Genomic DNA, 57,671 nt, shown 5'->3' with positions numbered 1-57,671 from the left:
GCGCACCGTCGCACGGGATATGCGCCCACCGAGCGCACGGTGACCCGAGATCTACCCCCCACCGAGCGCACGGTGACGTGATTCCGAGGTCCCGCCCGGCACAACTGAGCGCGGTATGCCGAGGCTCGCCTCGGCATACCGCCTCCGCCTTGGTCAGCAAGCCCCCACTGCACCTAGGCTCGGGCCGTGGACTGGAGACAGCTGTGGGGTGAGGCGGCGGCTGCCTGGCGCGACCAGGTGGCGCAGGTCAGCGATCCGGAGGCCGCGACCCCGGCCGGAAGCTGGACCGTCCGCGAGCTGCTGGGCCACATCGAGGCGGAGGGTCGATCCCTTGCGCCGGCGGGAGGGGTCGCGAACCTGCCGATGGAGACCCTCGACCTCGCGGTCCATGCCTGGGACCTGTCCCGCGCCAACGGCTCGGCCCTGACGCTCAGCGAGGAGTTGTGCCATGCGCTCCTGGAGGCCTTCGGGCCCTTCACCCACCTGATGGCGCGGGACGGCTCCTTCGCGCCGCCGATTCCGTTGGGCGAGAACGCGACCGCCCAGGACCGCCTGATCGCACTGACCGGGCGCGACCCCGCATGGGGCACCGGCGCCCGGACTGCTCGCCCCTAGGGGAGCTCCTCACAGAGCGAGGGGTCGGCGTAGGCCTTCAGGTCCTTGAAGACGGCGTCACTGATCGCGCCGGAGCCACCCTGCACGTCGATGAAGCACGGTTGGAGCCGCTCCAGCTCCTCCCTGGTCGCCGATGGGATGTTGGCCTTGCTCACGAGCAGGAGCGGGCCGTCACCCCAGTGGCTCAGGCCGATCCCGAGGGCGTCCGGGTAGCTCTCGCCGCTGGCGATGTACACGGCGATGGTGTTGCTGCCGTCCCAGCCGTAGGCCTGGGCGACGGCCGCAGCGGTCGCATAGCGGTTGTCACCGAACACCCGGTTCACTCCGTCCTCGGAGATGACCTCCTGCGGCTGGCCGGCCTGCTGGTGCTGCCCGCCCGCGGTCTTGACCACTGAGCGGCCGGTGGCTCGGTCTGGACCAGAATCGGTGCCACCCGTGGCATCGGCCACGACCAGGCCCGCCAATGCCCCGCCCGCCACCAGGGACAGGCTCAGGATGCCGCTTGCAATCTCACGCTTCATGTCGTGCTCCTCTGGTTGGACGGGTGGGGATGATGCGTGGAAGGGGTGGAGATCGGGTGCGAGGACGGAGGGTTCCGCGCACGGCCGCCGGAGGAAGGGCGGTGGGGTTGCCGTGCGCGGAACCCTCAGGGAGTGCCACTCCGGGGAGAGAGTGGCCTGGAGGTCAGTTCACGACGCACCCGCCGAGGGCGATCGTGCCGTCGATCGTCGCGATCTGGGCCTGGACGCCACCGAGGCGAGACTGCAGGTCCAGCACGATCGCCTGCTGCGCCTTGATGGCGGCCTGGTTGCGCTTCTTCTGCGCCTCCAGATCACGCAGGGAAGCCTGCGCCTGGGTCAGCTGGCCGTCCAGTGACTGGATGGTCTGCTGCAGCTCGGTGAGTCGAGCCTGCTCGGCCTCCGCCTCGGCGTCGAGCTGGCCGAGGCGCTCCAGCAGCGGGGTCACCCGGTCCTGCAGCGCCAGGATCTCGCCCTCCTTGGCCGCGATCTGGTCGTTCAGCACGGACAGCTCGCCGCTGAGCCGGGCCACCTCACCCTCCAGCGTGATGACCTCGGCCTGCTGCGCGCTCACCGCGGCATGGGTGGTGGCCACGGCCAGCTGCAACCCGGGCAGCTGGCTCTCCAGGCCGGCGATCTCGGCCTCCTGGTCCTGCACGGCCCGCTGCGCGGCCTCCAGGGCGGACTGCGCGGCGGTGAGGTCGGCGCGCAGCCCGTCGAGCACGAGCTGCTGGGCCTGCACCGCCTCGGTGGCCGCGGTCAGGTCACCGGTCGTGCTCTGCAGCTCCGCCTCAGCTGCGGCGACGACACCCTCCTGGGCGGTGACCCGGGCGCCTGCGTCCGCAGCGGCGGCCTCGGCTGCCGCCAGGTCACCCTGCAGTCCGTCCAGGACCTGCTGCTGGTCCGTCACGGCCGAGGTGGCCGCGTCGCGTGCGGCCTCGAGCGCCGGCACCTGCTCACGCAGGCCGGCGACCTCGGCGACCTTGGCCTCGGCTGCTGTCTGCGCGGCGAGCAACGCCTCCTGCAGCACCTCACCGTCGCGCTGCAGCGCGCTGCTCTCCGCCTGCTTGGCGGCCAGCTGCGCGGCGAGCGCGTCGGCCTGTCCCTGGAGCGCGGCAAGGTCGCCCTCGAGCCCGCTGATCTCGGCGTCCTTGTCCGTGATCTGGTCGTTCACGATGGCGAGCTCGGCCTGCTTCGCGTTGCGTGCCGCGATGCGTTCCCTCTTCCACCTGGAGTTCTCGCTCGAGTTGTCCTCATCGATCAGGCGCTGCAGTTCAGCGATCTCGCTCTCCAGCGTCGCCTGCTGCTGCACAAGCCCGGTCAGGGCCTGCTCCGCCGCGGCGAGGTCGCCTGCCGTCTCGCCGATCTGCGCGTCGACCTCGTCCCGTGCGGTGGCCAGGTCCGCGATCTGCGTCTCCAGGTCGGCGACCGCCTGCCGGTTGGCGTCGACCAGGGCCTGGGCGTCCACCACGGCCGTATGCAGCACCGCCAGCTCTCCCTCGGCGACGGCGATCGCTGTGGTCTGGTCCTGGACGGCCTGCTCGGTGCGTGCCGCCTCCTCCTCCAGGGTCGCCAGAGTCGACTGGGCGTCGCCGACCGCTGCCTGGGCCGTGACCACGGCCTCGGCAGCCGCCGTGGCGGCCTGCTGGGCAGCGGACAGCTCGGCCACCGCGTCGTCCAGGGCTGCCTGTGCTGCCTCGACCTGCTCCTGGGCCGCGTCCTGGTCTGCCACCAGCGCCGCCAGCTCGGTCTCGGCCCCAGTGACCGCCGCCTCGGCAGCGGTCACCGCGTCCTGGGCGGCCGCCTCCGCGTCCTGCAGACCGACGAGCTCGCTCTGGGCGGCCGCGAGTGCGCGCTCCCCCTCGGCGAGGGCGTCAGCCGCCTGCTGGGCCTCGTCCTGCAGCTGCGCCAGCAGGGCACCGGCCTGCTGGAGCTCGGCCTGCTTGGCTTCGAGCGCACCCTGGGTGGCGTCCCGGTCCGCCACGAGGGCGTCCCGGGCCTCCTGGGCGGTGGCGAGCTCGCCCTGAGCGGTGTCGAGGTCAGCAGCCACGAGCGCACGCTCGGCCTGCAGATCTGCGAGCCTCTCCTCGGAAGCGGCCGCCTCACCCTGCGCCGCGGCCCGGTCGGACTCCAGCTGGGCCAGCTGCGCCTCGAGCTCGGCCACCTGCTCCTCCAGGGCTGCGAACTCCGCGTCGAGCTCTGCGATCGCGGCATCCGCCGCAGCGATCTCGTCGACCAGGGTGCCGGCCTGCGCCTCCAGCTCGGCCCGCTGGGCCTGCAGGTCCGCGATCACGTCGGCGTTCTGCCTGGCAGCGGCCTTGAGCAGGTTGGCCTGCACATGGCCACGGTGGGCGAGCTGGTTGACCACGCCGTTGCAGATGCCGGGTGTGCGGCCGTTGTCGGCGGCGCTGGCGACCTGCCCGGCCGAGCCCAGGAGGCCGACCACCATCAGGGAGACGAGGGCCGCCCGGTGGCCTGTGGAGGGAGTGCTCATCGCTTGTTCGTGCCTTCCGTTGATGCCCGGATCCGCGGTGATCCGAAGCTCCGCCTAACGTAAAGAAAAGGTAATGAAAAGGTAAGGACCTTGGCCGTTTAACTTTCTGAACACACCGTTCAGATCACGGGCCACCGCCTGGCCGCGTGTCGCCGCCCTGGCTGCACTAGGGTCGCCGACCATGGGCAGCCGGGTCAGACAGCACGCGACCGGCACCGCGGCCCACAGCTCCCGGACCGACGTTGCGCTAACCGCCACCGGCTGGGCGCTCGGGCTCCTGCTCACCCTCCTGGTCGTCGGGGTGCCCTGGGTCGTGGCCGCTGCCCCCAGTCGGACCGGACATCTGGTGCTGGACACTGCGAACGCCTGTATCGCGCTGCTGGCCGCCTACCTGCTGTGGGGCCGCTACCTGCGGGCAGGTCGGCTCGCGGACCTGCTGCTCGTGCAGGGGCTGGCGCTGCTCGCGGTGGCCGGCTTGGGGCTGTCGACCGTGACAGCGCTCCTGCTGGACGCACCCCACGACACGCTGGACGCCTGGATCCCGCTCGCCCTGGGGGTGCTGGGCACCTGCCTGCTGGCGCTGGCCGCGCTCCCCCGTGCGACCCAGGCCCCTTCGCGCCATGTCGTGCGGGCCTGGACCATCGCGCCCTGGGTGATCGCCGTCCTGGTGAGCGCGGCGCTCTGGTGGGCGAGCGGCATACTGCCTGCTGCGGTGGACCCTCTGCCCACCCTGGTCGGCGCGCAGACCGAGCCGGCCACCGGTCACCCGCTGGTGACGGCGTCCCACCTGGTCATGGCCGCGCTCTTGCTGCTGGCGTCCGTCGGGTTCACCGCCCGGGCGATGCGGAACCGGGACGAGCTGCTGCGCTGGTTGGGGCCGGCCTGCGCGCTCGGGGGCTTCGCGCGGGTGAACTATGCACTGAGCCCGACGCTCTACACCGACTGGCTCTATGCCGGTGACGTGCTGCGCACCGCCTTCCACGCCGTGCTGCTCGTCGGGGCGTTGCGGGAGGTCCGCCAGCACTGGTCGGGACTGGCCACGGAGGCGGTCCTGCAGGACCGGCGCCGCCTGGCCCGGGAGATCCACGACGGCGTGCTGCAGGAGCTGAGTTATATCCGGTCCCTGGCCCACGACCTGCGCGGGCGGCCCGCCGCCCAGATCAGCGAGTCAGCGACGCGCGCGATGGACGAGGCCCGGGCGGCCGTGCACGCGCTGCGCCGCCTGGAGAGCGAGCCGCTGGCGCAGGTGCTCCAGCACACCGCCCGCGAGCTGGCAGACCGGCACGGACTGCGGCTGGAGACCGACCTGGACCCGGCCGTGGACAGCGACCCGGATGATGTGCACACGCTGACCCAGATCGCGCGGGAGGCCCTGACCAACGCCGCCCGGCACGGCGCGGCCCGCAGCGTCCACCTGAGCCTGCGCCGCGACGGGGACGCCCGGGTGCTGTCGGTGCGTGACGACGGGGTGGGGTTCGCCGCTGCCCGGCGGGAGACCCGCGGAGGGGGCTACGGTCTGATCACGATGCGGGAGCGCGCCGAGTCCCTCCCCGGGACACTGGAGCTGGACTCCCCGCCGGGACAGGGCAGCGTGGTGACGGTGACGTGGTGACAGTGACGTGGTGAGCGAGATGCGGCTGGCACCGATGCGGACAGTGACGTGCTGATGACAGGTGAGGCGGATGACGTGGTGACCGGAGAGCCGCTGAGCGTGGTCCTCGCCGACGACCACGCCCGACTGCGGGCCCGGGTCAGGGCTGCGCTGGAGACGGCGGAGTGCGTGGTGCTCGGCGAGGCGGCGACGGCCGACCAGGCCGTGGCGCTGGTCGCCGAGCACGGCCCGCAGGTGGCGCTGCTGGACATCAACATGCCCGGTGACGGCATCGCCGCCGCCCGCCGGATCAGCACCTCCCACCCGGGCACGGCGGTGGTGATGCTGACCCAGTCCGAGGAGGACGAGGACCTCTTCGACTCCCTGCGGGCCGGGGCGAGCGGCTACCTGCTCAAGGACGGCGACCCTGCCGGGCTGGCGCAGGCCCTGCACGGGGTGCTGCGCGGCGAGGCCGCGCTGGCGCCGTCCCTGGTGAGCCGGGTGCTGCAGGAGTTCCGGACCTCCCGACCGCGCCGCAGCGCTGCGGCCGCCCGGCTCACCAACCGCGAGCTGCAGGTGATGGAGCTGCTCGCCGCGGGAGCATCCACCGCCGAGGTGGCCAGCGAGCTGTTCCTCTCGACCACCACCGTGCGCGTCCACGTCTCCTCGGTGCTGCGCAAACTGCGGGTCACCAACCGGGAGAACGCCTTCCGAGTGTTGCGCGGACGATGACTGACAGCGACCGCCACCCCGGGCGGCACACCGGGAGCGACCTACTGAACCGTGACCAGGGTGACGTGTGTTTCAGTAGTGGCGTGAAATCCGACATCGAGGCCCCCGGAGGCCGGGAAACAGCATGAGCCCGGTGATCGTTGCGGAGGACATCGGCGTGGCCATCGCGCCCGACGAGGTCCTGCTGCCCCCGGTGAGCTTCCAGCTCGAGACCGGCTCGGCGCTGGCCGTGGTCGGACCCAACGGAGCGGGCAAGACCACCCTGCTGCGGGTGCTGGCCGGGCTCATCGCGCCCACCTCCGGGCTGGTGAGCGTCGCCGGCGCGAGCATCGAGGAACGCAACCCCGTCTTCCGGCGCCGGGTCGCCGCTCTGATCGGCATGCCGCCGCTGGCCCGTGACCTCACCGTCCGGGAGCACCTGGTCCTGGTCGCGACGTCCTGGGGCACCCCCGCGGACCACGCGCAGGAGCAGTCGGACGCGCTGCTGACCTCCTTCGACCTGGCCCGGCTGGGCCGCCGCTTCCCGCACGAGCTCTCCTCGGGTCAGGTGCAGCTGTTCTCCATCGCGCTGACCCTGGCCCGCCCGTTCAACCTGCTGGTGGTCGACGAGCCAGAGCAGCGCCTGGACCGTCATCGCCTGGGGCTGGTCACCGCGGCCCTCCAGGCCCATGTCCGGGCCGGCACCACCCTCGTCTTCGCCACCCACAGTGCTGACCTCGTGGAGCAGCTCGCCAACCAGGTCCTGGAGGTGGGGGATGTCGGTCCCGCTCCTGACTCCGCGTGAGCGGATCGGCGGGGCGCGCCGCCTCTACCAGGACCGGGGTGGGGCGCGCACCCAGGGGGACACTGCATACCTGGCCTATCTGGTCGTCCTCGTCCTGGCCATGGTGGTCATCCCGCTGCTGATCGGGACGGCCCGGGTGCTGGCCGAGCCGGAGATCCTCTCCGCGCTGCAATCGGCGGGGTCCAGGCAGGTGGTGCTTGCCGTCAGTGGAGCGCTGCTCGCCGCCGCCACGGTGGTGGGCATGCACCGCGGCCCCGCCCACCTGCCCCCGGTCCTGGTCAGTCTGCTCGCCGGCACCGACCTGCCCCGCTCCCGCACGCTGCTGCGGCCGTTCGTGACGGCGGCGGTGGCCCTCACCATCCTGTTCACCGTCGCCGGTGGCCTGCTGGCCACGGTCCTCGTCCTCGAGTCCGGGCTGGACGTGCCGGGCGCGCTCGGGCTCACCGGTGCCGCGGCCGCCCTCGGCGTGATCGCCGCCGCCGCGTGGCTGGCCGGGCAGCGCGTCGGCCCACGGCACGGCTGGGTGCTCACCGTCGCGCTGCTCGCCGCGACCGGGCTCACCCTGCTGGTGCCCGCCCTGGCCACTGTCACCCCGTGGGGCTGGGTCGCCGACCTCTGGCCACCGACCGCCGACGGCCCGCCGTGGGCGCTGCTCCCCCTGGTCCTGGTCGCGCTGGTCTGCGCCGAGCGGGTCCCCCGGTTGCTGGACCGCGTGCTTGGCCCGCTCCTGCTCCGCCAGGCACGGCAGTGGGAGATCGTGAGCATCGCGGCCTACACCGGCGACCTCGCCTCCGCGCTGGCCACCTTCCGTGCTCTTCCGCGCCTCGGGAGACGGTGGTGGGCTGTCCCCGGAAGCACGACCGTCCTGCAGTATGCCGTGCGAGACCTGGTCGGAGCCGCCCGGACCCCCGTCCGGGCCGTGACCGGTCTGGCCTTCCTGATCCTCGGTGGGGCCCTGATGTCCCTGGCGGTGGCCGGCACCCCCGTCTCGCCGCTGGTCCTCGCCGGGCTCGGCGCGGTGGCCGGGTTCCTGGCGCTGGGCACGCTCACCGACGGCTTCCGGCACGCCGCGGACACTCGCTCGCTGCCGACCCTCTTCGGGCACACCACGGCCCAGCTGTTCCTGCTGCACACGCTGGTTCCGGTCCTGCTGGCGGTGCTGTGCTCGGTGGCCGGGGCCGGCCTGGCCCGGCTCGCCGGATGGCCCGCCGCCGGGCTGGTGGAGGCCGCGCTCCTGGGCGTGCTGCTGGTGGCCGTCCGGGCCTTCGACAGCACCAAGGGGCCGCTCCCCCTCACGCTGCTGACACCGGCCCCGTCCCCGGTGGGCGACCTGTCCGGGCTGATGGTGATGGCCTGGCAGGCCGACGCGCTGCTGCTGGCCATCGCCCTGGGCCTCGGGCTCGCCTACGTGCTCACCACCGGCGGCCTGCTGCTCGCCGCCGGCGCCGCCGTGCTGGCCCTGGTCGCCGTCGTCGGCCTGGCCTACGGGCGGCTCAACGACCTCTGACCCGTGCGGTGGCGAGCGCCGCTGTTGAAAGCCCCCTGAAAGGGGAGGCTCGTAGGGTGGATGGGTGCTTTCGCCTCACAGTGCCTCACCGCGTCCACCCCGCGTCCCGTTCGTGGCCGTCCTCGCCGCCCTGGCTCTCCTGGCCGTCTCGTTCGGCCCGAGCCACCAGCCGGCCGTGGCGGCCCCGGAGGCGACCACGTCCGATCCCGCCACCCGTCCGGTCGCCGGTGAGGTCACCCGCATCGCCGGTCTCAGCGGGCCCACTGGCGTGGGCTACTCCGGCGACGGCGGGCCCGCGACCGACGCTCGGTTGAACACCGGGCTCGACATCGCCGCGGGCCCGAACGGGAGCATCTACCTGGCCGATCGTGGCAACGGACGACTCCGGGTGATCGACCCGGAGGGCACCATCCGCACGATGATCCACGCCACGCGGTCCCCGGAGAACGACGTCGACCTGGACGAGGGATGGACCTACAGTCCGAGCAACCGGCCGCGCTCGGTGGACGTGACCGACGACGGTGCGGTGGTGGTCGGCGCCACGACGGACGTCACCCGGGTGACCCCGGGTGGGGAGAAGTCGGTCCTGGCCGGTGGCGGGGAGCAGGGCCTCCCAGAACCCGGCGAGAGCCTTCCGGGCGAGGCCACCTCGCTGCACCGGGCGAGTGCGGTGGCGGTCTCCTCCGACGGCACGGTCTATGCCTACCTCGCCGGGGCCGGTCGGATCATCGCGATCGACGAGGACGGCTCCGTGCGCGTGCTGGCTGGCGGCGGCGAGGCGGACCGGGCCAGGGCCGACGGGAGCAGGCCCGCCACCGACTATGCGATCGGTCGACCCGAGGCCCTGGCCGTGGCCGACAGCGGCCCTCTGGCGGGCACCGTCTTCTTCACCACCGAGCTGCACTCCAGGGTCATGGCGATCGACCCCGACGGGCGGCTGGACGTGTTCGCCGGGACCGGTGAAAGCGGCTTCAGCGGCGACGGCGGGCCCGCCCGTGAGGCTCTCCTCTCCGACGTCGTGCAGGGCCTGGCCGTCACGACCGACGGGGAGCTCCTGATCGCCGACACCTACAACGCGGCGATCCGCCGGGTCGACCACGACGGCATCATCACCACGGTGCGGGGCTCCGTCGGTCAGGTCGACAGCCTGGACGTGCTGCCGAACGGGGACATCATCTTCACCCGGGGCGCTCTGGCGCTGCGGCTCACCATGGACGGGGCGTCGGCGACCGAGGCCACGGGACCGGTCGAGGCAGGGGCGGACCCGTTCGCGAGCGCCGAGGCAGGCGAGGTCGTGCATGTTGCCGGTGCCGAGGAGCCGGCCGCGGTCCGACCGGAGCCACCGACCTCGCCGCAGAGCTATCCCCACGCGTCCGGGGTCACCGTCGACGCCGACGGGTCCGTGGTCTACGGGGATCGCGCCACGGCGACCGTCCGCCGCGTCGAACCCGACGGGAGCACGTCGGTGGTCGCCGGCGTGTGGCCGCCACCGGAGGAGGCCGCCGAGGGATCGCCACCGGACACGGTGCGTGCGGACGAGCACGTCCTCGATGGCGTCCAGGACGTCGCGACGACCGCAGACGGTCAGCTGCTGATCGCCGAGCCACAGCGGATCTGGAAACTCGACGATGAGGGGACGATGACCCAGGTATTCGACGGCGGCGACTCCGGCCCGATCCGTGGCATCACCACGGACGCGCAGGGCAGCATCTATCTCACGCAGGGCGACCTGGTGCGGAGAATCACGCCGGCTGGAGACGTCGACCCGATCGCGGGCGGCGGACAGCGGTGGGCCGACGAGGTCGACGGCCACCCCGCCCTCGAGGCCTCCCTGTGGGAGCCCACGGACGTGGCCGTCGACAGCTCGGGCACGGTCTATCTGACCGAAGGCGGCCGACCACACGTGCGAGCGATCACGCCGGACGGCACGATCACCACAGCGCTGGGCGACAGCTATCGCGGGCAGGACGAGGGCGGTTTCGCCGGAGACGGAGGCCCCGGAGTGGAGGCCGAGTTGAACACTCCCCTCGGCCTGGCGGTGGCGCCGGATGACGCGCTGCTGGTCGCCGACACCTACAACGCCCGGGTCCGGCGTCTGGACACCGACGGCACGGTCACCACGGTCGCCGGCACCGGCCGCGTGCCCGACCCCGCAGGACCCACCGGGGAGTCCGACCCTGCAGGACCTGCCCTGGACACGGCCATCGGGGAGCCGACCTCGCTGGCTCTGGACGCCGACGGCAACCTGGTGTTCGCCACGACCCGCCCCGACCGGATCTACCGACTGACCGATGACGCGGCCGTGAGCGTGCTCCTGGAGATGGACGCGGCTCCCGACGAGCCACTGCCTGCCGCGGACGCGCCTCTTTCGGGCGTGCAGGACCTGGCGATCGGACCGGACGGGCTCCCCACTGTCACTGGCCAGGCGGGCATGCTGACCATCGACGGCACCGTCTCCGAGTTCGGCACCTCAGGCGGCAACCGCCTGGCCTCCGCTGAGGCGATGTATCTCGCGCGCTCCACCTCGGTCAGCCGGGTCTTCCCCGACGGCCGCACGGTGCCGGTGGCCGGCGGCGGTTCCACCGGCGAGGCGGAGGGGCCGCTGCCGGGACGGTCCCTGAGCCTCGAGGGCGGTGTCCCTGACGTCGCGATCGGGCCCGACGGCTCGGTGTTCGTCCTCTCCCTGGTCGGCACCGCCACCGAGCCGGACCCGGAAACGACGGTGCACCGCATCTCGACGGACGGGACGGCCACCGGGGTGGACACCGGCGCCGTCGAACGACTCCACGCCCTGGCCGCCGGGCCGGACGGCACCCTCTACGGCATCGAGGCCGAGGAGCGCCAGGTGCTGCGCCTGGACGGCGAGGGCTCGGTGACGGTCGTGGCCGCCCGGGATGAGGACAGCGGCACCTCCCTGGTTGACGAGCCGTTCGGCACAGCAACGGCACTGCCGTCGGGCCAACCGCAGGACCTTGCCGTCGGCCCGCACGGCCACCTGTTCGTGGCCACGAGTGCCGGCGTCCTGGTCATCGACCCCGTCGAGGACACCTACGCCTTCCACGATGGCCTGTGGCCCGAGGAGCAGTTCAACGTGCGCATCGCCGCGGACCGGCACGGCAACGCCTACACGCTCTCGCACGATGGGCGCGGCCCCGCGGCACGAGTGTCGGCACTGGTGCACCCTGCGGAGGTCACCGCCCCGTCCGAGGTGCCCTGGCTCGGGATCATCGCCGGCGCCGGCGGCCTGGTGCTCCTGGCAGGGGCGGTCCTGGTCTGGCAACTCCGGCGGAGGCGGCAGCAGGCCCCCGTTCCTGCCCCCGGCCCCGACGTGTCCGAGAGCACCTGACCGGCGCACCGCATACCCCCGGGCGCACCGCGCTCTGCCCCGTATTTCGGGGCAGAGCATAGTCAGCCAGGCACCTGCCCCCGGCAGTCCGCCCTGATCAGGCGGGACAGACCTGCACCGCCGTGGCGCGGCCTCAGACCATGGTGACCACGTAGGAACCACCGGTCCCACGGGTCGGCGCCGTGGGCCGTGCGTCCCCAGGGCGACCGAGGTGGCCCGCGACCGCCTCCTCGGCAACCTGCTGAGCCGTCTTGGACCAGGTCCAGAGCACCGTCTGCTCGCTGGACCGGCCGTCTGGTCCCAGCACCGTCAGGCGGTAGGTGTCACCCTCACCCGCCTCGTGCTCGACCACGAAGTGCTCTCCGGCCTTCAGGCCCGGGACCTCCGACAGAATCTCCATCGCACTCGCCTTTCGACCAGGGCGCCATCGGCTGTCTCCGACGACACCGCTCCACTTGGGCTAATCCTTGCGAGTACTTTACTCATACTTTACTCAAAATGGGAGAGGTCAGCACGGACACAACGCACTGTGCCCTGCCCCGACAGGCGGGGCAGGGCACAGGCAACCGGTCGTATGCGGACCGGCGGGGTCTTCCTGGTCAGTCCAGGTAGTCGCGGAGCACCTGGGAGCGCGACGGGTGCCGCAGCTTGCTCATGGTCTTGCTCTCGATCTGTCGGATCCGCTCGCGGGTGACGCCGTAGACCTTGCCGATCTCGTCTAAAGTCTTCGGCTGTCCGTCGGAGAGACCGAAGCGCATCGAGACGACGCCGGCCTCACGCTCGGACAGGGTGTCCAGCACCGAGTGGAGCTGCTCCTGCAGCAGCGTGAACGACACCGCGTCGGCCGGGACGACCGCCTCGGAGTCCTCGATCAGGTCACCGAACTCGGAGTCGCCGTCCTCGCCCAGGGGGGTGTGCAGGGAGATGGGCTCGCGGCCGTACTTCTGGACCTCGACGACCTTCTCCGGCGTCATGTCCAGCTCGGCGGCCAGCTCCTCGGGCAGGGGCTCGCGCCCCAGGTCCTGCAGCATCTGGCGCTGCACGCGGGCTAGCTTGTTGATGACCTCGACCATGTGCACCGGGATGCGGATGGTGCGGGCCTGGTCGGCCATCGCGCGGGTGATCGCCTGGCGGATCCACCACGTTGCGTAGGTCGAGAACTTGTAACCCTTGGTGTAGTCGAACTTCTCGACGGCGCGGATCAGACCGAGGTTGCCCTCCTGGATCAGGTCCAGGAACAGCATGCCGCGGCCGGTGTAGCGCTTGGCCAGCGAGACGACCAGTCGCAGGTTGGCCTCGAGCAGGTGGTTCTTGGCGTTCTTGCCGTCCGAGGAGATCCACCACAGCTCGCGCTTGAGCTTGGCGTCCAGCTTGTCGCCGGAGTTGAGACGCTCCTCGGCGAACAGGCCGGCCTCGATGCGCTTGGCGAGCTCGACCTCCTGCTCGGCGTTGAGCAGCGCGACCTTGCCGATCTGCTTCAGGTAGTCCTTGACCGGGTCGGCAGTGGCACCGGCGGTCACGACCTGCTGCGCCGGGGCGTCATCGTCATCGCCCTGGCTCAGGACGAAGCCGGAGTCCTCGGAGGCGGTGCCGGCGGCCGGCTGGGGCGTGGCGACGACCTCGCCCTCACCCTTCTCCTCGTCCTCTTCCTCTGCCTCGACGTCCTCGTCGACGACCTCCGCCTCAGCGGCTGCTGCCGCCTTCTTCCGGGCGGCGGCCGTCTGGCGGGTGGTCGTCTTCTTGGCGGCGGCGGTCTTGCCGGCCGCGGTCTTGGCCGCGGCGCGCGTGGTGGCGGCCTTCTTGGCCGGCGCCTTCTTGGCGGGGGCCTTCTTGGCCGTGGTCTTCTCGTCCGCGGTCGCCTCGGTGGCCTCGCTCGTGGTCGCGGCCTTGGCCGGCGCCTTCTTGGCGGTGGCCTTGGCCGGTGTTTCCTTGGCCTCCGCGGCCTTCGTGGTGGCCGTCGACTTCGTGGCCGTCGACTTCGTGGCGGTCTTGGGGGCCGCGGTCTTGGCGCTTGCCGCCTTGGTGGTCGTCGTCTTGGTGGTCGTCGTCTTGCTCGCGGTCTTGCGGGCAGCGGTCTTGCGCGTGGTGCGCTTGGCCGGGGTGGCCTCGGTGCCGTCCATCACGACATGGATCGCGTTGTCGGACAGCACCTTGAGGACCTTGGTCATGGTCTTCTTGTTGGGCAGCTCGGCGGCCTCGAGCGCGGTCCGGACATCGGACAGCGGGAGCTCACCGGACTGCTTGCCCCGCTTGAACAGGGTCTCCAGCTCGGGCTTGCTGAACTCGGCCGGGAGGTCGAGCGTTGTGGTTGCGGGGGTGGCCTTCTTGGCTGTCACGGGTTACACCAGCTACTTTCGTGGGGAGCTCGAGAGCGGCGGACTTGAGGCAAGCGCGCCGGGCACGGCGGAGCGCCCAGGACTCTGTGTGTGTTGGCTATCCAGGTCATCCGATCTCGGTGAGTGGATGAGCACCTGTTGACATTATAGAACCAGGAACCTCCCGGTGATGTTCCCGGACCCTGTCATCACCGGTTGACCAGCAGCTTTGCCGGACCACCGGGGAGGCCCTCGGTGCGGTGTGGTTGGCATCACGCTGGTGGCGCGGTCGGCAGTCGGACGCGCAGGACGGTGGCTCCCGGTTCGGAGGCGATCTCGATGGTGCCGCCGTGGCGCTCCACCACGATGCGCCGGGCGATGTCCAGCCCCAGGCCGGTGCCCTGCCCCACCGGTTTGGTCGTGTAGAACGCCTCGAACGCCCGGCCGACCACCTCCTCGGGCATGCCCGGGCCGGTGTCGGCGATCTCCACCACGGCTCCGCCGTCCTCGCCCGCCCGGGTGCTGATGCGCAGCGTGCCGGCACCGGCCATCGCGTCGACCGCGTTGTCGATGAGGTTGGTCCAGACCTGGTTGAGCTCACCGGCATAGCCCTCGATGTGCGGGGCACCGTCGTAGTCCTTGACCACCTCCACACTCCCCTCGCGCAGCCGGTGGCCCAGCACCAGCAGGGTGCTCTCGATGCCCTCGGTGACATCCAGCCGCTGCAGAGCAGCGCGGTCCAGCTGGGAGTAGGAACGCACCGCCGCGACCAGCTCGGAGATGCGCCGGGTCGACTCGGTGATCTCGGCGCGCAGCACCGTGGCCTGCAGGCTGCTGACCACCCAGTCCAGGCTCGCCTGCAGTGAGCGGTCGTCGACGACGCGCGCCAGCCCCTCGCACCACTGGGTGTCCGCGCTGGCGGCCGCGAGCACCGGCGCCATCACCCAGCTGCGGTCCACGCCCCGGGCCTCCAGCCGCTCGGCGAGGGCGTCCTCGATCTCGGCGAGGTCGACATAGGCGGGCGCCGGCCGTGCGGCCAGGTCCCGTCGCAGCGCGTCCAGGGCGGTGAACTGCTCCGCCGTGATGCCGTGCTCGGCCAGCTCCCGCAGCGAGTCGAACAGCTTGTCGTCGGCGGCGCCGAGGGCGGCGGTGGCCCGGGTCGCGGCGGCCGCGGGGTTGTTGATCTCGTGGGCCAGGCCGGCCGCGAGCTTGCCGAGGGTGGCCAGGGCGTCACGCTGGCGGGCCGTGGACTCGACATAGAGCGCCATGCCGTAGATGCCCTTGATGAGGTGGCTGCCGAACGGGAACCACCGCGCCGTCAGGTCGCGCAGCGCCACGGACGGCACCTCCAGCATCCGGCCGCTCTCCAGACCCCGGGCGCTGGCCAGATAGACACCGGTGTCGACCCAGGCGCGGAAGCCACCGGCCCACCTGCCGGGGGCGTCCATCCGGCCCACCACCATGTCCTCGCGCTCGGTGCGCCGCACCAGCTCGACGACCCCGTCGACCACCACCCACCAGGAGTCGGCGTGCTCGCCCTCGGTCCACAACAGGTCACCGGGGGCGAAGGGCACCTCGCGCCCGGCCGCGATGAGCTCCTCGAGCTGCTCGGTGCCCAGTCCGCTGAAGAGCTCCAACGGTTGCAGGTCGGTGACGTCCACGGGCGCTCCTCAGGTCGTGGCCAGGTAGCGGTGGATGAAGTGCACCGCCATGGCGCCCTCGCCGACGGCGGAGGCGACACGTTTCATGGAGTCCAGCCGCACGTCGCCGGCCGCGAAGACCCCGGGGACGCTCGTCTCGAGTGCATAGGGTGCGCGCGGCCCGGTCCAGGCCCCGTCCACCGCGCGGAGCATCTCCGGGCCGGTCAGGACGAAGCCCTTGGTGTCCCGGGCGACCAGGTCACCCAGCCAGTCGGTCCGCGGGTCGGCCCCGATATAGACGAACAACCAGCTGGCGGCGACCTCCTGGGTCGCCCCCGAGCCGCGGTCGCGCAGCGTGATCGACTCCAGGTGCCCGTCACCCCGCGCCGCGACGACCTCGGTGCCGTGCCGCACGGTGATGTTGTCCCGGGCCATGATCCGGTCAACCAGATACTGCGACATCGAGGCCCCGAGGTCGCTCCCCCGCACCAGGAGGGTCAGGTGCTTGGCGTGCCGAGAGAGGTTGAGCGCAGCCTGCCCGGCGGAGTTGGCGGCCCCGATCAGATAGACCTCCTCGCCAGCCACCTGCACCGCCTCGCTCGCCGTGGCCCCGTAGTAGACACCCCGACCGGTGAACACGTCCACGTCGGCGGCCCCGAGCCGGCGGTAGGAGACCCCCGTGGTGACGATCACCGAGCGCGCCTCGATCGCGCCCTCACCGTCCAGCAGGACCGCACGCACCGGCCCGCGCCGCTCGAGCCCGACCACGTCGCGGGCCACCACCATCTCGGCCCCGAACCGGATGGCCTGGGCGACCGCGCGCTGCGTCAGGTCCGACCCGCTGAGCCCCCGCGGGAAGCCCAGGTAGTTCTCGATCGCGGCGCTCTGCCCGGCCTGCCCGCCCGGCGCCTCACGCTCGATGACGACCGTCTGCAACCCCTCGGAGGCCGCGTAGACGGCCGACGCGAGACCGGCGGGTCCACCACCAACGATCGCCACGTCATACAGCGGTTGCTCGGCGCGGGTCCGCAGACCCAGCGCCCCCGCGAGCTCCTTGCTCGAGGGACAGCTCAGGGTCGTCCCGTCCGGGACCAGCACCAGCGGCAGCTCCTCGACGGTTGCCCCCGCCGCCTGCCGCAGTCGCTCCCCCTCCTCGCCGTCCTCGATGTCGATCCACCGGTAGGGGACGTGGTTGCGGGCCAGGAAGGTCTTGGTCGCGTGGGCCTGCTCGGACCACCGGTGACCCACCACGCGTATGCCGGAGGTGTCGGTCGGGTGCGCCCGTCGCCAGTCCTCGAGCAGGTCGTCGACGACCGGGTAGAGACGCTCGTCGGGCGGGTCCCAGGGCTTGAGGAGATAGTGGTCCAGGCCGATGTCGTTGATCGCGCGGATCGCCGCGTCGGTATCGGCATAGGCGGTCAGCAGCAGCTGCTTGGCCGTCGGTGCCTGCGGCCGGGCCGCCTCCAGGAACTCGATGCCGGCCATCACGGGCATCCGCTGGTCGGTCACGATCAGGGCGGTGCTCTGATCGCGCAGCGCGAGCCGTTCCAGCACCGCCAGCCCGTCGGCCCCCGAGGTCGCGCCCAGCACCCGGTAGTCACCGCCGTAGCGGTCCCGCAGGTCACGGGTGATCGCGGCAGAGACCATCGGGTCGTCATCGACCGTCAGGATGGCGGGCTTGCTCATGGGCAACAACTTCCGACGTCACGGGGAGGGAAGAGCCTCGCCCGTGAGTCTAGAGCCGCAGGTGGTGCCCGCGATAGCCCCAGATCAGGGCCGTCCAGTCACGCCTCTGGTCATGCCGTCAGCTCAGGCCCTCCGGCTCACTCCTCGGAGTCGTCGGCCTTCACCGCGAGCACCGGGCAGGACGCGTCGAGCAGGATGCGCTGGGCGTTGGAACCCAGGATCAGCTTGCCGACCGGCGTGCGGCGGCGCAGTCCGATCACGATGAAGTCGGCCGAGGTCTCCTCAGCGACGGCGATCAGGTCCTCGCTGGGCTCGTTGCCCCGCACCAGGGCACGCACCTCGTGCTCGATGCCCTCGGCGTCCAGCTGGTCCTGCACGCGCGAGAGCTCGGTCTCGAAGCGCTGAGCCTCCCGGGCGTCGAAGTCACGACCTCCGCGGTGGGAGTTGACCACGATGAGCTTGAGGTGGCGCAGCGACGCCTCCTGAGCTGCGCGGCGCAGGGCGGCGCGACCTTCCTTGGTGGGCACATATCCAACGATGATCGTCATGTCATCCCTCTTTCGTCAGGGTGCGGCCTTACCTCACGCATGGAGGTTACACGCACGCACGGGCGACTACGCCGAGGACACGAACGGCCCGCGGGGAGGTGGGACGGCGTTCTGCAGCAACATGTCGGTCAGCCCGGCCAGGTAGTAGTCCGGCTCCAGCTCCAGCGCCCGCTCGATCGCCAGGTTCGCCACCGTGCCGCTGTTCAGCGCCCACGCGGTCTGCGCCGTGACCGTCAGCAGCGGCGCCGCCAACTCATCGGGCACCAGGGAGCACAGGGAGACCAGCCGGTCCAGAAGCCGCCGGTTGCCCAGCCGCGCCAGCTCCAGGTGCCGGACGAGCGGGTCGCTGACCTCCCGGGGCAGCATGCCGGGACCTAGGACGCCGGGCACCGACCAGGTGATCACGCCGTCCCGGAACTCGCGGTGCCACAGCAGCACGAGCCCCTGCGCCAGCACCGCCGGCGGCAGGTCGGCCACCTCCGGTCCGCCGACCGTGGTGTCCAGGATCCGGCGCCAGGCCAGGGCACCGCGCTCCAGGAACCGGGCCTGGAGCCGGACCAGGTCCTGCACGACCTCCCCCTCGGGCGGCACTTCCTCCCCCTCGGGCGGCACCTCCTCCCCATCAGGCGGCACCTCCTCCGCCTCGGGCGGCACCGCCTGCAGGAAGCGGTCCAGATAGTCCTCCACCTCCGCCGCGAGCTCGGCCCTGCGTTCGGCGTCACCCTCCCGGATCCGCCGGGCCAGCTCCGCGCGGCCGGGGCCGATCTGCGCCCCCGCCAGAACCAGGTCGGCGGCACAGGGGACGGCCTCGAGGGAGGGGACCACACACCATACGGACGAGGTGCCATCCGGCTCGAGCTGCTGCCAGCGACCCTCGTGCACCCGCACCGCGTGGTGCACGGGCACCTCTTCCTCCGCGCAGAGGCGGGCGACCGCGCGCAGCACCTCGGTGCTGTCCGTGTCGTCCTCGAAGGCCAGCACGTCGACCAGGGCAGGCTGCCGGGTCCGCTGCTGGCGCAGGCACCGGCCGACGTCAGCCAGCACGTCCTCGTAGCCGCCGAGGTCGTGCGGCAGGTCCATGCGGGCCATCAGCAGAACCGGCCCAGCGGCCCGGGCCGCTCCGGGGTGACTCTCCGGCTGCCCCAGCAGGACCAGCACCAGGCTGTCCTCGGGCTGATAGCCCAGCTGCAGGGGCACCGTCGCGATCAGCTCTTCGACGCCGCGGACTCGGATCTGTGAGGTCGTCATGGCCCCACGCTCCGGCGTCAGGCACAGGGCGCGCGAGGTCATCCGCGATCTGTGGACAACCCCGGACGGTCCCGGACCCTGGGTGCAACTTCTCAGGGACGGGGCAGTGCCCGGGGCGGGAACTCCTCACGTGCGTGGTCGGCGATCCGGTTCATCAGGAAGCCGTCGATCCCCGCGCCGATGCCGCCACCGACGACCGGCACGAAGCGACCCAGGCGGCTCAGCGACTTGCTGCCCAACTGGGTGGCCAGCTTGAACCCGACGCCCTTGTTGATGACCATCACCGCGGCCTTGGGCAGTCGCTGCATGGCCACGGAGGCAAGCTTGCCGCCGCCGGCGACACCGGCCTTGGCCAGCAGGTCCTGGCTGTCGGCGCCGACCAGGGTCAGCAGCACGGCGGTGCGCACCTCGGGCCGGGTCAGGTCATAACCGCGGATCTGGGCGATGCTGCCGACCATGCGGGTGGCCAGCACATAGAAGCCGGCGATGTTGGCGGGCATCGAGGCGACCATGGTGACGAAGCCACCGATGCCGGTGACGAAACCACCAGCGGCCCCCAGCTTGATGTGGGAGCGGACGATGTCGGTGATCGCCTTCTCGGCATCACCCTTCTTCTCGGCCAGCGCGTTCTCGACGATCTCGGCCACGGAGTCCAGCGGCCCGAGCCCGTCGATGCCGACGTCCATCAGCTTGCCCACCAGGGCGTTGGCCGTCTTGGCACCGATGCCGGCTTCGGCCACCGCCTCGGCGGCCTCGGGCTCCTTGTCCTGGCCGATCCCAAACAGACCCACGGCTTCTCCCCTCGTCTCGGCCGCAGCTCGCACGCGACGCTTCTGCGCCATCCTGCCACCGGACCGGCCAGCACCACACTTCGAACCGTCGGCCGTGTGCGATAGATTCCGCCCCATGGTTGATGGGGAGAAGAAGTCAGGCGGCCCGTCCAAGGCGCTGGGGGCTCTGGCGGCCCTGCTGGGCGTTGCTGGCCTGGTCCTGGTCGGCCTCGGGTTGTTCGGGGTGCTCAACACGGCCACGCCCAACATGACCGGCATCAACGCGGGCCAGTCGGTGCGCATCCCCGACTCCGGGATGTCCCTGTGGGCCGAGGAGGACGTGCGCGGCGACGTGGTCTGCCAGGCGGGTGAGGCCACGATGGAGCGCCCGACCTCCACCTACTCCGTCGAGGTCAGCAACCGCGAGTTCTTCGAGATCGCGCGCACGCCCAGCGACCTGGACCCCGGCAGCTATCCGGTCTCCTGCGAGGGCACCGAGGAGGCGGTCTTCGTCGGCCCCAACGCCGCGCGCACCACCGCCCCGGGCATCATCGGCGAGCTCGGTCTCTACATCGGCGCCGGTCTCCTGGCCCTGGCGGTGCTGCTCGGCCTGGGCGCGCTGCTCACCCGCCGCAGGACTCCCAAGACCGCCGACACCCCCTACCAGTACAGCTCGCACACCGACGTCCCCGTCGGTGGTTACCAGCCCGGGCCGTATGCCGACACGCACCAGTCCTCCCCCGGCCAGTCTCCCTATGGTCAGCCTCCGAATGCGCAGTCTCCCTATGCGCACGACCCTTATGCGCCGCAGCAGGGATACCCGGCTGCCGGCGGCTATGCCCCGCAGGACCAGGGTCAGTCGCCGCAGGGATATGCCCCGCAGGGCTACAACGCGCCCGGCCAGGGGCATGACCAGCAGGGCTACCCGCAGCAGGGTTACGGCCAGCAGGGTTATGGCGCCGACCAGACGCAGGCCTACCCGCCCGGCGGTGGCTACGGCGGTGACCAGACGCAGGCCTACCCGCCCGGCGGTGGCTACGGCGGTGACCAGACGCAGGCCTACCCGCCCGCTGGTGGCTACGGCGGTGAGCAGCAGTATGGCCAGCAGCAGGGCCAGGGCGGCTACGGCCAGCAGTCCTATGGTCAGCAGCCCTACGCGCAGCCCGGCCAGGCGCAGGGCGGCTACGGCCAGCAGTCGTATGGTCAGCAGCAGGACCAGGGCGGCTACGGCCAACAGCCCTATGGTCAGCAGCAGGACCAGCAGCCGTACGGTCAACAGCCCTACGGCTCCGGCGAGCCGGGTCAGGGCGGCGGCGAACCGCAGGCCTACCCCTATGGCGAGCGTCAGCACCCTGCGACCGAGCACTCTGGTGCCACGGCGTGGAGCCCCGAGCCGGCCGACGCCACGCAGCCTGTCCAGCCTGCGGAAGGCGATGCCCCCCAGCAGGGCACGAGCGACCAGCAGGACGCCGGTGACCAGCAGCGTGACAGCGAGGCGTCTGTCGAGGAGACCGACAACACCCAGCAGTTCCCGCCGCCCCCGCCGCCGCGCTCGCAGGACTGACGCCGCGATCTCGACCGTGCCTACCCTCCCGGGGCCGAAGAGGCACGGTCGAAGCCGAGGGGTCAGCGGCTAGATCCAGCCACGGCGGTTCGCCTCCAGCCCGACCTGGAACCGGGTCTGCACGCCCAGTCGGGCCATGAGTCGCTGCACGTGACGCTGCACCGTGCGCTCACTCCACTGCATCGACCGTCCGACGGCGGCGTCGGTGAGCCCGGCGGCCAGCAGCGTCAGCAGTTCTGCCTCGTCGTCGGAGAGCGCGTCGTCGGGGACGACGGGGGTGCCCTTCATCGCCTGGCGGACGGGGACCGAGCTCTCCCACACCGACTCGAACAGGGCGGCGAGCGCCTCGAGCAGCGGTGAGGGATGGATCAGGTAGGACGCGGTCACCGCATCGTCACCGGTGCGCAGCAGCGGGATGATCGCCATCCGGTCGTCGGCGATCGCGAGCTTCACCGGCACATGCAGTGAGATCCGCGCCTGCTCCCCCTGCTTCATCCCCATGGTCACGTCGTCGAGCCACCCCGGCAGCACGATCGCCTGCTTGTCATAGACGACGCGATACTGCACACCGCGGGCCAGCAGATCCAGCTCGACCGGGTTGCTCTCCCGGCGACCCTGCGGCGCGGAGTAGGGCGGCGCGTCGAAGCCGCGCACCTGCACCCGGGCGCTGCGCTGCATCTGCTCCCAGCGCTGCCCGAGCTCCTGCCGTCCGACGATGACCTCGATCAGGTCGGTTGGATAGTTGAACCGGGTGCCCGCGCGATAGCTCTCCATCAGCGAGTGGACCTGCTGGCGCACGGAGCGGATCCCGTCCTCGCGGTCCCGCAGCAGCGTCTCGATGGCGGTGTCGGGTGGCGCCGCCAGATAACGGACCGGCCGGCCACCGCCGCGGGTGGCCAGCCCCAGGTCCACCAGCCGGCGCAACGCGCGCCGCGTGGTCTCCGGCGACTCCCGGGCATCCTCCGCGAGCTCGGCGGTGTCGGCCTGCGCTCTGCGGACCAAGGCGTCATAGACCGACTCCTCGGCGGTGGACAGTCCGATCGGCTCCAACATGGTGGCCTCCTCGGGGCTCGTTGGGCGTGTCACTTTCCCGACACCTGCCAGGAACTCGCCAGCCGATTCTATTGACCCTGCCCGGAGTGGCTGCGAGTGTTCCCAGGAGGTTGGCGGGCAGCATGCCCGAACACCCACCCCATGAGCGTGGCGCCCCCACGGCGCTGAGCCACGCATGTTCACACCCCCGGAAGTCAGGTTTGTGATGTCCAGCAGGAGTCCGTTGTCCGTCCGAGGTCTCGCCACGTTCTGGGCGCTGATCGCCCTCGTCGCGAGCCTCCTCGTCACCGCACCGACGGCGATGGCCGCGCCACCGCCCGACCCCGATGCCCCGACGACCGAGCCCAAGATCGAGGCCGCCGTGATGCAGGCCCTCGACGAGGACGGGACCACGGGCTACTGGGTGCGGCTGGGCGAGGCACCGGACACCAGCGCAGCCCGGGACATGGCCGACTGGGAGGAGCGCGGCACCTACGTCTACGAGACCCTGCGGGACCACGCTGAGCGGAGCCAGCGGCCGCTGCGCGACATCCTTGACGAGCGTGGCGTCGACCACGAGGCGCACTGGTTGGTCAACGCCATCTTCGTCAGCGACGGCAGCGCCGACCTGGCGACCGACCTGGCGGACCTGCCCGCCGTCGAGTCGATCATCGCGCCCACGAGCTACACCGAGCCCGACCCGGTCACGCGGGAGGCCGACGCCGAGGCTGCCGCGCGGCAGATCGAGTGGGGCGTGGCCAACATCAACGCCGATGACGTCTGGGACCAGTTCGGCGTGACCGGCGAGGGCATCACCGTCGCCAGCATCGACACCGGCGTCGACTACGCGCACCCCGCGCTGACGGAGCACTACCGCGGCTACCAGTCCGACGGCACCGTCGACCACGACTACAACTGGTATGACGCCACCGGCTACTGCGGCGACACCCCCTGCGACCGGGAGGGCCACGGCACCCACACGATGGGCAGCATGGTCGGCGCCGACGGCGAGGACCACATCGGGGTCGCCCCCGGCGCCACCTGGATCGCCGCCAACGGCTGCTGCCCCAGCGACTCGGCCCTGATCGGCTCGGCCGAGTGGATGCTCGCCCCGACCAAGGCCAACGGCCAGGACCCCGACCCCGCCAAGCGACCGCACATCATCAACAACTCCTGGGGCAGTGAGCTGCCCTCCAACGACCCGTTCATGCCAGAGATCCAGCAGGCCTGGATGGACGCCGGCATCTTTGCGGTCTGGTCCAACGGCAACTCCGGGCCGGACTGCGAGACCAGCGGGAGCCCGGGCAGCCGCACCCTGAGCTACTCGGTCGGCGCACACGACGTCGACAACCTGATCGGTGAGTTCTCCTCCCGCGGGCCGGGCCAGGACGGCAGCATCAAGCCCGACATCAGCGCCCCCGGCGTCGAGGTGCGCTCCTCCTTCCCCGGCGGCGGCTACGCCATCGGCTCCGGCACCTCGATGGCCGCCCCGCACGTCTCCGGCGCCATCGCCCTGCTGTGGGCCGGCGCCCCGGCCCTGGTCGGCGACATCGAGGCCACCCGCGCGCTGCTGGACGGCACGGCGATCGACACCGCCGACGACCAGTGCGGCGGCACCCCGGAGAACAACAACGTCTACGGCGAGGGCCGCCTGGACGCCCTGGCCCTGCTCGAGGCCAGCCCCGTCGGTGGCACGCTCACCGGCACGGTGACCGACTCGGCCGGTGACCCCCTCGAGGGCGCGGCGCTCCGCGTCACCCAGGACGACCAGGTGCGCACCGCCACGACCGACACCGCCGGCGCCTTCTCCATGGTGCTGGCCGAGGGGCAGTGGGAGGTCAGCGCGTCCGCGTTCGGCTACTCCCCCGAGTCCACGACCGTGACGCTGGTCAGCGAGGAGACCACCACGACCAGCCTGTCCCTGGAGGTCCTGGACACCCACCCGCTGACCGGCACCATCACCGATGCCGAGACCGGCGAGCCGGTCTACGGCGCGACCGTGGAGCTGCCCGGCACACCGCTGGAGCCGGCCCAGACCGACACCAACGGTGCCTACACCTTCGAGGTGCCTACGGGCGACTACGACGTGACCGCGGCCCTGCTCCACTGCACCGAGCCACAGACCACGGCGGTCACCATCGAGGAGGCCACCACGGTGGACTTCGCTCTGGTGCGCACCGCCGACGGTTACGGCTACTCCTGCGCCCTGGAGCCCGCGGCATACGTCGAGGGGGACCAGGCGCTCGGGCTGTCCCCGGACAACCCGACGACCACCATCGACCTCCCGTTCCCGATCACCTACTACGGCCAGACCTACAGCGAGCACGCCTATGTCTCGGTGAACGGCCACGTGAACTTCCTGGAGGAGAACGCTCAGGCCTTCCCGTCCAGGATTCCCTCCGCCTTTGGCGCCAACGCCGCGGTCTACCCGTTCTGGCGTGCGGCCAAGCCGGCCGAGGGCGGCGGGGTGTTCAGCACCGTCATCGGTGAGGCCCCCCACCGCGGCCTGGTCGTGGAGTACCGCAACATGATCGGCAACTACGACGACGCCGCTCCGGTCGACTTCGAGGTGACGTTCTGGGAGGACGACACGATCACCTTCGCCTACCGCAACCTCGACCCCGAGGACCCGATGGAGCTGGGCAGCACCTCCTCGATCGGCATCGAGAGCGCCGACGGCACCCTGGGCCTGCAGTACTCCTTCCGTGAGGAGGCCCTGTCCAACGACGACCAGATCCGGTTCTCCTACCCGGTCAGCGGCTTCGTCGAGGGCACGGTCACCTCGGCGGCCGACGGTCAGCCGATCGAGGGCGCGACCGTGCAGGCCCGCGACAGTGAGGGCGAGGTCCTGCGGACCCAGACCACGCCGGCCGACGGCGCGTATCGCACCGAGCTGCCCGTGGGTGAGTGGGAGCTAGTCACCTCAGCCTTCGGCTTCGTGACCGCGACCCAGGTCGTCACCATCACCGAGGGCAGCAGCGCCACCGAGCCGATCGTCCTGGAGGTCAAGGCGACCCACCCGATCAGCGGCACCGTCACCGCCGGCGGCGAGCCGGTCGACGGCGCCACCGTCCTGGTCGAGGGCGCGCCGCTGCCGGAGGTCACCACGGACGCCGACGGGCACTACACGATCCCCGACGTGCCCGTCGACACCTACACCGTCACCGCGGAGCTGCCGCACTGCACCACCCCGCTCAGCACCGAGGTGACCGTCGAGGGCCCGCTCACCCAGGACTTCGACCTGGAGCAGGTGACCGACGAGTTCGGCTACACCTGCGAGGTGCAGGCCGCGGACTACGTCGAGGTCGACAACCCCGTCGAGCTGAGTGGGGACGACGCGACGACATCTGTCGACCTGCCGTTCCCGGTCACCCTCTACGGCGTGGGCTACTCCCGCGTGCACCTCGGCACCAACGGGGAGATCAGCTTCCTGGGCCCGCGCACCTGGTTCAACAGCGAGCTGCCTTACCAGCTCGCTCCCAACGCGGGCGTCTACCCCTACTGGAGCAACCTGGAGATCCAGGAGCACGGAGGCGTCTTCACCGGAGTCATCGGTGAGGCTCCGAACCGCGGCTTCGTGATCGAGTACCGCAACGTCAACCTCTGGTACGGCGAGGGGACCTTCGACTTCGAGGCGATCATGTGGGAGAACGGCGAGATCACCTTCGCCTACCGCAACCTCGACGGGGAGCCCTACGGCCACGAGGTCGGCATGGGTGCAACGGTCGGGCTGGAGAACGCCGACGGGACGGTGGCCTTCGAGTACTCCCACAGCGAGCGCTCCCTGTCCAACGACCGGCAGATCCACTTCAGCCTGCCCGCCAACGACTCGGTCACCGGCACGGTCACCGACGCCAACGACGGCGAGGGTGTGGCCGACGCGTGGGTGGTCATCACCGACGCGGACGGCACCGAGGTGCGTCGTTCCCGGACCGGCGCCGACGGCAGCTATCGGGCGCTGCTGTTCCCCGGCACCTACACGGTCACGGCCAGCCGGTTCGACTACGGCACCTCGCAGGAGCAGGTCACCGTCGCCGGTGACGGCGGGGTGGTCAGCCTGGACCACGACCTGGTGACGGCCACGCTCACGGCCGACTCGGCATACTCCGATATTGTTGTGGCACAGGAGGGCACGGCAACCCGGGAGCTGACCATCAGCAACAGCGGGAGCGCCGACCTGGAGTGGGAGATCGGCGAGATCGTGGGCGGCGAGCTGTCCACGGAGACCGAGCCGACGAGCACGCCGATGGTGCAGCACCAGCCCGCTGCGCGGAACGAAACCACCCAGGAGTATGCCGAGGGGCACGACTCCCTGGCCCGCACCACCGAGGGGCTCGCCCCGGCGCGGCGCAGTCTGGCCACCGCCCCCGCGGAGGCCACGGGAGAGGTGGTCAGCGAGTGGCCGACGACGGACGTGGCCCTGCCGTACGGCCTGGGCACGACCGCTGAGAGCCTCTGGGTCTCGGACATCCAGCCGGTCGAGAACCGGGAGTTCCTCCTCGACGGGACCCCGACCGGCACCGTGCTCGACGCCGGGTGGGTCGACTCCTGGAACGCTGACCTGACCACTGACGCCCAGGGCAACATGTGCCAGGTCAACGTCGGCGGCGACAACGGGATCTACTGCTGGGACACCGAGACCGGGGAGGTGGCCTACTCCCTGAGCGCGCTGCCCTGGTCGGGTGTCTCCCAGCGGGGCCTGGCCTATGACGCCGCGGAGGACATCTTCTACATCGGCGGGTGGAACGAGGGCGTGGTCTGGGCTGTTGCCGGCACCTCCTTTGAGACACCGGGCGCGACCCTGTCCCACTGCAGCACGGCCGACCGGGCCATCGCCGGCCTCGGTTTCGACCCGCTGAGCCGGACGCTGTGGGTGTCGACCAACTCCGAGACCGACACGATCTATCAGGTCGACCCGACCACGTGTGCGCCGATCTCGGCGATCGCCGGCCCAGGCACCTCGCAGTTTGGCGGTGCCGGTCTCGAGGTCGGCGCGAGCGGTGACCTGTGGGCCGTCGACCAGGTCGACGGCGTGGTGCGCCGGATCGCGACCGGCGGCCCCTCGGTCGGTGACGTGCCGTGGCTGAGCCTGGAGGGGACCACCGGCACGCTGGCGCCGGGTGAGTCAGCGACCGTCGGGTTCACCGTGGACGCTGCCGGTCTGGAGCCGGGCACCTATGAGGCCTCGGTGCTGGTCTCGGGCGATGCAGGACGCGCGTCGCACACCGTGGTGCCGGTCACCCTGACCGTCTCGGACTATCTGCAGTCGGTCAATGTCGGCGGGCAGCAGTTCGTCGACATCCTGGGCGACACGTGGCAGACCGACCAGGAGCATGCTGACGGTTCCTGGGGCCACCTCGGGAAGTCAACCGCCAAGTCCACCAAGCGTGCGATCGAGGGCACCGAGGACGACGCGCTGTTCCAGAACCGCCGGGACGGTGGCTTCAGCTATCAGTTCGACGAGGCCCCTGCCGGCAGCTATGCGGTCGACCTGGGCTTTGCGACCTTCCAACCCAACGACAAGCCCGGCAAGCAGGTCTTCGACGTGCTGGTCAACGGGTCGGTAGTGCTCGACGACCACGACGTGGTGGCCTCGGCCGGCAGCCTGACCGCTGACCTGCAGTCGGTCACGATCGAGCACGAGGGTGGTCCCCTGGTGATCGAGCTGGTCGGTGTCACCGGTCCCCGGCCGATGCTGAACACCCTGCGCGTCGCCCACGTCGACGGCTTCACCGAGTGAGGCGCCGGCGCTCGCAGGAGTGACCACGCAGCAGCGGCCCCGACACGCAGATTCGTGTCGGGGCCGCTGTTTTGCGTGCCAGTGCACACATTCCCGCGGCCGACAGCACTAGGCGACACGTCTGGCCGCTGTATTGCGTGCCAGTGCACACATTTCAGCGGCCACACCGGCGCGCGGTGGTGTCACACGTCGACGCGCGAAGCGTCAGTCCGCCTCGCCGATGTCGACGTGCAAAGCGTCAGTCCGCCTCGGGGGCGTCGCTGTCGGTCTGCTCGCGCAGGAAGTCCTCGAACTGGGCGCCGATCTCGTCGGCGCTGGGCAGCTCACCGACCTCGGCAGCGAGCAGGCTGCGCTTGCGCTGGCCCTCCAGGAACCGGTCGTAGCGCTGCTCCAGGGCGGCGACCACCTCGGCCGCCTCCTCGTTCTCGCTGAGCTCCTTGGCGATCTCGGCCCGGTTGAGCCCGGCGGCGGCAACCAGCTGGTCGCGGGGCAGGTCGGCACCGGTGAAGCCCACCAGGGTGTCGAGCGCAGCGACGGCGGCGTCACCGAAGCGGGCCTCGGCCAGATAGTGCGGCACGTGCACAGCGGCGCCCATCGTCTCCACACCAGCCTCACCGAGGCGCAGGTGCAGCAGGGCCTCGGCGCTGCCGGGCACCTGGACTGTCCCGAAGAGCGGGTCGACGTCACCGATCAGCTCACGGTCGCTGGCGAACCGGGTGACGCCGATGGGGCGGGTGTGCGGGACGGCCATCGGCACGCCCTGCGCGGACACCATGCGCCGCACCCCGAAGCCGAGGCACAGCTGGTGCACGGCCTCCGCGAACGCCTCCCAGTGGAAGTCCGGCTCCAGCCCATCGAGCAGCAGGAACGGCTCGCCGGATCGGTCGATCACGCGGTAGAGGATCAGCGACGGCTCCTCGAAGGTGGAGTAGTTGTCGCGGTCGAAAGTCATCTGGGGGCGCCGGGCGCGGTAGTCGATCAGGCTGTCCATGTCGAAGGACGCCACGACGGTGTGCTCCAGGTGCTCCAGCAGGTGCTCGGTCACCTGGCTGCGCACGTTGCCGGCGTCCATGAACCCCTCCAGCGACACCTGCAACAGGGGGGCGTGCAGCGGCTGCCGCGCGGAGTCAGTCTCCAGGCGGTACAGCGAACTCGGCTCGATCACGAAAGTCCTCCTCAGATCTTCTTTTCGCACAACGCCGCGGGAGCCTGACTGATTCCCCTCCATCCAGTATGCCGTGCCCCGCCTCTCCCCGTCGGTCCACCGGTGACGGCGGCGTGGGTGGCTGCCGGTCGGCGAGTGCCCAGGTGCCGTGGACCACTTCAGTGGCGCGAGGTGATAGGAAAGCAGGTATGAGCACGGAGCCACAGTCGTCTTCCACCATCTTCCACGACCTCGACCAGTACGTTGCGATGCCTCGCCTGGGGGGCCTGGCACTGAGTCCGGACGGGACCCGGCTGGTCACCACGGTGTCCACCATCACCAAGTCGGGGACCGGCTATGCCACAGCGCTCTGGGGCCTGGACCCACGGGGTGAGCGTGCGGCATACCGGATCACGCGCAGCGCGAAGGGTGAGGCAGGTGCCGCGTTCAGCAGCACCGGCACCCTGTACTTCACCTCGGCGCGCCCCGACCCGGAGGCGGACGAGGACACGCCCGAGGCGGCCCTGTGGGAGATCCCGGCCGGAGGTGGCGAGGCCCGCGTGGTCCTCTCCCGGCCCGGCGGGGTCGGCCAGGTGCTGTGCGCCCACGACGCCGACGTGACCGTGGTCGTGGCCGGCCAGCTGCCCGGCGCGACCGACGAGAAGACGCACGCGGCGATCCACAAGGCCCGCAAGGACGGCGGGGTGCAGGCCATCCTGCACGACGGCTACCCGGTCCGGCACTGGGACGCCGACCTGGGGCCGACCGCGCCGCAGCTGTTCGTGGCCGAGCCCGACGCGGAGCAGACACCCAAGCGGCCCACCACGACCGACCACGTCCCCGCGCTGCGGCTGCACTGGGTCAGCGAGGGCGTCGGCGCCAGGATGCGGGACGGCTCCCCCGTCGTCAGCCCCGACGGCACCTTCGCGCTCGTGTCGCTGACCGTGCCCGAGGCCCGCGGTGACCAGCGCAGCCAGCTCGTGCGCATCGACCTGGCCACCGGCGAGCGCACCATCCTGGCCGACGAGCCGGGGCACGAGTTCTATGCGCCGCTGATCAGCCCGGACAACACGCAGGCCGTCGTCGTGGTGGACCGCAAGAGCACGCCGGAGCGGGCGCCGCGGCCGGTCCTGAACCTGCTGGACCTGGCCACCGGCGAGCGGACACCGCTGGCCCCCGACTGGGACCGGTGGGCCAGCCCCGCCGCCTGGCTGCCCGACGGCACCGCCGTGCTGGTGACCGCCGACGACAACGGCCGCTCCCCCGTCTTCTCCATCGAGGTGACCACGGGAGAGGTGCGGCAGGTGACCACGGACGACTCGGCATACAGCGAGGTCGTGGTCTCCCCCGACGGAGCCCACGCCTATGCCGTCCGCTCCAGCTATCTGTTCCCGAACGAGGTCGTGGCGATCGACCTGGCCACCGGTGCCGTCGCCGTGCTGCCCGGCCCGGTCGAGCGGCCGCAGATCCCGGGGCGCCTCGAGGACGTCGAGACCACCGCCGCTGACGGCACCCGCGTGCGCGGCTGGCTGGCGCTGCCCGAGGGCGAGGGTCCGCACCCGTTGCTGCTGTGGATCCACGGCGGGCCGCTCGGGTCCTGGAACGCCTGGACCTGGCGGTGGAACCCGTGGCTGATGACCGCCCAGGGCTATGCGGTGCTGCTGCCGGACCCGGCGCTCTCCACCGGCTACGGGCAGGACTTCATCCAGCGCGGGTGGGGCTCGTGGGGTCAGGCGCCCTATGAGGACCTGATGGCGATCACCGACACCGTCGTGGCGCGCTCGGACATCGACGAGACGCGGACCGCGGCGATGGGTGGGTCGTTCGGTGGCTACATGGCCAACTGGGTTGCCGGACACACGGATCGGTTCAGTGCGATCGTCACGCACGCCTCGCTGTGGGCGCTGGACCAGTTCGGTCCGACCACCGACGCGGCGTTCTTCTGGCAGCGCGAGATGACCCGCGAGATGGGTGAGGCCAACAGCCCGCACCTGTCCGTGGACAAGATCGTCACGCCTGTGCTGGTGATCCACGGCGACAAGGACTATCGCGTCCCGATCGGTGAAGGACTGCGGCTCTGGTACGAACTGCTCGCCCACTCGGGCCTGCCTGCCGGGGAGGACGGCTCGACGGTGCACCGGTTCCTGTACTTCCCCAACGAGAACCACTGGATCCTCACCCCGCAGCACGCGAAGATCTGGTATCAGGTGGTCTCCGGGTTCCTGGCCGAGCACGTGCTCGGGTCGGCTGCTCCGGAGCTGCCGGTCGAGCTGGGACGGTCGGCGCCGACCGAGAAGCAGCTGCAGGCGGCGGCCGCCGCGGACGAGGAGCACGAGGCCACCGGCGACGGCGTGGACGGGGAGTCCGCGCGCCCCTGACCCATTTTTGGGGAGGTTCGGACCGCCTCATGCGCCTTTTGAGGGAGGTTCGGACCGCCTCGAGCGCCTCGCGTTCGAGGCCTCACTGACCCGTGCACGTGTTTGCGCTCAGTCAGTCGGTCGGGTGGTCGGCCGGCCGGGCGATGCCAGCCAACGGCCACGCGGCCAAGCCGGTTAGTCGATCGCTCGGCCAGCCGGCCAAGCGGCCAAGCGGCCAGCCGTCTACCCCGGCGAGGTCAGGTGGCCGGGTCGGGAGTGAGCTCGTCCTCGAGCGGCTCGGGGAGCTCGGAGACTCCCGACTCCTGCCGACCCGCCTCGTCCGATCCCGGCTCCTGCTCACCCGGCTCCTGCTGCGGCAGCCGGTTCGGCATCAGCAGCACCAGCCCGATCACGACCAGGGCGATGATCGCGCCGAAGCCAAAGCCCCACCGCATGCCTTCCACCGTGGCGTCCAGCGGCGCCGTGCCGCCCTCGACGAGCCGGGTCGACCGTGCGGTCATGATGGTGATCACCAAGGCAGTGCCCAACGCACCTGCCACCTGCTGCAAGGTGCCCAGCAGGGAACTGGCGTGAGAGTACAGGCGCCCCGGCACGTCTCCCAACCCCAAGGTGAAGGACGGGGTGAACACACCGGCCAGGCTGATCATCAGCACAATGTGCGCGGCCAGGAGCTGCCAGTAGGGCGTCTGCGCATCAATCAGGGTCAGCGACCCCATGGCGAGCGCGATGCCGATCGAGCCGGGGATGATCAGCAGGCGGCTGCCATACCGGTCGAAGACTCGGCCCACGCGCGGGCCGAGCACACCCATCGCGACGCCACCCGGCATGACCAGCAGCCCGGCCTCCAGGGCGGTGAGCCCGCGGACCTGCTGGAGATAGAGCGGCAGCAGCAGCATCGCGCCGAGCATCGCCATGAAGGACACCGACAGCAGGACCACGGCACGGGTGAAGATGGGTCGCCGGAAGGTGCGCAGGTCCAGCAGCGGGTTGCCCCGGCGCTGCAGCTGCAGCTGACGCAGCACGAACACCAGGATGGCCAGCAGGCTGCCGCCGACGAGCAGCCACGGCTGAGCGCCCAGGCCCTGACCGAACCGGCTCAGACCGAACACCAGGCCACCGAAGCCGAGCGCGGCGATGACGACGCTGAACCAGTCGATGCCGATCTGCTGCGGCTCACCCACGTTGGGCAGCTTCCGCAGGGCGGCAATGGTGACAACCACAGCGATCGGCAACACGGTGAAGAACATGAGCCGCCAGGATCCGAGCCCCAGCAGCAGGCCGGACACGGCCGGCCCCATCGCCGGAGCCACGGACATCACGAGCGTGACGTTGCCCATGACGCGACCACGGTCGCGCTCCGGGACGACGGTCATCAGGGTCGTCATCAGCAGCGGCATCATCACCGCGGTGCCGGAGGCCTGGATGATCCGGGCGGCCAGCAGCACCGGATAGCTCGGCGCGACCGCTGCCAGCGTGGTGCCGATGATGAAGACGATCATGGCGGTCGCGAACGCGGTCCGCGTGGTGACCCGCTGCAGGAACCATCCGGTCACCGGGATGACCGAGGCCATCGTCAGCAGGAACGCCGTGGACAACCACTGCGCCGCAGCCTCATCGATCTGCAGACCCTCCATGAGCTGGGGGATCGCGTTCATCATGATGGTCTCGTTGAGGATCACCACGAACGCCGCAGCAACCAGCCAGAGCACGACGGCAGGGGTGCGCCCGGGTGTGGCGGTCACGTTCGCGGCCGCTACCGGCGTGCGCAGAGACATAGAGATTCCTCCGTCATGGATGGGTGGGTGTGACTCACGGCGATGGAGACTCCCGTGCGGGGTCAGACTCATCGGCGAGATGACTCGTCAATCGTGCGCGCCGGACCACCTCGGGCACAACCTAATTTCCTCCCGCCCCATTCCCGTATGCCGTGCGCCTCACCTTGCGTAGGCCGCGCGCCTCACCTTCCGTATGCCGCGCGCCTCACCTTCCGCACGCCGCGCGCCTCACCTCGGCACGTGAACGGGAACTACCCACGACCTGGCGAGATCGTGGGTAGTTTCCGGACAGGTGCCGGACGTCGAGTGCGCTTCCGGAGGTCAGCGGACGTCGTAGTGCGGAGGCTGCCGCGTCGAGGTGTCGTAGACCTGACCGGGGATGAAATCTCCGGTGCGCTCCCAGTCCAGGAAGTCGTCGGTCGCGTTGATGATCGTCACCGCGAGCCAGCCGACCACGAGGGCGTCATCACCGAGGCCGGCGAGGAAGAGCATCGCCTCGGGCATCAGGTCGATCGGGCTGACGACGTAGCCGACTGCGGCCAGCATCATCAGCAGCTGTGACCCGTCGACGCCGCTGTACTTCTTGGTCAGGATCGCCCTGGCCATCCGCGGCAGCGCAGCCATGCGCTCCCCCAGACCCGGAGACCCGGGACGGCTGGCGGACCGGATCGCGGAGGCGACACCCATCAGGGCGCCCCAGCGTAGAGGTCGGCGGGCGGCGTGTGCCATGGTCGGCTCCGTTCGTGCGGGGCGCGGAGTGCGCCACTGGTGCTCGAAGAGTTCCAACGAGCGAGGCTGCCTCAGGATTCCCACCATAGGGTGAGGGCCATGGACGAGCACAGCAGCAGAGGGGTCCTGGTCACCGGGGCATCACGGGGCGTCGGCGCGGCAACGGCCCGCCAGTTCGCCGAGCGCGGCGACCGGGTGGTCGTGCACTACCGCGGTGCCGAGGACCGTGCCCGCGAGGTGCTCGAGGCGCTCCCCGGCACCGGCCACACCCTGCTGCGGGCCGACCTCACCTCTCCCGAGGAGACGCAGACGCTTGCTGCTCAGGCGGCCGAGGCCCTGGGCCGCATCGACGTGCTGGTCAACAACGCTGCCCTGTTCCTGGACCCCGAGCCAGGTGGCAGCCGCCGCGGGGACCACCGCATCACCGACACCGACTACGACAGTTGGGTGCGGGCCTGGCGGACCACGCTCGAGACCAACCTGATGGGTCCGGCCAACCTCACCTTCTGCGTGGCCCGGCACATGCGGGAGGTGTCGCCGGCCGAAACCCATCCCACGGGGCGCATCGTCAACGTCGGCTCCCGTGGGGCCTTCCGCGGCGAGCCGGACGTCCCCGCCTACGGCGCGAGCAAGGCCGGTCTGCACGCCTTCGGCCAGTCGATGGCGGTCGCGCTGGCGCCGCACGGCATCGGCGTGGTGTCCCTCGCGCCCGGCTTCATCGCCACCGACATGGCAGCCAGCGTGCTCGAAGGTCCCTCGGGCGACACGGTCCGTGCCCAGAGCCCGTTCGGGCGCGTGGCCACCCCGGAGGAGGTCGCGGCGGCGATCTGTGCCCTGGCCGAGCCCGGCGCCGAATGGGTCTCCGGAGCCGTCGTCGACTTCAACGGAGCCAGTCACCTGCGCTGACCGGCAACCGATCGCAGGGCCCAGCCGGTTAACTGGTCAGAGGCAAGGAGGCCCGCATGCGTGAGCCGGACGGATTCCGGGAGTTCGTGGTCGGACGGTCACCGTCCCTGCTGCGCACCGCCTGGATGCTGACCGGCGACGCCGCGTCCGCCGAGGACCTCCTGCAGACCGCCCTCGCCCGCACTTGGCCGCACTGGTCGCGGGTGAGCCAGGGCCACCCCGAGGCCTACGTGCGCCAGGTCATGGTGCGCACCAACGCCAGCTGGCGGGCCCGGTTCTGGACCCGCGAGAAGGCGACGGATCTCACCTCGGCGAGTGTCGGCATACAGACGCAGGCGTATGCCGACACGGACCCGAGCGGGCCCGTCACCGATCGGCTGCTGCTGGCTGAAGCGTTGGGACAGTTGCCGATCCGGCAGCGGCAGGCCGTGGTGCTGCGCTACTTCGATGATCTCTCCGTGCAGGTGGTGGCCGAGATCATGGGCTGCTCCGCGGGCACCGTGAAGAGCCAGACCGCCAAGGGGTTGGCCCGGCTGCGCGAGGTCATCGGTCACGACATGCTCGTCGAGGAGGAACGGTGATGGACACCGAACGGATCATCAGCCGGCTCCAGGAGCTGCCCCCGGACCTCCCCGAGCCCGGCGACCGGTTCGAGCAGATCGCCGGTCGCGTCCGGCGCCGGCGGCGGCAGCAGACGACGGTGGCGGCCGTCGCCGGGGTGGCGGTGCTCGCGCTCGCGGTGCCAGTGGCCAACCAGCTGCTGCCGGAGTCGGCCGTCGGACCGGCAGGAGGTGTGACGGGCGGCGTCATGGAGACCAGCAGCCCGACGGGCGCGGACGGTGCAGAGCCAAGGATGCTGCCCGGCGGGACAGAGGTGACCCACCTCAGCGAACCGCTCACAGCCACTCACACCGGCACCGCGACGGTGCAGCTCGGGGAGCGGCCTGATGAGGCGACCGGTGTCGCGGTCTGGCTGGACTGTCTGAGCGCCGGGGACTTCACCTATCCCGACGGCAACGGGATGATCTGCACCGCGGAGGACGCCGACGCGGCAGAGCCTGTCTCCGATGAGGACTTTGCCGTCAACGCCTGGGTCATCCACCTGGCCAGGGGCCAGGAGCAGATCGAGATCACGGCCACCGAGGGGGCAACCTGGCGCCTCACCGCCGCCTATGCCAGCACCGAGATGACCGAGTGGGGAGTCAACGCCAAGGGCGAGACCTACGGCATGGAGAATGCCGACGGCTCCCCCGATCTCATCGGCGTCGTGGCCACGAACGGGCGCGAGGGCTACGCCTATGTGTCCGACATGAACGCCGCGTACGGGCCGGAACCGACTTCCCCCGAGCATGCTCTGGAGATGCAGGAGGAGCGGCGGGGCAAGACAGTCAGCGTGCCTGTCTATGAGTCCGACGGCGAGACGGTGGTCGGGGAGTTCGTCATCGGCAGCTCTCAAGGAGGCGATGTCTCCGCCGCGACGTCCACGGCCACCAGCACGATGAGCCCCTGACGTCGGGCGGGCGGCAGGGATGGAGCAACTTCCCAGGGGCCGTGCCTACCATGGCGCCATGGACGTGGCGCACAATCCCTGGGCCCCGGCCCAGCGGCGTGCGCTGATTCGCGGCGGTCTGGCCGCCGTCGTCTCCACGGGCCTGGCCCTGATCTTCCACCTGATGGCCGGCGGCGGGATGCCCGCGCTGCCGGGCCTGGCTCTTCCCCTGCTGCTGTCCCTCGGTGTGTGCATCCTGCTCGCCGGCGTGCGCCTGCCGGCGGTGCGCCTGCTGCTCTCGGTCGGGGCGAGCCAGGTGCTCTTCCACAACCTGTTCATGCTCGGCGCCGGACAGTCCGATGCGGGCGCGCACGCGCACCACGCGATGAGCTCGCCGGTGGACGAGACCGCCACCTCCGTGTGGATGGTCCTGGCCCACGTGGCCGCCACCCTGCTGACCGCGGCTGCACTGCGCCACGGGGAGCTGATCCTCGTGCAGATCGGGAGGGCGGTGCGGCGCCTGCAGTGGCGATCCCTGCGCGCGGTCTGCTCCCTGCCTGCACGCCCGACTCCTGCGCCGGCCCCGCTGATCGACGAGCGGGCCTGGGTGCCGATCGTCCGCCTCCTGGTCCGCGCCTCCCTGGCGCGCCGGGGTCCGCCCGCAGCGCTGATCGCTCTCACTTCCTAGCGTCGCCGACCCGGTGCCTCACGGTGCCCGGATCGCCGGCGCCTTCCGACGTCTCCGCACCGTGGGTGTCCAGGTGTGACATCCAGCGGGTGGAGGCCTGCCCAGAGGACATCAGCAATGCACAGCACAACCCTGCACACCACATCCCTGCCCACCACATCTGTGCTCACCACATCCCTGCGCGTGAGTTGGCGCGCTCTGCTCACCCTGCTCGTGGCCGGCGCGATGCTGCTCGGCGCCGGCAGCGCGGCCCAGGCCCATGACCAGCTCACGGACAGCAGCCCCGCCGCCGGCGAGGAGCTGTCCAGCCCGCCGTCCGAGGTGCACCTCACCTTCTCCGGCGAAGTGCTCGAGCTGGGTGCCGTCGTCACCGTGCTCGACGACGACGGAGGCACCTGGGAGGCCGGCGAGCCGGTCATCGACGGCCAGTCCGTCACTGCCCCGCTCACCGAGGGCATGCCCGGCGGCGCCTACGAGATCCAGTGGCGGGTCTCCTCCTCGGACGGTCACCCCATCTCGGGGTCGATCCCGTTCACCGTCGAGGCAGCCGAGCCCACCACCGAGCCCGCGGCACCGTCCAGCTCCGACCCGGCCACGGAGGAGTCCACCTCCACGGAGGCACCCGTCAGTGAGGACGCGGACAACGAGTCCAGCGAGAGCGAGGTCGCCCAGACCACCGAGGCACCCGAGACCGCGGCGAGTGACGCGGAGACGGAGTCCACCACTTCAGGCGACGACTCGGATGTGCCGTGGGTGGCAATCGTCCTCGGCGTCGTCGTCCTCATCGGACTGGGGGCGCTCGCCGCAGTGCGGCGGCGGGGCACCGACTCGTGAGCTCGGGCACCGGCCGCAGCGACCGTCGTCTGCTGGCCCCCTTCCTGGTCGTGGCCGGCCTGCTCGGGCTGTGGGCCTCGTTCGAGCTGGTGCTGGCCAAGTTCGCCACCCTCGACGACGCCGACGCGGTCCTGGGCTGTGACTTCAGCATCGTCGTGCAGTGCGGGGCGAACCTGGCCTCGGACCAGGGCGCGGCCTTCGGCTTCCCCAACCCGCTGCTCGGCCTGGCCGGTTTCGTGGCCCCCGTCGCGGTCGGGGTGGCGCTGCTGGCCGGTGCCCGGTTCGCCCGGTGGTTCTGGCTGCTGTTCCAGCTGGGCGTCACCGGTGGCATGGCGTTCGTGCTCTGGCTGATCGGGCAGAGCATCTACGTCCTGGGCACTCTGTGCCCCTGGTGCATGGTCGTCTGGGCGGTGATGATCCCGCTCTTCCTGGCCCTGACACTGCGCAACGCGGCCGCCGGGGTGTTCGGCGACGGCCTCCGCCGAGCGGGGTCCTACCTGCTGACCTGGCTCGTCCCCCTGATCCTGACCTGCTACCTGATCATCGCGCTCTTGGCCCAGCTCCGGCTGGACGTCCTGCGCTACCTCTGACACCTCGGCATACCAAGGAGATCCTCATGGCACAGAAGAAGAACAAGGCACAGCAGCAGTCCGCCCGTGAGCGGGTGCGGCAGCAGCAACAGCACGCGGCCGCGCGGGACCAGCGGATGAAGGTCGTGTTCCGATCCCTCATCGGGGTGGCGGTCCTGGTGGTGGTCGCGGTCGTGGCCGCGATCGCGCTCAACCAGGGCGGCACCTCCAGCGCGACCCCGACGACGGTGACCGACGACGGCGGCATCGTGCTGGACCCCGGTGGCGAGGTGGCCGGCGGGGACGCGGCGTCCGCCACCGCGGACGACGCCGGCACGACGGCCGGAGACGTCCCGCAGGTCAGCACCTACATCGACTTCCAGTGCCCGCACTGCCTGACCTTCGAGCAGGCCAACCTGCCCTTCCTCACCGATGGGCTGGAGTCGGGCACCATCTCGTTGGCGGTCCACCCGGTGGCCCTGATGGACAACGCCAGCCAGGGCACGAACTTCTCCAGCCGCGCGGCCAACGCCGCCGTGTGCGTCGCCGAGCACCAGCCGGAGGCGCTGCTGGACGTCACGCAGGGCCTGTTCGACCTGCAGCAGACCGCGGCACAGGGCGGCGTCAACGACGAGGTGCTGACCGGCGCGGTCGCCGACGCGGGGGCCGACTCCTCGGCGGTCCGGGGCTGCATCCTGGAGGAGGAGTTTGCCGGTTGGGTCCGGGAGTCGACCGACCGTGCCCTGTCCGACCCCGCGCTCGCCGGGCCCTCCGGCCGGTTCGGCACCCCGACGGTCCTGGTGGACGGGCAGGTCTACAACGGCAGCATCGAGAACCCCGACGAGCTGGGCACCTTCATCGAGCAGCACCGCTGAGCCGGCGCAGCGGCGGGGCGCACCCCGCCGCTGCCCCCACGGTCCTGCCCCGCCCCGGCCATCCGGCCAGCGCGCATGCGTTCAGCAGGGTCCGATGCGCTCGCGACCGGTCGACTCAGCCGCGCTCCAGCACGCCAAACACGTTGCCGGCCGGGTCGGTGAACCAGGCGATCAGCGGACCCCCGCCGCGGTGGATGCCCAGCTCGTCCTGCTGCATCGCGTCGTAGTGCAGGAACTGCACTCCCCGGCTCGCGAGGTCCCGCACCGCCGCCTCCACGTCCAGGACGGGCAGGTTGAGGACCGTGTAGGTCGCCGGGCGGTGGTCCGCTCCCTTGGCGTAGACCAGGATCTTGCGGCCACCGGCGTCCAGGCTGAGCATCGGCATCGGCTCCGGCGAGCTGCTCACCCGCAGACCCAGCACATCGGCATAGAAGGTCCGGGCCGCCTCGAGGTCGTCGACCGAGAACCCGCTGAAGGCCTCCCCGACGACCATGCCGACCGGGGGTCGGGTCCCGGTCTGGTTGGCCTGCATCTCGGCGAGGTGCTCCGGGCTGAGCTGGATCAGCTGCACATAGTTGCCGTCCGGGTCCTGCACGGTGGCGAACAGGCTGCCGTCGCGGTCCTCCAGCGGCGCCACCCAGGTGCTGCCGGCCGCCTCCATCCGCTCCGCCGCGGCCCGGGCGTCGTCCACGTCGAAGTTGAGCAGCGTCCGTGCCGGGTCCGGGTGGGCCTCCTGCACGTCGTCCCGGGCGTCAAGGAACAGATAGAACCCGCCATAGCCCAGGATCCGGTAGTCGCCCTGGACGTCGTCGCTGTCCGGTGGCAGCACCGTGGTGTACCACCGGTGCAGCCGCTCCACGTCGCGCGTCCCGAGCATGGCGCTCCCCAGCGTGGTCATGTGATCACTCCCTCTGTCACGGACGCCCGGCCGGGCGTCCTGCTAGGGGTGACCAGAAGCTCGCGTCGAACTCATCGATCCGTGCTCGGCGCATGGGCGCGCCACGACAACACGGCGACACGGCGGACGAGGCCGGGCGAGGCCCTGGCCAGTGGCTTAGCGCCGTGTGGGCGTGGCGTCCTCGGCACGGTCCATCGCGGCGTAGATCCGCTTGGGCGACACCGGCTGTGGGGTGCCGAGACGCTGGGCGAACAGGCTGACCCGCAGCTCCTGCAGCAGCCACCCGATGTCCACCACGTCCTCGTCGGCCCGACGGTGCGGCGGGAGGTTGGCCAGGAACTCGGCATACTCCCCCTCGACGGTGTGGACCGTCGCCATCCGGTCGCGGTCTTTGGCCAGGTCCTGCGCGCCCTTCTCGAGGCGCTCGGCCATCGCCGCCAGATAGCGCCGCAGGTGGGGCAGCCGGTGATAGCCGGTGTCGGCGACGAAGCCCGGCCGGATCAGCGCGTCCAGCTGTGCGCGCAGGTCAGTGGCCAGGTCCGCGGCGGCCGGAGCGGCCAGGCGCTGCAGCCCGAGCGAGACGGTGCGGGCGGTGTCCAGGATCGGGGCCAGGCTCTCCACGACCTGCAGCACGCGCGGGACGGCCTGCTGCTTCACCGTGGCCAGCGCGCGGTCGAACTCCTCCGGTGTGCGCACCCGGGCACCGGGCATCTCGGTCACGACCGAGTCGACCGCGCACGCCAGGGCGTCCTCCAGCAGCAGCGGCACCGACCCGTGCGGGTTGTGCCCGAGCGAGAGCTTCTGGGCGTTGGTCAGCAGCGCGAGCAGCCGCTTCCACGGCGGGGTCGTGCCGAGCAGCAGCAGCCGTCGCACCCCGACGCGCGTGGCCCGGTCCGCCTCGGAGGCCGTCCCCAGCACGCGCACGTCGACCGCCGCACCGGTGTCGACCAGCGCGGGATAGCCGACGACAGGTTTGCCCGCCACCTGCTGCTCAAAGGTCTCCGGCAGTATGCCGAGTGCCTGGGTCCACGAGGTCAGTCCCGTCTTCTCGATGCTGGCTGCGGCGCGGGACATCGTGGTGCGCACGGCGGGGGCGAGCTCGGCCTGGAGGGCGGCCAGGTCCTTGCCCTCCCCCAGCAGCTCGACGCGTGGTCGGCCCCGACCCGTGCGCCGGGTCGTGCGCTCGACGGCGAAGGTGACCCGGAGGTGGTCCGGCACCCGGGTCGGGTCGAAGTCCGAGGGTGCGACCGGCACCACCCTGCGGGCGGTGAGCTCGTCGGCCAGGGCCTCGACGAGGGTCTCCTGCTCATCGCGCGGCTCGCCGATGGCGGCCAGTGCCCTGCGGGCGTGGTCCGGGGCGGGCACGAAGTTGCGGCGGATGTCCTTGGGCAGCGACTTCACCAGAGCGGTGGCCAGCTCCTCGCGCAGGCCCGGCACCTGCCAGTCGAAGCCGTCCGGACGCACCCGGTTGAGCACCTCGATCGGGATGTGCACCGTCACGCCGTCCGAGCCGGAACCCGGCTCGAACTGGTAGGTGACGGCGAGCTCCAGCTCGCCCTGGCGCCAGGTGCCCGGATAGTCCTGGTCACTGACCAGCGAGGCGTCGTCGCTGACCAACAGGTCCTCGGTGAAGGTCAGCAAGTGGGCGTCCTCGCGGCGCGCCTGCTTCCACCAGGTGTCGAAGTGCGCTCCCGAGACGACCTCGGCCGGGATCCGCGCCTCATAGAAGTCGACCAGGGTCTCGTCATCCACCAGGATGTCGCGGCGGCGTGCCCGGGCCTCGAGCTCGCCGAGGTCGCGGATCAGGCGGCGGTTGGCGTGGAAGAAGTCGTGCCGGGTGTCCCAGTCGCCCTCAACCAGCCCGTGCCGGATGAACAGGTCGCGGGCCACCTCAGGGTCGATCCGGCCGTAGGCGACGTTGCGGTCGGCGACCAGCGGGACACCGTAGAGGGTGACGCGCTCGGTCGCCACGGCCGAGGCCCGGCTGCGGGACCAGCGCGGCTCGGAGTAGGAGCGCTTGACCAGGTGGGCGGCCGCGCGCTCGACCCACGCCGGGTCGGTCGGTGCGTTGACCCGCGCCCAGAGCCGGGTGGTCTCGACCAGCTCGGCGGTCATCACCCAGTCCGGGTTCCTGCGGTGCAGCACCGAACCGGGCTGGATGACGAAGCGCGCCCCGCGCGCCCCGGCATACTCCCGCTTGTCCCGGTCATAGAGACCGACGTGCGAGAGCAGCCCGGCCAGCAGCGACTGGTGCACCTGGTCGCCGGAGGCCTCGTTGCTGTTGGGCTGCAGCCCCTGCGACTTGGTGGCCGCCTTGAGCTGGGTGTGCAGGTCCTGCCACTCCCGCACCCGGAGGTAGTGCAGGTACTCCCGCTTGCACATGCGCCGGAACGCGCTGCCCGACAGGGCCTTCTGCTGCTCCTTGAGATAGCGCCACAGGTTGAGCAGCGTCAGGAAGTCGGAGTCCTCGTCCTTGAACCGGGCGTGTGACTGGTCTGCCTGCGCCTGCTTGTCGGCCGGCCGCTCGCGCGGATCCTGCATGGACAGCGCGGAGACGATGACCTGCACCTCACGCAGGGCGCCGTTGCGCTCGGCCTCGATCACCATCCGGGCCAGCCGCGGGTCGACCGGCAGCGCCACGATCGCGCGGCCGTAGGGCGTGAGCCGCTTGCGGGGCAGGTGCGCCGGCGCGTCGGGGTCGATCGCCTGGAGCTCGTCCAGGAGGCGGACACCATCGGCGATCTGTCGGGAGTCCGGCGGCTCCAGGAAGGGGAACCGGCCGATGTCGCCCAGACCCAGGCTGGTCATCTGGAGGATGACCGAGGCCAGGTTGGTGCGCAGGATCTCCGGCTCGGTGAACTCGGGGCGGGCCGCGAAGTCCTCCTCGGAGTAGAGCCGGATCGCGATGCCGTCCGCGAGGCGCCCGCAGCGGCCGGAGCGCTGGTTGGCGCTGGCCTGGCTGATCGGCTCGATCGGCAGGCGCTGCACCTTCAGCCGCTGGGAGTAGCGCGAGATCCGGGCGGTGCCGGTGTCGATGACGTAGCGGATGCCCGGCACGGTCAGCGAGGTCTCGGCGACGTTGGTGGACACCACGATCCGGCGCCCGGAGTGCCGGCTGAAGACGCGGTGCTGCTCGGCGGCGGACAGTCGGCCATAGAGCGGCAGCACCTCGGTGGCCGGCAGGTTCATGCCGTCCAGGGCGTCGGCGACGTCGCGGATCTCCCGCTCCCCCGAACAGAAGACCAGGATGTCGGCCGGTCCCCCACCGGGGTCCTCGGTCCACAGTTCCTCGACGGCCTCGCAGACGCCGGTGACCTGGTCGATCTCGACGTCGCGGGGGACGCCGTCCTTGCCCGGCGGGCCGGGGCGGGTCAGCGGCCGGAACCGGACCTCCACGGGGTAGCTGCGGCCGGTGACCTCCACGACCGGGGCGGGTCGGCCGTCGGCGTCGGCGAAGTGCTCGGCGAAGCGCTGCACGTCGATGGTGGCCGAGGTGATGATCACCTTCAGGTCCGGACGCCGGGGCAGCAGCTGCTTGAGGTAGCCCAGGATGAAGTCGATGTTGAGGCTGCGCTCGTGCGCCTCGTCAATGATGAGGGTGTCATAGCGGCGCAGGTCGCGGTCCCGCTGCAGCTCCGAGAGCAGGATGCCGTCGGTCATCACCTTGACCAGCGTGTCCTTGGTCGACCGGTCGGTGAAGCGCACCTGGTAGCCGACCGTGCTGCCGAGCTCGACGCCCAGCTCCTCGCTGATCCGTTCGGCCACGGAGCGCGCCGCGATCCGGCGGGGCTGGGTGTGACCGATCGTGCCCTCGATCCCCCGACCGAGCTCCAGGCAGATCTTGGGCAGCTGCGTGGTCTTGCCGGAGCCGGTCTCTCCGGCGACGATCACCACCTGGTGGTCGCGGACCGCCGCCGCGATGTCCTCGCGCCGCTCGACGACCGGCAGGTCCGGCGGGTAGTTGACCTTCGCCGGCAGCATCGCCCGGCGGGACTCGAGCCGCTCGGCACGCTGCTGCGGGCTGGGCTCCTGCCGCGGTCGACGCCCTCCCGGCCGTCCGCGCTGGGGGCCACCACGCCGTTCCTGGGTCCCCTGCTGCCGCTGCCGCCTGCCCTGCTGGTCGCGCGCACGCCGAGGTGGGGTGACGCGCTCGGAGGACATGGGAGACATCGTCACAAATCGCCGCCCGAAATGCACGCGGGTTGCCGTCCGGACCGTGAGTGCTTGACTACAGACATGACTGCCCCCGAGGACATTGCCCGCATCACGAGCGCCACCCGCGAGATCGCCGCAGCAGCAGACGCGATCTTTGACCTCATCGCTGACCCGTCCCGTCAGCCCGACTGGGACGGCAACGACAACTTGGAGTCTGCCGCCCCCGGTCAGCGAGTGCGGTCCGTGGGTGCCACCTTCACGACGAGGCTCACCAACGGCCAGGACCGGGAGAACCACGTCGTGGAGTTCGAGGAGGGCCGGCTCATCGCCTGGCGCCCGGCCGTCCCTGGGCAGGAGCCACCGGGCCACCTGTGGCGGTGGGAGCTCGAACCGCTCGACGCGGCACGCACGGCAGTGACCCACACGTATGACTGGAGTCGGTTGACCGACCCCGCGCGTCTGGCTCGTGCACGAGCCACGACCTCACGAGAGCTCGAGGCCTCACTTCAGCAGCTGGCATCGCGTGCCGAGCAAGACCGCTCCAGTGGTGCCTGACGATCACCCGGTCACGCACGACAGCGGCACGTGCACGAGAACTACCCAAGGACCTCAAGATCCTTGGGTAGTCCCCGTGCACGTGTCCGTGCGACAGTCAGCCAGCGGTCACTCGGTGGCGAGCAACTCACGCAGGGCGTCAGCCACTGCCTCGGTCAGCGCGATCTCACCGCCCAGCACCCAGGCGTGCTCGGTCTCGGCCGAGCCCTCGAGCCAGGAGGTCGTCACGTTCGGCAGCCGTTCGGTCTGCGCGAGCAGGATGACCTCACCCAGCGTGCCGCCGGGCAGTGCGTCGACCAGGTTGAGGTCGGCACCGGAGCTGACCGCCACCGAGGTGGCGTCCATGCCCTCGCCGACATAGTGGTCGGCGATGGCGGTGGCTGTGGAGTACCGGTCCTCGCCCGCGATGCGCTCGGCATCCGGCAGGAGGTCCAGCACGTCCTCGGAGATGGCCAGCGGCCCACCGATCGCCAGTGAGGAGGAGTAGCCCTCCAGCGCACCTGCGGTGACATTCGGCACGTGCTCCTGCTGGACCAGCAGCACCGGGGTGCCACTGGCAGCCGCGGATCCGGAGACCGCGAGCGCGTCCACGAGCCGTCCTTCCTGACCGGAGGAGACCACGACCTCACCGCCGGCGCCCAGCTCGGCTGCGACCGCGACGGCTGTGGCATACCGGTTCTCGCCGGCGACCCGCTCGACGTCGATGCCCATGTCCTCCACCTCGTCCACGACGGACTCATCGACAGCGGTGGGTCCGCCGACCACGACCACGTTGGTGACCTCACGGTCAGCCAGGTCCTGGGCCACGGCGTCGGACAGCTTGTCGGGTCGGGTCAGCAGGACCGGAGCCTCCATGTCATACCCCAGGGGTCCGGCGACCAGCCCGTCGACCATGCTCTCCGCGGCGCCGCTGACCAGCACCGCGGTCTGGCTCTCCGGGAAGGCCTCCTGGCCGATGGCGACGGCCGTGCTGTACCGGTCCTCGCCGGCCAGGCGGTGCACCGGCGCCTCGTCCGCGGCGATGCGGACCAGCTCGACCAGCCCCGCGGCATACTCCTGGGACTCGGCGTGCGCCTCCTCGAAAGGTGGCTGGAAGCCGACGCCCTCCCAGCGCTGGGCCTCCTCGTTCCACAGGTCGTTGCCGACCTCGAAGTCCCAGGCATAGATGTCGTGCTCGTAGAACAGGTGGTCACCGGAGTTGCCGGCGGCGCTGTAGAGGACATCGACCACCGGGCCGGTCTTGGACGGCCAGGTCATCGTGCCGCGGTGCTGGCTGATCGCGCCAACGATCTTCTGGGCGGCGTTCATGAAGTCCTCAGCGACCTCCGGGGTCGGCACGGGCAGCGGCTCGCGGCCCTCGGCCTTGTAGGCACCCGGGGACCACATGAAGTAGCCGCCGTAGCTGTGCACGTTGATCGCGTGGGTGATGTTCGGGAACATCTCGGCGATCGCCGTCACGTTGCGGGACTCCGCCTCGGACAGCTCCTCGGTGCCGGAGTAGACCCCGGACAGGCAGTTGTCCGAGCCGCCGACATAGCCGTCGAAGAACGACCCGACCGCGTAGTTGCGGTTGACGTCCACGCCCCAGTTGTCCTCATAGACCGGTGCGCGGCTGCCTCCCTCGCAGTGGTCGGAGAGGTTCTTGCGCTGCCAGTTGTAGTCGTAGAAAGAGTAGTTCGCGCCGTCCGGGTTGACGACCGGCAGCACGAAGATCTCGACCTGCTCCAGCAGCGCGGCGGTCTCCGCGTCGGTGGCGGAGTTGGCCAGCATCCGTTCGGCGAACTCCATGTTCGCCAGTGGCGTGACCCACTCGCGGGCGTGCTCCTGGCTGTAGGTGTAGACACCCGGCCGGGACCCGTCGCGGTGCTCGCCGATGCGCAGCGCCCTCACGGTGGCGCCCTCGGGGTTGAGGTGCGAGGCATCCAGGCCGTCGTCCAGCCCGACCTCCTCGACCGGTGCCATCGTCTGGCCCTCCGACCCGTCCGCCACGAAGGCGCTGAAGGTCTCGGAGAACTGCTCGTTGATGTATGCCGACACCTCCTCGGTCGTGCTGGTCACCTGACCCATCGCGTCAGTGGCCAGGGAGATGGTCAGCGTGCCCTCGGCATACTCGCCGCTGAGCGGCTGGTCGGGGGCACCCGGGTCGACCAGGCTGACCTCGGTGCCGTTCATCCCGGAGGCACCGGACTCGACGGACTCGACCACGATGGAGGCTCCCTCGGGGTCCCCGACGTAGGCCTTGGCGGTGCGGTTGTAACCGTGGGTCTGGTTGGGCAGCTCGATGATCTCGACGAGGTCGGGATACTGCTGGGCGAGCCGGTCCATCCGCTCGTCGATGTCGGCCGGCGTCATGTAGGCGTCGATGAAGTCCTGCTGGTAGTCATCGGGCATCTCCGGCGGCGTGCTGCCCGGCCACGGCGTCGGCAGGCCGCTGGCCGTGCCGCCCTCGCTGGAGGTGGCGGTCAGGCTCAGCGGGGTGTCCGGCAGGGCCTCGGGCTGGTGGAAGTGGTAGAGGTACTGCCCCGCGTCCTCGTAGCGGAAGAGGTCGAAGCTGCCGCTGTCGCCGGCGGTCTCCCAGTCGACGGTGATCTCCACGTCGGGGTCCGCGGCCGCGCTCGTGGACACCTGCACCTGCAGGAAGGTCTGGTCACCTTGGGTCCACCAGTAGGCCTGGTCGAAGCTCAGGGTGTCCTGGGGCTCGGCATCCGCCGTGGGACTGCTCAGCCCGGACTGGTGCGCGCGCTCGGCCGCCTCGCGGCTGGCCTCGAAGTGTCGGGCGGCGTCGCCCTCGCGCTGGATGACCTGCAGGACGGTGGCGCCCTGGGCCTGCAGCTCCTCGAGCTCGGCGCCGCTGAGCACCAGGTCGACCAGGACCCGGTCACCGCGGGCCTCCGGAGAGGCCGCCGGGATGGAGGCGATGTCGGCACCGTCGGCCACCAGCTGGTCCAGGGCCTGCCGGTCCGGCAGCTCCAGCCGCAGCAGGGCCTGTTCGCCCTCCGGGAGCTGCAGCGCCTCGGCCTCGTCGGCGGCACTACCTGGTGGAGCACCGTCCCCGGGTGAGGCCACGGCCAGCGGGCCGGCCACCAGGGCGGCCGCCGCCAGAACTGAAACAAGGGTGCGTCGCGTCATTGCGATCCTCCGACAGGTTGTGAGCGCCTGTCGTCGAGCCACACCTGCTGGCCGAACGACGACGCTGGGGTTGGATCCGTCCATACTGTCGGTCCCGGACCGCACTGGTCAAGGTTTCCCAATCACTGACTTGCCGAGGCTGGCCGGGCGGTGGACAGCTCTGCGAGGAGCCGTTCGGCGCGGCTGAGGACCTGGGCGCGGGGCGTGGCCGCGGCCAGCGCCAGGATCTGCTCCACGACGCGCGTGCCCAGGTGAGCCGACAGGGTCGCCTGCAACTCGGCATACCGCTGGATGTCCTGTCCCACCGGCGGTGGTGCTCCCGCAGCGCCCGCGGCGGCACCGAGGAGGAAGGCCGCGTCCGACCACCGTCCCGCCTCGGCGACCAGCTCGGCGAGCATCCGCACCAGCGTCCAGGACTGGGTCCAGGCCCCCAGCCGGCGCAGGTCGGCGCAGACCCGGAGCCCGAGGGCAGCCGCCTCCTCGTCCCGGCCGGCGCGCACCAGCAGGGCGAACAGGGCGACCCGGGCGACCCGGCTGACCTGCTCGGCGCCGACCCGGTCGGCCTCGGCGGCCGCCGCCGTGAGCAGCTGGACCCCCGTCGTCGGGTCCGTCCGCGCCGCGACCTCGCCCGCCGCATACCGGGCGAAGGCGTGGGAGGCGTCGCTGCCGGTCGACCCGGCGGCGAGCGCGATCTGCGCGTGCTCCCGCGCGCCCACGAGGTCATCGCAGTAGCAGGCGATCAGCGCCAGCGACGTGTTCGCCTCGCCGAGGAGCGCGGGGTCGGCGGCCAGACCGCGGAACCAGCGGGCGGAGTCGGCCAGCTCCCCGGCATACATCGCCGCCACCGCCAGTGCGAGGTGGGCCATCGCTGCTGCGTCGGACTCACGGCTCATGTCCAGCGCGGCGGTGGCGAGCGCGCGGGCCCGTGCGGGGTCGCCCCGCTCGGCGTGGCCGAACGCCGCAGCCGCGACACCACCGGCGACCTCGGGTCCGGGCGTCTGGGCGCACCGCTCCCCCACCTCGATCATCAGGTCGCGCAGCTCCAGTCCGGGCGTCCAGTGCAGGCAGCGCGCGACGGCGTGGGAGATGTCCGCGGCCAGGACGAGCTGCCCGGCCTCCAGTGCCCGGCGCAGCGCACCGGTGACCTCGCTGCTGGCGGCGGAGAGCCGGGCACCCACGACGGCGCCGTCGAGCCGGGTCCAGTCCTGCCGGATCCCCGTCACCAGCTCGCGCACCCAGGCACCGTGGGCGGCCCCGACCTCCTCCGCGCGTCCCGACTCCTGCAGCCGACGGGCCGCGAAGGCCCGCACCATCTCCAGCAGCCCGTAGCGGGGCTCGCCGGTGGCGTCGCGCGGGACGACCAGCGAGGACTCGACCAGCTCAGCGAGCGCCGGTGCCGGGTCGCCGGTCCACCCCGGGAGCCGCGATACCACGTTGGCCACGTCCGGTGCGGTGAAGTCGTCGGCGAACACGGTGAGGCAGTCGAGCAGGCGCTGCTGGTCCGGCGCGAGCAGCCCGTCGGACCAGGCGACCACGGACCAGAGCCCTCCGGTCTCCCCGACGGCATCGGTCGGCAGCCTGCGGAGCACCTCGCCGACGCCGGACCGGGCGGTGCGGGAGGCCGCGAGCTCGAGCGCCAGCGGGAGCCCCTCGCAGCGCCGGCACAGCTCGGCGACCTCGGGGAGGTTGTCGGCGGTCAGCGCGAAGGCCGGCCGCAGCCGGCGGACCCGGTCCCCGAACAGCCGGACGGAGCCAGCCGACCCCTGCCGACCGAGACTCTCCGTCGCGTCCGGCGTCCCGAGCGGGGCCAGAGGGAGCACCTGCTCGGAGGCCACGCCCAGTCGGCGCCGGCTGGTGGCCAGCACGCGCACGTCGCGGCAGCGGCTGGCGATCTCCGAGACCACCGGGGTCAGCTCGTTCAGGACGTGCTCGCAGTTGTCGAGCATCAGCAGGTGGGGCACGGCGCCGAGGTACTCCACCAGGTCCCCCACGGCCGAGTCGGCACCGGCACGAGGTCGGGCGTCCGACGCGCCGTCGACGTCGGTCTCCGGAGTGCCGGCCCCTGCCCCGGTCGGCCGCAGACCGAGCAGGTCCATGAGGGTCAGCGTCACCCGGCCCGGGACGACCGGGGCCAGCTCCACCACGGCGACCGGCAGACCCAGGCTCTGGTGCAGGCCTCCGAGAGCCTCGGCCGCCAGCCGGGACTTGCCGACCCCTCCCGGGCCGGTGACGACGGTGACCCGGCTCGTGGAGACCGCTGCCAGCACGTCGGCGAGCTCGTCCTCCCGACCGATGAACGCCGTCGAGGTGTCCAGCCACTCCGGCAGCGCGGGCTCCGCCGCCCGCACCGGTGCCAGCGCGTGGCCGAGGATCCGCGACTCCAGGGCCGTCAGCGCGGGTGAGGGATCCAGCCCCAGCTCGGACCGGAGCTGCGCGCGGAAGGTCCGCAGCCGCTCCAGGGCCTCGGTCTGCCGGCCGGCGTGGTACAGCGCCGTCACCAGCAGCTCCACCGCCCGCTCGCGGAAGGGTTGCTCGGCGAGCAGGTCCTGCAGGTCCGGGACCGTGGCCGACGGTTCGCCGGTCTGGAGCAGGGCGGCCGCGTGCTCCTCGATCGCATCCATCCGTGCCTGCTCCAGCGACTGGGCGCGGGACGTGGCGAAGGAGGCGTCGGCATACTCGCCGTAGGCCGGTCCCCGCCACAGCGCCAGCCCCTGCTCCAGCAGCTCCCTGGCCTGGTGCGGTGGGGCGGATCTGGACCGGTCCAGCAGGGCCTCGAACTCGTCGCAGTCGAGGGCGTCGACGCGGAGCTGATAGCCCGCCGGGCCCAGCGTGATGGCGTCCTGGCCCAGCACCGCGCGGAGCCTGGACAGGACGGTGCGCAGCGCCTTGGGCGGGTTCTGCGGCCGGTCGGTGCCCCACGCCGCGTCGATGAGCGCCTCCGCCGAGACGGGCTGGCCGGCGCGGGCCAGCAGGCAGGTCAGCACGGCCCGTTGACGGCCCGGGGGGACGACCCGCGGGTGCCCGTCGACGTGGACCTCGAGCGTGCCGAGCACACCCACGCGCAGGTCAGGCATCTGCCACCAGTGTGCCCGACTCCCGCGTGAAACCCCCGTGAATCCCTCCCGGAGCACGCTGGCGGCCTCACCCCAACCAGGAGGAACCATGAGCACTGCAACACTTGATCTGGAGAAGGTCGGCGCATTCGCCCAACAGGTGGGCGCGCTGCTGGCTGGCGGCGCGACGACCGCGATGATGGTGGTCGGCGACCGCACCGGCCTGTATGCCGCACTGGCAGCGAGCGGACCAGTCACCTCCGCGCAGCTCGCCGGAGCCACCGGCACCGCAGAGCGGTACGTGCGGGAGTGGCTGGCCCAGCAGGCCGCGGTCGGCATCCTGTCCTATGACCCGGCCGACCAGACCTTCACCCTGCCACCGGAGCACGCCGCCGTGCTGGCCTCGGACGACTCGCCGGCGTCGATGATCGGCGCAGCACCGCAGATCAGCGGCCTGCACCGCCGGACCGACCAGCTCGTCGAGGCCTTCCGCAGCGGGGAGGGCATCGCGTGGGGAGACCAGGATCCCACCACGTTCGAGGGAGCCGAGCGGTTCTTCCGCGTCGGCTACCGCAACAGCCTGGTCGCCGAGTGGATCCCGGCCCTGGACGGCGTCCACGAGAAGCTGCAGGCAGGCGCACGCGTCCTTGACATCGGCACCGGGCACGGCGCTCCCCTGCTGCTGCTCGCCGAGGCCTACCCGAACTCGCAGTTCGTCGGCTATGACGTGCACCCGGCCTCGGTCGACACGGCCCGGCAGCGGGCGGCCGAGGCGGGCGTCAGCGACCGGGTGCGCTTCGAGGTCAACTTCTGCCAGGGATACCCCGACCGCGACGTCGATGTAGTGATGTTCTTCGACGCCTTCCACGATCTGGGCGACCCGGTCGGCGCCGCCACGCACGCGCGGCGCTCCCTGGCGGCCGACGGCACGCTGGTGCTGGTGGAGCCCCGAGCGGGCGACGACCTGGCCAGCACGCTGGCGACCGTCCCGGTGGCCGCCCTCGGTTACGCCGCCTCGACCTTCCTGTGCACCGCCAACTCGCTGTCCCAGCCGGTCGGCCGGGCGCTCGGCGCGCTGGCCGGTGAGGCGGCGCTGCGTGAGGTGCTCTCCGAGGCCGGCTACCGCACCATCCGGCGGGCCGCCGAGAACGACTTCAACATGGTGCTCGAGGCCCGCCCCTAGTCACTCGTCAGGCGATGGCCTCGAGCCGCTCGTCAGGCGATGGCCTCGAGCACGCGGCGGCAGGCGGCCTCGCAGTCGCGGCACGCGTCTGCGCACAGCTTGCAGTGCTCGTGCCGTGCCGCGTGGGACTCGCACTCGTCGCCGCACGAGTGACAGGCCTGCGCGCACGCCTGGAGCTGGGTCCGCGTGATGTTGGCGTCATAGCCGGTGTGCCGCGACAGCACGCGGGCCGTGGCCTCACAGATGTCGGCACAGTCCAGGTTGGTGCGGATGCAGGTGCGCAGCTCGCCGACCATCTCTTCGCTCAGGCAGGCGTCGGCGCAGGCGGTGCACGCCTGCGCGCACTCGACGATGTCGTCCACGGCGCTGGCCAGCAGCGCCCGGTCGACGGTGATCGTGGCCGGATAGGTGTCCATCATCTCCACGGTCCTCATGGCGGTCCCTTCCTCGAGAGCGGGCGGGGCCGGTCGGACCCGCCGACCGTCCCCACGCTAGGCACCGGCACCCCGCGGTGCAGTCCGAGAGCACACCGTGCTCCATCGCCTGGGCAGGATCCCCCTCACCCAGGGCCATCCCCTCCGCCCACGGCCATCCCCTCCGCCATCCCCATGGCCCGCAGCCTGCGCGATGGTGTAGCGCCGGACCGCTGGGAGGACTAGCGTCGGTCAGGTTCCTCGAGTCGACAAGGGAGTCCTGATGAACACCTCACCCACCCGTCTCGCGCTCGGTGGCGTCGCCGCCCTCGCGCTCACACTGACCCCCGCTCTCGCCGGTGCGGCCCCCGACCGACCGGGCGAGCCGCGCTACTCCGAGGGCGATGAGGGTGCCGGCGACCCCTACTTCCCGCTCGCGGGCAACGGCGGCATCGACGTGCTGCACTATGACCTCGACCTGACCTACCAGCTGCCCGAGCCCGAGCCGGCCCCGCTGGAGGGTCAGCTGGACGGGGTCGCCACGATCGAGCTGCGGGCCACCCAGGACCTGCACCGGTTCAACCTCGACCTGCGCGGCATGACCGCGACCGAGGTGGTCGTGGACGGCAAGCCGATGAGCTTCGACCAGGTCGAGAACGAGCTGCGGATCAGCCCGCGACCCAAGCTGAAGACCGGCGACGAGGTCACCGTCGAGATCACCTACGGCGGCACGACGACCCGGCCCACCGACATCGAGGGCGCCCTCTACGGGTGGGTGACCACACGGGACGGCGCCATGGTGGTCAGCGAGCCGGACGGGTCGGCAACCTGGTTCCCGGTCAGCGACCACCCGACCGACAAGGCGACCTACGCCTACGAGATCACCGTTCCCGAGGGGTCGGTGGCCGTGGCCAACGGCCTGTTGGAGAGCTCAGAGACCAACGACGGTTGGACGACCTGGACGTGGGACGCGCCGGACCCGATGGCGGCCTACCTGGCCACCGCCACGGTCGGTGACTTCGAGCTCAACTCCTATGTCGCCGCCAACGGCACCCCGATCATCGACGCCGTGGATCCAGCGCTTCCGCCGGCCAACTCGGCCAGCCTGGCGCTCACCAGCGACATGCTCGTCTTCTTCGAGGAGGCCTTCGGGCCCTACCCGTTCAACTCCTACGGAGCCATCGTCGATGACGACTCCGTGGGTTACGCCCTGGAGACCCAGACCCGGTCGTTCTTCAGCCGCACCGCCCGCGAGGGCACCGTCGCACACGAGCTCGCCCACCAGTGGATGGGCAACCACGTCAGCCCGGGACGGTGGGCCGACATCTGGCTCAACGAGGGCTGGGCGTCCTACGCCTCCTGGATGTGGAGCGAGGAGCAGGGCCGCGACACCGCCCAACAGAGCTTCGAGGACGTGATGAGCATCCCCGCGGACAACGGCTTCTGGAATGTCGTGATCGCCGACCCGGGTCCGTTGTGCCTGTTCTGTGGTGCCATCTATGACCGTGGCGCAGCGACCCTGCACGCGCTGCGGGTCGAGATCGGCGACGACGCCTTCTTCGAGCTGGCCAAGACCTGGGTCGAGCAGTACGGCGGCGGCACCGCCACGACGGCCGATTTCATCGCGCTCGCAGAGGAGGTCTCCGGGCAGGACCTGGACGCGTTCTTCCAGGTGTGGCTCTTTGAGCCGGTGAAGCCGACCGACTGGTGAGCCGCTGCCCACTGAGAGCGCATGCGGATTCTTCGAGCCTGCCGCGACAGGCTCGAAGAAGCCGGAGGCGCTCTCAGACGGTCGACAGGGCCTCAGGCGGTCGCCAGGGCGCTGCGGTGTCGTCTTCTCAGGCGCGGCGGACCGTGAGCGGCGGCGGCTCCTGCAGCGTCCGGGCGACCACGCAGTAGCGCTCGGTCAGTTCCAGCAGGCGCGCGACCTTCTCCTCATCGGCATCGGTGTCAAGATCAAAGATCAGCTCGACGCCGGTCAGCCCCACCGGGGCGTCGCGGTCCACGCCCAGCGTGCCTCGCGCGTCCCACGTGCCGTTCGCCGTGACGGTGGCCGAGCGCAGCTGCACGCCCAGCGCGGTCGCGACCGACGACAGCGTGACGCCGGCGCAGGCCACAAGCGCCTGCAGCACGATGTCGGCCGAGCAGGCCTGGCTGCCGTCGCCGCCGGCAGCAGGGTGCAGGCCGGCGGCCACGTCACCGGCCCAAGTCGGCACGGTGGCGGTCAGACCCGCCTGGTCGACCTGTGCCGTGGCCGTGCTGATGACCAGGGCGGACCCGGGGTCCTGCTTGTAGCCGGTCTTGATCGGCCGTTGCCGCTCCCGCAGGGCGGCGGCAGCAGCCGTCACGTCAAGTCCCACCTGTGCGTCTTCCGTCATCAGGCCACCTCCTCCTCTGGTGCACCGTCGGTGCCGGCCGGCACCGGGGCCTGGGCCAGGTCGTTCGGCACCAGGCCCGCCTCGCGCTCGAGCTCACGCACCCGCGGGATCACCTCGGTCCCGAACCGCTCGACGTCCTCGCGCACGTGCAGGAAGCCGAGCAGCAGCAGGTCGACGCCGACCCGCTTGTAGTCAACGATACGGCGGGCGACCTGCTCGGGGGTGCCGATCAGACCGGTGCGGAAGCCGTCGTTGTACTGCACCAGGTCCTTGAACTCGCTGTCGGCCCACATCCCCTTCCGGTCGGCGGTCGCGGCACCGGCCTGCTTGACCGCGTTGCCGAAGTCGTTGACCTTGTCGGCGTCGGCCTTGGCGATGATCTCCTCGACCACCTCCCGTGCCTCGGCCTCGGTGTCGCGCACGACGGCGAACCCGTTGAGCCCGAACCGGACCCGCCGACCGTGTGCGGCGCCCTGAGCGGCGACGTCCTGGACCTGCTCGGCGGCGCCCTCGAGGGTGTTGCCGTTCATGAAGTACCAGTCCGACAGGCGGCCCGCCATCGCCCGGGCGGACGTGGAGTTGCCGCCCTGGAAGACCTCCGGCTGCAGTTTCGGCTGCGGCCGGAAGGTCACGTCGCGGGTGCGATAGAAGTCGCCGCGGTAGGTGAACCCGTCCTGCGTCCACAGCCCGCGCAGCACCTCGATGAACTCCTCCGCGCGGCGGTAGCGCTCCTCGTGGTCCAGCCAGGGCAGGCCGAGGTCGGTGTACTCGCGCTTGAACCAGCCGGAGACCACGTTGAGCGCCAACCGGTTGCCGTGCAGCTCCTGCGCGGTCGCCCCCAGCTTGGCCAGGATCGCCGGCGGCCACTGGCCCGGGTGCACCGCGGCGATGACCTTGAGCCGCTCGGTCGCCGCGAGCAGCCCGAGGGAGAAGGAGACCGACTCGTGCTGCGCGTCGGCGCCGTAGGAGGCCAGGTAGCGCACCTGCGTCAGGGCATAGTCGAAGCCGACGCGCTCAGCCGTCTGCGCGACCTCGCGGTTGTAGTCCGGCGTGTGGTTCGTCCGCTGCTCGATGGTGGAGACCACCAGGCCGCCGGAGACGTTCGGCACCCAGTAGGCGAAGGACAGGTCCTCGGTGGTGGTGTCGGTGTCGTGGGTCGTCATGGTCATACTCCTGGGGTCGTGGGGGGCTGCGTCGCCGTGGGTGGGGTGGCGGCGCGGGTGACCGCACGCTGTGAGGCGGTCGACGCGGCCAGCGGGCCATAGGCGCCGGCATGGTGCACCAGTGGCGGGCGGTCGGTCGTGGTCGCGTGCTCGACGCGAGCGATCGCCACGAAGCTGTCGCCGGCGTCGACCAGGTCGTGGATCCGGGTGACCAGGCGGGTGGCGACGCCGTGGACCGACGGCAGGCCGTGGTCGTCGTAGGTCCAGGCGCCGTCATCGACGAACCGCCTGCTCCGGTCGCGGGCGAAGCGTTGGGCCAGGGGCTCCTGGTCGGCGGCCAGCAGGTGCAGGGCGGCTCGGCCGCTGTGCGCGATGGTCACCAGCGACGAACTGTCCTTGGCGATGTTGAAGGACAACAACGGCGGCGTGAGGGACACCGAGGCGACCGAGATCGCGGTGAACCCGACCGGTCCGCGCTCCCCCGAGCCGGTGACGACCCAGGTGCTGGAGGCGGCGCGGCCGAAGGCGTGGCGCAGGTTGACCGCGGCGTTCTCGGGTGGAACGGCGGGACGGGTGATCGGTTGAGCGGACATGGTTCTCCTGTGGGCAGGGTCCGGGGTATGCCGAACCGCGAGTGCGTGGATGGCCGCGGCCGACTGCTTCGCCTGGGTGGCGGCAGGAAGGGCCGTGGGCGGGTGTGACGGGTGCGCTCAGTGGCGCGGAAGGTGCGGCGGGCAGCGCGTCAGTGGCGACAGGCGCTGACCGCCCGGCGCATCAGGTCGACCGTGCGCCGGAGGTGCGGGGTGTGCGTGGTGCGCTGATGCACGGTTCCTCCATCGATCCTGGCGTGAGCACCTGTCCCGGGTGGGATGGTTGCTGCGGCGTCATCGAGCCAGATCTCTCGGCCGCTCTGGATGGGTGGCGCAAGACAACCACAGGATCTTCGAGAATGTCAAGGCCAATGCCTCGCCCACCGAAGGATCCTCCCACGCCGGCAGCAGGGGAATGCCCACCACACGGGGACGTGACATTGGTGCAGCACAGCACACCAGTGGGTCGGCTGGTGCGCCACAGCACACCAATGGGTCGGCTGGTGCACGTCAGCACACCAAGTGGAGTCCACCAGAGTGGTGTACGACGACCCCGGTGAGCGTGTCCTGCTGAGGTAGGCGCGGCCACCGGTGTGATCCTTCGAGTGAACCTTCCAAAGCACTCTCGAAGAGGAGC

The 57,671-nt window shown here is 71.2% G+C and carries 40 protein-coding genes and 1 riboswitch; of the genes, 19 read left to right on the top strand and 21 right to left on the bottom strand.

The annotated features are described in order from the left end of the window. The first annotated feature begins 186 nt into the window (after positions 1 to 186). A complete protein-coding gene (locus DPQ65_RS13365; RefSeq protein WP_114907854.1) occupies positions 187 to 615 on the top strand; it encodes a DinB family protein in 429 nt (142 codons plus the stop codon). Here DPQ65_RS13365 and DPQ65_RS13360 read toward each other — a convergent pair. Together DPQ65_RS13360 and DPQ65_RS13355 are read right to left on the bottom strand one after the other, a co-directional pair. Further along, positions 612 to 1,136: a cell wall-binding repeat-containing protein gene (locus tag DPQ65_RS13360; RefSeq protein WP_114907853.1), complete on the bottom strand. Its 525-nt coding sequence runs from the start codon at positions 1,134 to 1,136 to the stop codon at positions 612 to 614. The genes DPQ65_RS13365 and DPQ65_RS13360 overlap by 4 nt on opposite strands. 163 nt (positions 1,137 to 1,299) lie before the next feature. Next, the gene (locus tag DPQ65_RS13355) at positions 1,300 to 3,627 is read right to left on the bottom strand and encodes a coiled-coil domain-containing protein (RefSeq protein ID WP_114907852.1); all 2,328 of its coding nucleotides are present in this window, start codon (positions 3,625 to 3,627) and stop codon (positions 1,300 to 1,302) included. Positions 3,628 to 3,808: 181 nt separating this feature from the next. Between DPQ65_RS13355 and DPQ65_RS13350 the strand changes: the two genes are divergently transcribed. The 5 genes from DPQ65_RS13350 to DPQ65_RS13330 all read left to right on the top strand — a co-directional run bounded on the left by DPQ65_RS13350 (position 3,809) and on the right by DPQ65_RS13330 (position 11,587). Continuing rightward, positions 3,809 to 5,239, top strand: coding sequence for a sensor histidine kinase (locus DPQ65_RS13350; protein WP_114907851.1), 1,431 nt, complete (start codon positions 3,809 to 3,811; stop codon positions 5,237 to 5,239). Between the two features lie 54 nt (positions 5,240 to 5,293). Next, entirely contained in the window at positions 5,294 to 5,950 is a 657-nt protein-coding gene (locus DPQ65_RS13345) for a response regulator (protein WP_238146851.1), read from the top strand. 124 nt (positions 5,951 to 6,074) lie between these two features. Beyond that, positions 6,075 to 6,734: an ABC transporter ATP-binding protein gene (locus tag DPQ65_RS13340; protein ID WP_114907850.1), complete on the top strand. Its 660-nt coding sequence runs from the start codon at positions 6,075 to 6,077 to the stop codon at positions 6,732 to 6,734. Next, entirely contained in the window at positions 6,706 to 8,241 is a 1,536-nt protein-coding gene (locus tag DPQ65_RS13335) for a hypothetical protein (RefSeq protein ID WP_114907849.1), read from the top strand. The genes DPQ65_RS13340 and DPQ65_RS13335 overlap by 29 nt, the downstream gene beginning before the upstream one ends. Positions 8,242 to 8,305: 64 nt before the next feature. After that, the gene (locus DPQ65_RS13330; protein ID WP_162802225.1) at positions 8,306 to 11,587 is read left to right on the top strand and encodes an NHL repeat-containing protein; all 3,282 of its coding nucleotides are present in this window, start codon (positions 8,306 to 8,308) and stop codon (positions 11,585 to 11,587) included. 133 nt (positions 11,588 to 11,720) lie between these two features. Here the strand turns inward: DPQ65_RS13330 and DPQ65_RS13325 are convergent, their stop codons facing one another. From DPQ65_RS13325 to DPQ65_RS13295, 7 genes are all read right to left on the bottom strand, one after another. Then, on the bottom strand, positions 11,721 to 11,987 hold the full coding sequence (locus DPQ65_RS13325; RefSeq protein WP_114907847.1) for a hypothetical protein: 267 nt from the start codon (positions 11,985 to 11,987) through the stop codon (positions 11,721 to 11,723). Between the two features lie 199 nt (positions 11,988 to 12,186). Continuing rightward, positions 12,187 to 13,923 (bottom strand): RNA polymerase sigma factor, encoded by a 1,737-nt coding sequence (locus tag DPQ65_RS13320; RefSeq protein ID WP_114907846.1) that lies wholly within the window; start codon positions 13,921 to 13,923, stop codon positions 12,187 to 12,189. Between the two features lie 251 nt (positions 13,924 to 14,174). Next, entirely contained in the window at positions 14,175 to 15,563 is a 1,389-nt protein-coding gene (locus DPQ65_RS13315) for an ATP-binding protein (RefSeq protein ID WP_114907845.1), read from the bottom strand. Between the two features lie 9 nt (positions 15,564 to 15,572). Continuing rightward, positions 15,573 to 17,228, bottom strand: coding sequence for an FAD-dependent oxidoreductase (locus DPQ65_RS13310; protein WP_114907844.1), 1,656 nt, complete (start codon positions 17,226 to 17,228; stop codon positions 15,573 to 15,575). Between the two features lie 137 nt (positions 17,229 to 17,365). Then, on the bottom strand, positions 17,366 to 17,776 hold the full coding sequence (locus DPQ65_RS13305) for a universal stress protein (protein WP_114907843.1): 411 nt from the start codon (positions 17,774 to 17,776) through the stop codon (positions 17,366 to 17,368). 66 nt (positions 17,777 to 17,842) lie between these two features. Beyond that, entirely contained in the window at positions 17,843 to 19,024 is a 1,182-nt protein-coding gene (locus DPQ65_RS13300; RefSeq protein ID WP_162802224.1) for a DUF4192 domain-containing protein, read from the bottom strand. A 92-nt stretch (positions 19,025 to 19,116) separates the two neighbouring features. Beyond that, positions 19,117 to 19,866 carry an EcsC family protein gene (locus tag DPQ65_RS13295; RefSeq protein WP_114907841.1) on the bottom strand — a complete coding sequence of 250 codons (750 nt, stop codon included), beginning with the start codon at positions 19,864 to 19,866 and terminating at the stop codon, positions 19,117 to 19,119. Positions 19,867 to 19,930: 64 nt separating this feature from the next. Between DPQ65_RS13295 and DPQ65_RS13290 the strand changes: the two genes are divergently transcribed. After that, the gene (locus DPQ65_RS13290) at positions 19,931 to 21,358 is read left to right on the top strand and encodes a hypothetical protein (RefSeq protein ID WP_114907840.1); all 1,428 of its coding nucleotides are present in this window, start codon (positions 19,931 to 19,933) and stop codon (positions 21,356 to 21,358) included. A gap of 69 nt (positions 21,359 to 21,427) precedes the next feature. Here the strand turns inward: DPQ65_RS13290 and DPQ65_RS13285 are convergent, their stop codons facing one another. After that, positions 21,428 to 22,411, bottom strand: a complete 984-nt coding sequence (locus DPQ65_RS13285) for a helix-turn-helix domain-containing protein (protein ID WP_162802223.1) — start codon at positions 22,409 to 22,411, stop codon at positions 21,428 to 21,430. 205 nt (positions 22,412 to 22,616) lie between these two features. On the opposite strand from DPQ65_RS13285, the gene DPQ65_RS13280 reads away from it, so the two are divergent. Beyond that, positions 22,617 to 28,130, top strand: a complete 5,514-nt coding sequence (locus tag DPQ65_RS13280; protein WP_162802222.1) for a carboxypeptidase regulatory-like domain-containing protein — start codon at positions 22,617 to 22,619, stop codon at positions 28,128 to 28,130. A 238-nt stretch (positions 28,131 to 28,368) separates the two neighbouring features. Here the strand turns inward: DPQ65_RS13280 and DPQ65_RS13275 are convergent, their stop codons facing one another. Then, positions 28,369 to 29,295, bottom strand: a complete 927-nt coding sequence (locus DPQ65_RS13275) for a PAC2 family protein (RefSeq protein ID WP_114907837.1) — start codon at positions 29,293 to 29,295, stop codon at positions 28,369 to 28,371. A 188-nt stretch (positions 29,296 to 29,483) separates the two neighbouring features. Here DPQ65_RS13275 and DPQ65_RS13270 point away from each other — a divergent pair, with 188 nt between their 5' ends. Then, on the top strand, positions 29,484 to 31,652 hold the full coding sequence (locus DPQ65_RS13270) for a S9 family peptidase (RefSeq protein WP_114907836.1): 2,169 nt from the start codon (positions 29,484 to 29,486) through the stop codon (positions 31,650 to 31,652). 236 nt (positions 31,653 to 31,888) lie between these two features. Here the strand turns inward: DPQ65_RS13270 and DPQ65_RS13265 are convergent, their stop codons facing one another. Together DPQ65_RS13265 and DPQ65_RS13260 are read right to left on the bottom strand one after the other, a co-directional pair. Then, on the bottom strand, positions 31,889 to 33,427 hold the full coding sequence (locus tag DPQ65_RS13265) for an MDR family MFS transporter (protein WP_114907835.1): 1,539 nt from the start codon (positions 33,425 to 33,427) through the stop codon (positions 31,889 to 31,891). 321 nt (positions 33,428 to 33,748) lie between these two features. Continuing rightward, positions 33,749 to 34,156 (bottom strand): YkvA family protein, encoded by a 408-nt coding sequence (locus DPQ65_RS13260; protein ID WP_202863137.1) that lies wholly within the window; start codon positions 34,154 to 34,156, stop codon positions 33,749 to 33,751. A 99-nt stretch (positions 34,157 to 34,255) separates the two neighbouring features. Between DPQ65_RS13260 and DPQ65_RS13255 the strand changes: the two genes are divergently transcribed. From DPQ65_RS13255 to DPQ65_RS13225, 7 genes are all read left to right on the top strand, one after another. After that, complete coding sequence (locus DPQ65_RS13255; RefSeq protein ID WP_114907834.1) at positions 34,256 to 35,062, top strand: SDR family NAD(P)-dependent oxidoreductase; 807 nt, start codon at positions 34,256 to 34,258, stop codon at positions 35,060 to 35,062. Between the two features lie 56 nt (positions 35,063 to 35,118). Beyond that, positions 35,119 to 35,643: a SigE family RNA polymerase sigma factor gene (locus DPQ65_RS13250; RefSeq protein ID WP_114907833.1), complete on the top strand. Its 525-nt coding sequence runs from the start codon at positions 35,119 to 35,121 to the stop codon at positions 35,641 to 35,643. Beyond that, positions 35,643 to 36,572 (top strand): hypothetical protein, encoded by a 930-nt coding sequence (locus tag DPQ65_RS13245; protein WP_114907832.1) that lies wholly within the window; start codon positions 35,643 to 35,645, stop codon positions 36,570 to 36,572. Before DPQ65_RS13250 ends, DPQ65_RS13245 begins: the two co-directional genes overlap by 1 nt. A gap of 58 nt (positions 36,573 to 36,630) precedes the next feature. Next, positions 36,631 to 37,239: a hypothetical protein gene (locus tag DPQ65_RS13240; RefSeq protein WP_114907831.1), complete on the top strand. Its 609-nt coding sequence runs from the start codon at positions 36,631 to 36,633 to the stop codon at positions 37,237 to 37,239. A gap of 183 nt (positions 37,240 to 37,422) precedes the next feature. After that, the gene (locus DPQ65_RS13235; protein WP_162802221.1) at positions 37,423 to 38,073 is read left to right on the top strand and encodes a copper resistance CopC family protein; all 651 of its coding nucleotides are present in this window, start codon (positions 37,423 to 37,425) and stop codon (positions 38,071 to 38,073) included. Continuing rightward, the gene (locus tag DPQ65_RS13230) at positions 38,070 to 38,663 is read left to right on the top strand and encodes a vitamin K epoxide reductase family protein (RefSeq protein ID WP_114907829.1); all 594 of its coding nucleotides are present in this window, start codon (positions 38,070 to 38,072) and stop codon (positions 38,661 to 38,663) included. Before DPQ65_RS13235 ends, DPQ65_RS13230 begins: the two co-directional genes overlap by 4 nt. Before the next feature lie 26 nt (positions 38,664 to 38,689). Further along, positions 38,690 to 39,517 carry a DsbA family protein gene (locus DPQ65_RS13225; RefSeq protein ID WP_114907828.1) on the top strand — a complete coding sequence of 276 codons (828 nt, stop codon included), beginning with the start codon at positions 38,690 to 38,692 and terminating at the stop codon, positions 39,515 to 39,517. 115 nt (positions 39,518 to 39,632) lie between these two features. On the opposite strand, the gene DPQ65_RS16400 is transcribed toward DPQ65_RS13225, so the two are convergent. Continuing rightward, the gene (locus DPQ65_RS16400) at positions 39,633 to 40,415 is read right to left on the bottom strand and encodes a VOC family protein (RefSeq protein ID WP_114907827.1); all 783 of its coding nucleotides are present in this window, start codon (positions 40,413 to 40,415) and stop codon (positions 39,633 to 39,635) included. Between the two features lie 156 nt (positions 40,416 to 40,571). Further along, entirely contained in the window at positions 40,572 to 44,576 is a 4,005-nt protein-coding gene (gene hrpA, locus DPQ65_RS13215; protein WP_114907826.1) for an ATP-dependent RNA helicase HrpA, read from the bottom strand. Between the two features lie 75 nt (positions 44,577 to 44,651). Here hrpA and DPQ65_RS13210 point away from each other — a divergent pair, with 75 nt between their 5' ends. Beyond that, positions 44,652 to 45,125 carry an SRPBCC family protein gene (locus DPQ65_RS13210; RefSeq protein WP_114907825.1) on the top strand — a complete coding sequence of 158 codons (474 nt, stop codon included), beginning with the start codon at positions 44,652 to 44,654 and terminating at the stop codon, positions 45,123 to 45,125. A 108-nt stretch (positions 45,126 to 45,233) separates the two neighbouring features. On the opposite strand, the gene DPQ65_RS13205 is transcribed toward DPQ65_RS13210, so the two are convergent. Then, positions 45,234 to 48,254 carry a cell wall-binding repeat-containing protein gene (locus DPQ65_RS13205; RefSeq protein WP_114907824.1) on the bottom strand — a complete coding sequence of 1,007 codons (3,021 nt, stop codon included), beginning with the start codon at positions 48,252 to 48,254 and terminating at the stop codon, positions 45,234 to 45,236. A gap of 122 nt (positions 48,255 to 48,376) precedes the next feature. Then, positions 48,377 to 51,328: an ATP-binding protein gene (locus DPQ65_RS13200; protein WP_162802220.1), complete on the bottom strand. Its 2,952-nt coding sequence runs from the start codon at positions 51,326 to 51,328 to the stop codon at positions 48,377 to 48,379. Positions 51,329 to 51,416: 88 nt separating this feature from the next. On the opposite strand from DPQ65_RS13200, the gene DPQ65_RS13195 reads away from it, so the two are divergent. Next, the gene (locus tag DPQ65_RS13195; RefSeq protein WP_114907822.1) at positions 51,417 to 52,490 is read left to right on the top strand and encodes a methyltransferase domain-containing protein; all 1,074 of its coding nucleotides are present in this window, start codon (positions 51,417 to 51,419) and stop codon (positions 52,488 to 52,490) included. Positions 52,491 to 52,522: 32 nt separating this feature from the next. On the opposite strand, the gene DPQ65_RS13190 is transcribed toward DPQ65_RS13195, so the two are convergent. Then, complete coding sequence (locus DPQ65_RS13190; RefSeq protein WP_114907821.1) at positions 52,523 to 52,924, bottom strand: four-helix bundle copper-binding protein; 402 nt, start codon at positions 52,922 to 52,924, stop codon at positions 52,523 to 52,525. A 262-nt stretch (positions 52,925 to 53,186) separates the two neighbouring features. On the opposite strand from DPQ65_RS13190, the gene DPQ65_RS13185 reads away from it, so the two are divergent. After that, positions 53,187 to 54,614 (top strand): M1 family metallopeptidase, encoded by a 1,428-nt coding sequence (locus DPQ65_RS13185; RefSeq protein WP_114907820.1) that lies wholly within the window; start codon positions 53,187 to 53,189, stop codon positions 54,612 to 54,614. 127 nt (positions 54,615 to 54,741) lie between these two features. Here the strand turns inward: DPQ65_RS13185 and DPQ65_RS13180 are convergent, their stop codons facing one another. Genes DPQ65_RS13180 through DPQ65_RS13170 form a run of 3 tightly spaced genes read right to left on the bottom strand, consistent with a single transcriptional unit; the run spans position 54,742 to position 57,037 of the window. Next, positions 54,742 to 55,281, bottom strand: coding sequence for an OsmC family protein (locus tag DPQ65_RS13180; RefSeq protein ID WP_114907819.1), 540 nt, complete (start codon positions 55,279 to 55,281; stop codon positions 54,742 to 54,744). Further along, positions 55,281 to 56,444 (bottom strand): dimethylsulfone monooxygenase SfnG, encoded by a 1,164-nt coding sequence (gene sfnG, locus DPQ65_RS13175; protein WP_114907818.1) that lies wholly within the window; start codon positions 56,442 to 56,444, stop codon positions 55,281 to 55,283. The genes DPQ65_RS13180 and sfnG overlap by 1 nt, the downstream gene beginning before the upstream one ends. Before the next feature lie 2 nt (positions 56,445 to 56,446). Then, a complete protein-coding gene (locus DPQ65_RS13170) occupies positions 56,447 to 57,037 on the bottom strand; it encodes a flavin reductase family protein (protein WP_114907817.1) in 591 nt (196 codons plus the stop codon). A 237-nt stretch (positions 57,038 to 57,274) separates the two neighbouring features. After that, positions 57,275 to 57,365: riboswitch (SAM riboswitch) on the bottom strand. Positions 57,366 to 57,671: the final 306 nt, after the last annotated feature.

It is taken from the genome of Ornithinimicrobium murale (genome assembly GCF_003352835.1).
GTDB lineage: Bacteria > Actinomycetota > Actinomycetes > Actinomycetales > Dermatophilaceae > Ornithinicoccus > Ornithinicoccus muralis.
The sequence above is the reverse complement of the archived record's forward strand: the minus strand, read 5'-3'. Positions and strand labels throughout refer to the sequence as shown.

What these genes read in the sequence shown, in the direction of transcription:
- DPQ65_RS13340 (WP_114907850.1), top strand. Translation starts at nt 6,075, where the DNA reads ATGAGCCCGGTGATCGTTGCGGAGGACATCGGCGTGGCCATCGCGCCC.
- DPQ65_RS13185 (WP_114907820.1), top strand. Translation starts at nt 53,187, where the DNA reads ATGAACACCTCACCCACCCGTCTCGCGCTCGGTGGCGTCGCCGCCCTC.
- DPQ65_RS13180 (WP_114907819.1), bottom strand. Translation starts at nt 55,281, where the DNA reads ATGACGGAAGACGCACAGGTGGGACTTGACGTGACGGCTGCTGCCGCC.
- DPQ65_RS13350 (WP_114907851.1), top strand. Translation starts at nt 3,809, where the DNA reads ATGGGCAGCCGGGTCAGACAGCACGCGACCGGCACCGCGGCCCACAGC.
- DPQ65_RS13335 (WP_114907849.1), top strand. Translation starts at nt 6,706, where the DNA reads ATGTCGGTCCCGCTCCTGACTCCGCGTGAGCGGATCGGCGGGGCGCGC.
- DPQ65_RS13325 (WP_114907847.1), bottom strand. Translation starts at nt 11,987, where the DNA reads ATGGAGATTCTGTCGGAGGTCCCGGGCCTGAAGGCCGGAGAGCACTTC.
- DPQ65_RS13205 (WP_114907824.1), bottom strand. Translation starts at nt 48,254, where the DNA reads ATGACGCGACGCACCCTTGTTTCAGTTCTGGCGGCGGCCGCCCTGGTG.
- DPQ65_RS13360 (WP_114907853.1), bottom strand. Translation starts at nt 1,136, where the DNA reads ATGAAGCGTGAGATTGCAAGCGGCATCCTGAGCCTGTCCCTGGTGGCG.
- DPQ65_RS13345 (WP_238146851.1), top strand. Translation starts at nt 5,294, where the DNA reads ATGACAGGTGAGGCGGATGACGTGGTGACCGGAGAGCCGCTGAGCGTG.
- DPQ65_RS13300 (WP_162802224.1), bottom strand. Translation starts at nt 19,024, where the DNA reads ATGACGACCTCACAGATCCGAGTCCGCGGCGTCGAAGAGCTGATCGCG.
- DPQ65_RS13290 (WP_114907840.1), top strand. Translation starts at nt 19,931, where the DNA reads ATGGTTGATGGGGAGAAGAAGTCAGGCGGCCCGTCCAAGGCGCTGGGG.
- DPQ65_RS13255 (WP_114907834.1), top strand. Translation starts at nt 34,256, where the DNA reads ATGGACGAGCACAGCAGCAGAGGGGTCCTGGTCACCGGGGCATCACGG.
- DPQ65_RS16400 (WP_114907827.1), bottom strand. Translation starts at nt 40,415, where the DNA reads ATGACCACGCTGGGGAGCGCCATGCTCGGGACGCGCGACGTGGAGCGG.
- DPQ65_RS13310 (WP_114907844.1), bottom strand. Translation starts at nt 17,228, where the DNA reads ATGAGCAAGCCCGCCATCCTGACGGTCGATGACGACCCGATGGTCTCT.
- DPQ65_RS13270 (WP_114907836.1), top strand. Translation starts at nt 29,484, where the DNA reads ATGAGCACGGAGCCACAGTCGTCTTCCACCATCTTCCACGACCTCGAC.
- DPQ65_RS13355 (WP_114907852.1), bottom strand. Translation starts at nt 3,627, where the DNA reads ATGAGCACTCCCTCCACAGGCCACCGGGCGGCCCTCGTCTCCCTGATG.
- DPQ65_RS13265 (WP_114907835.1), bottom strand. Translation starts at nt 33,427, where the DNA reads ATGTCTCTGCGCACGCCGGTAGCGGCCGCGAACGTGACCGCCACACCC.
- DPQ65_RS13280 (WP_162802222.1), top strand. Translation starts at nt 22,617, where the DNA reads ATGTCCAGCAGGAGTCCGTTGTCCGTCCGAGGTCTCGCCACGTTCTGG.
- hrpA (WP_114907826.1), bottom strand. Translation starts at nt 44,576, where the DNA reads ATGTCCTCCGAGCGCGTCACCCCACCTCGGCGTGCGCGCGACCAGCAG.
- DPQ65_RS13195 (WP_114907822.1), top strand. Translation starts at nt 51,417, where the DNA reads ATGAGCACTGCAACACTTGATCTGGAGAAGGTCGGCGCATTCGCCCAA.
- DPQ65_RS13170 (WP_114907817.1), bottom strand. Translation starts at nt 57,037, where the DNA reads ATGTCCGCTCAACCGATCACCCGTCCCGCCGTTCCACCCGAGAACGCC.
- DPQ65_RS13190 (WP_114907821.1), bottom strand. Translation starts at nt 52,924, where the DNA reads ATGAGGACCGTGGAGATGATGGACACCTATCCGGCCACGATCACCGTC.
- DPQ65_RS13200 (WP_162802220.1), bottom strand. Translation starts at nt 51,328, where the DNA reads ATGCCTGACCTGCGCGTGGGTGTGCTCGGCACGCTCGAGGTCCACGTC.
- DPQ65_RS13245 (WP_114907832.1), top strand. Translation starts at nt 35,643, where the DNA reads ATGGACACCGAACGGATCATCAGCCGGCTCCAGGAGCTGCCCCCGGAC.
- sfnG (WP_114907818.1), bottom strand. Translation starts at nt 56,444, where the DNA reads ATGACGACCCACGACACCGACACCACCACCGAGGACCTGTCCTTCGCC.
- DPQ65_RS13305 (WP_114907843.1), bottom strand. Translation starts at nt 17,776, where the DNA reads ATGACGATCATCGTTGGATATGTGCCCACCAAGGAAGGTCGCGCCGCC.
- DPQ65_RS13225 (WP_114907828.1), top strand. Translation starts at nt 38,690, where the DNA reads ATGGCACAGAAGAAGAACAAGGCACAGCAGCAGTCCGCCCGTGAGCGG.
- DPQ65_RS13285 (WP_162802223.1), bottom strand. Translation starts at nt 22,411, where the DNA reads ATGTTGGAGCCGATCGGACTGTCCACCGCCGAGGAGTCGGTCTATGAC.
- DPQ65_RS13260 (WP_202863137.1), bottom strand. Translation starts at nt 34,156, where the DNA reads ATGGCACACGCCGCCCGCCGACCTCTACGCTGGGGCGCCCTGATGGGT.
- DPQ65_RS13210 (WP_114907825.1), top strand. Translation starts at nt 44,652, where the DNA reads ATGACTGCCCCCGAGGACATTGCCCGCATCACGAGCGCCACCCGCGAG.
- DPQ65_RS13295 (WP_114907841.1), bottom strand. Translation starts at nt 19,866, where the DNA reads ATGGCGCAGAAGCGTCGCGTGCGAGCTGCGGCCGAGACGAGGGGAGAA.
- DPQ65_RS13240 (WP_114907831.1), top strand. Translation starts at nt 36,631, where the DNA reads ATGGACGTGGCGCACAATCCCTGGGCCCCGGCCCAGCGGCGTGCGCTG.
- DPQ65_RS13250 (WP_114907833.1), top strand. Translation starts at nt 35,119, where the DNA reads ATGCGTGAGCCGGACGGATTCCGGGAGTTCGTGGTCGGACGGTCACCG.